Source organism: Proteus cibi (genome assembly GCF_003144405.1).
In the GTDB taxonomy this organism is placed as follows: Bacteria; Pseudomonadota; Gammaproteobacteria; order Enterobacterales; family Enterobacteriaceae; genus Proteus; species Proteus cibi.
Genome location: NZ_PENW01000005.1, coordinates 1 through 57,671, shown reverse-complemented (window position 1 = coordinate 57,671; position 57,671 = coordinate 1). Strand labels below are relative to the sequence as shown.

The 57,671-nt window shown below is 38.9% G+C and carries 49 protein-coding genes, 6 tRNA genes and 1 other annotated feature (1 of these 56 running past the window's edge); of the genes, 44 read left to right on the top strand and 11 right to left on the bottom strand.

All coding sequences use genetic code 11. The features are described from left to right. Positions 1 to 683, top strand: the 3' portion of a protein-coding gene (gene lysA, locus DK865_RS01095) for a diaminopimelate decarboxylase (RefSeq protein ID WP_109390942.1). 559 nt of this gene lie to the left of the window's left edge; 683 of the gene's 1,242 nt are visible here — the last part of the coding sequence; its start codon lies beyond the left edge, outside the window; it ends in the stop codon at positions 681 to 683. 115 nt (positions 684 to 798) lie between these two features. Here lysA and fadE read toward each other — a convergent pair whose 3' ends face one another. Then, positions 799 to 3,246 (bottom strand): acyl-CoA dehydrogenase FadE, encoded by a 2,448-nt coding sequence (fadE, locus tag DK865_RS01090; protein WP_109390941.1) that lies wholly within the window; start codon positions 3,244 to 3,246, stop codon positions 799 to 801. Between the two features lie 238 nt (positions 3,247 to 3,484). Here fadE and lpcA point away from each other — a divergent pair, with 238 nt between their 5' ends. After that, positions 3,485 to 4,063 carry a D-sedoheptulose 7-phosphate isomerase gene (gene lpcA, locus DK865_RS01085; protein WP_023581007.1) on the top strand — a complete coding sequence of 193 codons (579 nt, stop codon included), beginning with the start codon at positions 3,485 to 3,487 and terminating at the stop codon, positions 4,061 to 4,063. A gap of 53 nt (positions 4,064 to 4,116) precedes the next feature. After that, positions 4,117 to 4,884, top strand: coding sequence for a class II glutamine amidotransferase (locus tag DK865_RS01080; RefSeq protein ID WP_109390940.1), 768 nt, complete (start codon positions 4,117 to 4,119; stop codon positions 4,882 to 4,884). Here DK865_RS01080 and DK865_RS01075 read toward each other — a convergent pair. After that, positions 4,855 to 5,622, bottom strand: a complete 768-nt coding sequence (locus DK865_RS01075) for a L,D-transpeptidase family protein (RefSeq protein WP_023581005.1) — start codon at positions 5,620 to 5,622, stop codon at positions 4,855 to 4,857. The two genes, DK865_RS01080 and DK865_RS01075, sit on opposite strands and share 30 nt — an antisense overlap. Positions 5,623 to 6,037: 415 nt before the next feature. Between DK865_RS01075 and DK865_RS01070 the strand changes: the two genes are divergently transcribed. The 8 genes from DK865_RS01070 (at position 6,038) to nqrM (ending at position 13,215) form a co-directional block, all read left to right on the top strand. After that, complete coding sequence (locus tag DK865_RS01070; protein WP_109390939.1) at positions 6,038 to 7,378, top strand: Na(+)-translocating NADH-quinone reductase subunit A; 1,341 nt, start codon at positions 6,038 to 6,040, stop codon at positions 7,376 to 7,378. 3 nt (positions 7,379 to 7,381) lie between these two features. Continuing rightward, entirely contained in the window at positions 7,382 to 8,620 is a 1,239-nt protein-coding gene (locus DK865_RS01065) for an NADH:ubiquinone reductase (Na(+)-transporting) subunit B (RefSeq protein WP_023581003.1), read from the top strand. Continuing rightward, positions 8,613 to 9,398 (top strand): Na(+)-translocating NADH-quinone reductase subunit C, encoded by a 786-nt coding sequence (locus tag DK865_RS01060; RefSeq protein ID WP_036911887.1) that lies wholly within the window; start codon positions 8,613 to 8,615, stop codon positions 9,396 to 9,398. Before DK865_RS01065 ends, DK865_RS01060 begins: the two co-directional genes overlap by 8 nt. Beyond that, on the top strand, positions 9,391 to 10,020 hold the full coding sequence (locus DK865_RS01055) for an NADH:ubiquinone reductase (Na(+)-transporting) subunit D (RefSeq protein ID WP_023581002.1): 630 nt from the start codon (positions 9,391 to 9,393) through the stop codon (positions 10,018 to 10,020). The genes DK865_RS01060 and DK865_RS01055 overlap by 8 nt, the downstream gene beginning before the upstream one ends. Positions 10,021 to 10,025: 5 nt before the next feature. Beyond that, positions 10,026 to 10,622, top strand: coding sequence for an NADH:ubiquinone reductase (Na(+)-transporting) subunit E (gene nqrE, locus DK865_RS01050; RefSeq protein ID WP_023581001.1), 597 nt, complete (start codon positions 10,026 to 10,028; stop codon positions 10,620 to 10,622). A 16-nt stretch (positions 10,623 to 10,638) separates the two neighbouring features. Then, positions 10,639 to 11,865 (top strand): NADH:ubiquinone reductase (Na(+)-transporting) subunit F, encoded by a 1,227-nt coding sequence (nqrF, locus tag DK865_RS01045; protein WP_023581000.1) that lies wholly within the window; start codon positions 10,639 to 10,641, stop codon positions 11,863 to 11,865. Positions 11,866 to 11,945: 80 nt separating this feature from the next. Next, a complete protein-coding gene (locus DK865_RS01040; protein ID WP_023580999.1) occupies positions 11,946 to 12,968 on the top strand; it encodes an FAD:protein FMN transferase in 1,023 nt (340 codons plus the stop codon). A gap of 19 nt (positions 12,969 to 12,987) precedes the next feature. After that, the gene (gene nqrM, locus DK865_RS01035) at positions 12,988 to 13,215 is read left to right on the top strand and encodes a (Na+)-NQR maturation NqrM (RefSeq protein WP_023580998.1); all 228 of its coding nucleotides are present in this window, start codon (positions 12,988 to 12,990) and stop codon (positions 13,213 to 13,215) included. An 88-nt stretch (positions 13,216 to 13,303) separates the two neighbouring features. Here nqrM and DK865_RS01030 read toward each other — a convergent pair whose 3' ends face one another. Further along, positions 13,304 to 14,176 (bottom strand): glycerophosphodiester phosphodiesterase family protein, encoded by an 873-nt coding sequence (locus DK865_RS01030; protein ID WP_109390938.1) that lies wholly within the window; start codon positions 14,174 to 14,176, stop codon positions 13,304 to 13,306. Between the two features lie 233 nt (positions 14,177 to 14,409). Here DK865_RS01030 and dinB point away from each other — a divergent pair, with 233 nt between their 5' ends. Then, positions 14,410 to 15,465, top strand: coding sequence for a DNA polymerase IV (gene dinB, locus DK865_RS01025; protein WP_023580996.1), 1,056 nt, complete (start codon positions 14,410 to 14,412; stop codon positions 15,463 to 15,465). 75 nt (positions 15,466 to 15,540) lie between these two features. Here dinB and DK865_RS01020 read toward each other — a convergent pair whose 3' ends face one another. Both DK865_RS01020 and pepD read right to left on the bottom strand, forming a co-directional pair. Then, the gene (locus DK865_RS01020; protein WP_109391023.1) at positions 15,541 to 17,703 is read right to left on the bottom strand and encodes a TonB-dependent siderophore receptor; all 2,163 of its coding nucleotides are present in this window, start codon (positions 17,701 to 17,703) and stop codon (positions 15,541 to 15,543) included. Between the two features lie 295 nt (positions 17,704 to 17,998). Further along, positions 17,999 to 19,456, bottom strand: coding sequence for a beta-Ala-His dipeptidase (pepD, locus tag DK865_RS01015; protein WP_036911883.1), 1,458 nt, complete (start codon positions 19,454 to 19,456; stop codon positions 17,999 to 18,001). Between the two features lie 352 nt (positions 19,457 to 19,808). Between pepD and gpt the strand changes: the two genes are divergently transcribed. The 21 genes from gpt (at position 19,809) to DK865_RS00910 (ending at position 39,046) form a co-directional block, all read left to right on the top strand. Continuing rightward, complete coding sequence (gene gpt / locus DK865_RS01010; RefSeq protein ID WP_023580994.1) at positions 19,809 to 20,270, top strand: xanthine phosphoribosyltransferase; 462 nt, start codon at positions 19,809 to 19,811, stop codon at positions 20,268 to 20,270. Positions 20,271 to 20,472: 202 nt separating this feature from the next. After that, positions 20,473 to 21,723: an esterase FrsA gene (gene frsA, locus DK865_RS01005; protein ID WP_109390937.1), complete on the top strand. Its 1,251-nt coding sequence runs from the start codon at positions 20,473 to 20,475 to the stop codon at positions 21,721 to 21,723. Positions 21,724 to 21,794: 71 nt separating this feature from the next. Then, a complete protein-coding gene (gene crl, locus DK865_RS01000; protein WP_023580992.1) occupies positions 21,795 to 22,196 on the top strand; it encodes a sigma factor-binding protein Crl in 402 nt (133 codons plus the stop codon). A 115-nt stretch (positions 22,197 to 22,311) separates the two neighbouring features. Beyond that, the gene (gene proB, locus DK865_RS00995) at positions 22,312 to 23,415 is read left to right on the top strand and encodes a glutamate 5-kinase (protein ID WP_036911879.1); all 1,104 of its coding nucleotides are present in this window, start codon (positions 22,312 to 22,314) and stop codon (positions 23,413 to 23,415) included. A gap of 11 nt (positions 23,416 to 23,426) precedes the next feature. Beyond that, positions 23,427 to 24,680: a glutamate-5-semialdehyde dehydrogenase gene (locus DK865_RS00990; protein ID WP_109390936.1), complete on the top strand. Its 1,254-nt coding sequence runs from the start codon at positions 23,427 to 23,429 to the stop codon at positions 24,678 to 24,680. A 145-nt stretch (positions 24,681 to 24,825) separates the two neighbouring features. Next, positions 24,826 to 25,338: a shikimate kinase AroL gene (gene aroL, locus DK865_RS00985; protein WP_109390935.1), complete on the top strand. Its 513-nt coding sequence runs from the start codon at positions 24,826 to 24,828 to the stop codon at positions 25,336 to 25,338. 103 nt (positions 25,339 to 25,441) lie between these two features. Further along, a complete protein-coding gene (gene aas, locus DK865_RS00980; protein ID WP_109390934.1) occupies positions 25,442 to 27,601 on the top strand; it encodes a bifunctional acyl-ACP--phospholipid O-acyltransferase/long-chain-fatty-acid--ACP ligase in 2,160 nt (719 codons plus the stop codon). Next, a complete protein-coding gene (gene lplT, locus DK865_RS00975; RefSeq protein ID WP_023580987.1) occupies positions 27,601 to 28,800 on the top strand; it encodes a lysophospholipid transporter LplT in 1,200 nt (399 codons plus the stop codon). Before aas ends, lplT begins: the two co-directional genes overlap by 1 nt. A 36-nt stretch (positions 28,801 to 28,836) precedes the next feature. Continuing rightward, positions 28,837 to 29,343: a nicotinamide-nucleotide amidase gene (gene pncC, locus DK865_RS00970; RefSeq protein WP_023580986.1), complete on the top strand. Its 507-nt coding sequence runs from the start codon at positions 28,837 to 28,839 to the stop codon at positions 29,341 to 29,343. Between the two features lie 107 nt (positions 29,344 to 29,450). Continuing rightward, positions 29,451 to 30,518, top strand: coding sequence for a recombinase RecA (gene recA, locus DK865_RS00965; RefSeq protein WP_036911871.1), 1,068 nt, complete (start codon positions 29,451 to 29,453; stop codon positions 30,516 to 30,518). 906 nt (positions 30,519 to 31,424) lie between these two features. Continuing rightward, positions 31,425 to 34,052 (top strand): alanine--tRNA ligase, encoded by a 2,628-nt coding sequence (gene alaS / locus DK865_RS00960; protein WP_023580984.1) that lies wholly within the window; start codon positions 31,425 to 31,427, stop codon positions 34,050 to 34,052. 221 nt (positions 34,053 to 34,273) lie between these two features. Next, entirely contained in the window at positions 34,274 to 34,462 is a 189-nt protein-coding gene (csrA, locus tag DK865_RS00955) for a carbon storage regulator CsrA (RefSeq protein WP_004244778.1), read from the top strand. A gap of 465 nt (positions 34,463 to 34,927) precedes the next feature. After that, positions 34,928 to 35,020: transfer RNA gene (locus DK865_RS00950), tRNA-Ser, on the top strand. Positions 35,021 to 35,029: 9 nt separating this feature from the next. Then, a tRNA-Arg gene (locus DK865_RS00945) sits at positions 35,030 to 35,106 on the top strand. A gap of 89 nt (positions 35,107 to 35,195) precedes the next feature. After that, positions 35,196 to 35,272, top strand: a tRNA-Arg gene (locus DK865_RS00940). Positions 35,273 to 35,327: 55 nt separating this feature from the next. After that, positions 35,328 to 35,404: transfer RNA gene (locus DK865_RS00935), tRNA-Arg, on the top strand. Positions 35,405 to 35,454: 50 nt separating this feature from the next. After that, positions 35,455 to 35,531, top strand: a tRNA-Arg gene (locus tag DK865_RS00930). 50 nt (positions 35,532 to 35,581) lie between these two features. After that, a tRNA-Arg gene (locus DK865_RS00925) sits at positions 35,582 to 35,658 on the top strand. A 185-nt stretch (positions 35,659 to 35,843) separates the two neighbouring features. Then, positions 35,844 to 37,424, top strand: coding sequence for a glutamate--cysteine ligase (gene gshA, locus DK865_RS00920; RefSeq protein WP_109390933.1), 1,581 nt, complete (start codon positions 35,844 to 35,846; stop codon positions 37,422 to 37,424). 162 nt (positions 37,425 to 37,586) lie between these two features. Beyond that, positions 37,587 to 38,102 (top strand): S-ribosylhomocysteine lyase, encoded by a 516-nt coding sequence (luxS, locus tag DK865_RS00915; RefSeq protein ID WP_109390932.1) that lies wholly within the window; start codon positions 37,587 to 37,589, stop codon positions 38,100 to 38,102. Positions 38,103 to 38,296: 194 nt separating this feature from the next. Beyond that, positions 38,297 to 39,046, top strand: coding sequence for a hypothetical protein (locus DK865_RS00910; protein ID WP_109390931.1), 750 nt, complete (start codon positions 38,297 to 38,299; stop codon positions 39,044 to 39,046). A gap of 92 nt (positions 39,047 to 39,138) precedes the next feature. Here DK865_RS00910 and DK865_RS00905 read toward each other — a convergent pair whose 3' ends face one another. Beyond that, entirely contained in the window at positions 39,139 to 40,413 is a 1,275-nt protein-coding gene (locus DK865_RS00905) for an HlyC/CorC family transporter (RefSeq protein ID WP_036911865.1), read from the bottom strand. Positions 40,414 to 40,447: 34 nt separating this feature from the next. Next, positions 40,448 to 41,248 (bottom strand): cytochrome C assembly family protein, encoded by an 801-nt coding sequence (locus DK865_RS00900; RefSeq protein WP_023580980.1) that lies wholly within the window; start codon positions 41,246 to 41,248, stop codon positions 40,448 to 40,450. 173 nt (positions 41,249 to 41,421) lie between these two features. Between DK865_RS00900 and ffh the strand changes: the two genes are divergently transcribed. From ffh to tyrA, 7 genes are all read left to right on the top strand, one after another. Continuing rightward, positions 41,422 to 42,783, top strand: a complete 1,362-nt coding sequence (gene ffh, locus DK865_RS00895; RefSeq protein WP_023580979.1) for a signal recognition particle protein — start codon at positions 41,422 to 41,424, stop codon at positions 42,781 to 42,783. Between the two features lie 137 nt (positions 42,784 to 42,920). Then, a complete protein-coding gene (gene rpsP, locus DK865_RS00890; RefSeq protein WP_004244772.1) occupies positions 42,921 to 43,169 on the top strand; it encodes a 30S ribosomal protein S16 in 249 nt (82 codons plus the stop codon). A gap of 18 nt (positions 43,170 to 43,187) precedes the next feature. Beyond that, complete coding sequence (gene rimM, locus DK865_RS00885; protein ID WP_006534751.1) at positions 43,188 to 43,733, top strand: ribosome maturation factor RimM; 546 nt, start codon at positions 43,188 to 43,190, stop codon at positions 43,731 to 43,733. Positions 43,734 to 43,771: 38 nt separating this feature from the next. Continuing rightward, positions 43,772 to 44,524 (top strand): tRNA (guanosine(37)-N1)-methyltransferase TrmD, encoded by a 753-nt coding sequence (gene trmD, locus DK865_RS00880; protein WP_006534750.1) that lies wholly within the window; start codon positions 43,772 to 43,774, stop codon positions 44,522 to 44,524. Positions 44,525 to 44,576: 52 nt separating this feature from the next. Beyond that, a complete protein-coding gene (gene rplS / locus DK865_RS00875; RefSeq protein ID WP_023580978.1) occupies positions 44,577 to 44,930 on the top strand; it encodes a 50S ribosomal protein L19 in 354 nt (117 codons plus the stop codon). Positions 44,931 to 45,339: 409 nt separating this feature from the next. Then, positions 45,340 to 46,434, top strand: a complete 1,095-nt coding sequence (locus DK865_RS00870; RefSeq protein WP_036911860.1) for a 3-deoxy-7-phosphoheptulonate synthase — start codon at positions 45,340 to 45,342, stop codon at positions 46,432 to 46,434. Between the two features lie 26 nt (positions 46,435 to 46,460). Continuing rightward, the gene (gene tyrA / locus DK865_RS00865; RefSeq protein ID WP_023580976.1) at positions 46,461 to 47,585 is read left to right on the top strand and encodes a bifunctional chorismate mutase/prephenate dehydrogenase; all 1,125 of its coding nucleotides are present in this window, start codon (positions 46,461 to 46,463) and stop codon (positions 47,583 to 47,585) included. Positions 47,586 to 47,673: 88 nt separating this feature from the next. On the opposite strand, the gene DK865_RS18595 is transcribed toward tyrA, so the two are convergent. Beyond that, entirely contained in the window at positions 47,674 to 47,847 is a 174-nt protein-coding gene (locus DK865_RS18595; RefSeq protein WP_162556598.1) for a hypothetical protein, read from the bottom strand. A gap of 627 nt (positions 47,848 to 48,474) precedes the next feature. Here DK865_RS18595 and DK865_RS00860 point away from each other — a divergent pair. Next, entirely contained in the window at positions 48,475 to 49,815 is a 1,341-nt protein-coding gene (locus DK865_RS00860; protein WP_023580975.1) for an anaerobic C4-dicarboxylate transporter, read from the top strand. 63 nt (positions 49,816 to 49,878) lie between these two features. Here the strand turns inward: DK865_RS00860 and pheA are convergent, their stop codons facing one another. From pheA to bamD, 3 genes are all read right to left on the bottom strand, one after another. Further along, positions 49,879 to 51,036: a bifunctional chorismate mutase/prephenate dehydratase gene (gene pheA, locus DK865_RS00855; RefSeq protein ID WP_023580974.1), complete on the bottom strand. Its 1,158-nt coding sequence runs from the start codon at positions 51,034 to 51,036 to the stop codon at positions 49,879 to 49,881. A gap of 35 nt (positions 51,037 to 51,071) precedes the next feature. Beyond that, positions 51,072 to 51,187: a sequence feature (Phe leader region), on the bottom strand. Between the two features lie 155 nt (positions 51,188 to 51,342). After that, complete coding sequence (gene raiA, locus DK865_RS00850) at positions 51,343 to 51,678, bottom strand: ribosome-associated translation inhibitor RaiA (RefSeq protein ID WP_023580973.1); 336 nt, start codon at positions 51,676 to 51,678, stop codon at positions 51,343 to 51,345. Positions 51,679 to 51,949: 271 nt separating this feature from the next. Further along, on the bottom strand, positions 51,950 to 52,684 hold the full coding sequence (bamD, locus tag DK865_RS00845) for an outer membrane protein assembly factor BamD (protein WP_023580972.1): 735 nt from the start codon (positions 52,682 to 52,684) through the stop codon (positions 51,950 to 51,952). Between the two features lie 135 nt (positions 52,685 to 52,819). Between bamD and rluD the strand changes: the two genes are divergently transcribed. The 3 genes from rluD to clpB all read left to right on the top strand — a co-directional run bounded on the left by rluD (position 52,820) and on the right by clpB (position 57,248). Continuing rightward, positions 52,820 to 53,797, top strand: coding sequence for a 23S rRNA pseudouridine(1911/1915/1917) synthase RluD (gene rluD / locus DK865_RS00840; protein WP_023580971.1), 978 nt, complete (start codon positions 52,820 to 52,822; stop codon positions 53,795 to 53,797). Continuing rightward, entirely contained in the window at positions 53,798 to 54,529 is a 732-nt protein-coding gene (gene yfiH, locus DK865_RS00835; RefSeq protein ID WP_109390930.1) for a purine nucleoside phosphorylase YfiH, read from the top strand. Positions 54,530 to 54,674: 145 nt separating this feature from the next. After that, a complete protein-coding gene (gene clpB / locus DK865_RS00830) occupies positions 54,675 to 57,248 on the top strand; it encodes an ATP-dependent chaperone ClpB (RefSeq protein WP_023580969.1) in 2,574 nt (857 codons plus the stop codon). Positions 57,249 to 57,671: the final 423 nt, after the last annotated feature.

Here is a 57,671-nt window from a genome sequence, read left to right as displayed (position 1 = left end):
GTGTTGATTATCAACATCTTTCTTGTGTCTGTGATGCGATGGTAGAGCAAGTGCTTACCTCTCAAGTTGATATTCAAGCTATTTCGGCAGGAGGGGGATTATCAACGCCCTATCAAGAGGGGGATGCAATTGTTGATTTGGAACACTATTTTTCTTTATGGGATAAAGCACGCCAACGTATCGCACAACACTTAGGGCATACTATTGAGCTTGAAATAGAACCGGGACGTTTTTTAGTGGCTGAATCAGGTGTATTGATGTCACAAGTGAGAGCCGTTAAATCAATGGGAAGCCGTCATTATGTGCTGGTGGATGCGGGGTTTAGTGATTTAATGCGCCCAGCAATGTATGGCAGTTACCATCAAATTTCAGTTTTAGATAACCATGGTCAAATTAAACCCGCGACAGAATTACAGGAGACGATTGTGGCCGGTCCTTTGTGTGAGTCCGGAGACGTTTTTACTCAGCAAGAGGGAGGCATGGTTGTTCCTCGTTTATTGCCTCAAGCACAGGTAGGTGATTATTTAGTTATTCATGATACTGGGGCTTATGGTGCTTCAATGTCATCAAACTATAATAGCCGACCACTTATTCCTGAAGTGCTGATAACAGAGGATGTTCCCCAATTAATTCGTCGTCGTCAAACAATAGAAGAGTTATTAGCGTTGGAGTTAGATCTCTAATTCATTCTTTTTATTAAACATGCTTTCATTGAAAAATAAAAAAGCACCTCATGACAATGTTAGTGATGAGAGGTGCTTGTGTTTTAGAGGGGAAAACGTCTTCCCCTCTATATTTTTAAGCGGCTTTATCGGTTTTTATTTTGTCTGTTTTCGGCTTTTTTGCAGGCACCGCCAATGCATCAAAGTCAAACTCATCAACATTGATACTCCGTAAGCGACTCTGTTCTGCTTTACGTAAGATATCGGCTTCTTCTTGAGTTACTCGTTTATCAGCCAGAGCTTTGTCCGCTAATTTATCTAACTGAGTAAAGCTAAACTTCTTCTCATAGAGGCGACAAATACGGTCGAAAATAGGCTCTGCAGCTAAGATATCCAGTAGTGCTTCTTCCATTAAACCATGTGGATTATGCTCGCTCGGCGTTAAGTATTGACCTCTACCAATCCGATCACGAGTTTCAGAAGGTTGTTGGATAAGTTGCGCTACTTTGCTATCTAATTTATCGGAAGGTAATTTTTGAGCTTTACCCAGTGGGAAAATAATTGCACGCATTGTGCCTGCGATAGCACGGCTTGGAAAATTGCGTAGCAGCTCATCAATTGCATTCTCAGCTTGGTATAAACACTCTTTTACGCTCCAATGTACGAGAGGTAAATCTGCGGTATGGCGACCTTCATCTTCATAACGCTTAAGAGTGGCAGACGCGAGGAAGATATGACTTAATATGTCGCCTAAACGTGCTGAAATACGCTCACGACGTTTTAAGCTTCCACCTAAAACCCCCATTGAAACATCAGATAATAGCGCCATATTGGCACTCAGACGGTTAATTTGTTGATAATAACGGCGGGTTTCATCATTAGTGGGTGAATTACTTAATCGGCCATTAGTGATACCCAACCACAAACTACGTAAGGTGTTACTGATCACATGACCGATATGACCAAATAAAGCGCGGTCAAAATCATGTAGGTTATTGTCTCGTGCTGCTGCAATTTCATCTAATACATAAGGATGGCAACGGATAGCACCTTGACCATAAATGATCATGCTACGAGTTAAAATATTGGCACCCTCAACCGTGATGGCAATTGGCGAACCTTGATAAGAGCGCGCGACAAAGTTTGATGGCCCAAGGCAGATCCCTTTACCCCCCACAATATCCATTGCGTCGATAATTCCTCGTTGCGCTCTATGAGTACAATGATATTTGACTATGGCGGATAGTACGGCAGGTTTTTCACCTAACATGATACCTGTGGTAATTAAGGTGGATGCCGCATCTAAGAGATAAGCATTTCCAGCAAGGCGAGCTAATGGCTCTTCAATACCTTCCATTTTACCGATAGGAATTTTGAATTGACGACGGACACGAGAATAAGCCCCTGTTGCCATAGCAGCGCTTTTTAATCCACCCGTAGAGTTTGATGGTAATGTGATGCCACGTCCAACAGAGAGACATTCCACCAGCATTCTCCAACCTTGACCTGCCATTTTTGGTCCACCAATGATGTAATCGATAGGAACAAAAACATCTTTACCTCGCGTCGGTCCATTCATAAAGGGTACGTTCAATGGGAAATGACGATGACCGATTTCAACACCTTTGACATCGGTTGGAATTAACGCGCAGGTAATGCCAGGGTTTTCATCATGACTTAATAGATGGTCAGGATCGCGTAATTTAAATGCTAATCCTAATACAGTCGCGATAGGGGCAAGCGTGATATAGCGTTTATTCCATGTTAAACGAATGCCAAGTACTTGTTCACCTTGCCATTCCCCCATACAGACGACCCCACTGTCAGGAATAGCACCAGCATCGGAACCCGCCTCTGGGCTTGTTAAAGCAAAGCAAGGAATTTCCTCTCCTTTGGCTAAACCGGGTAAATAGCGTTTTTTCTGTTCATCGGTACCATAGTGTTGCAATAACTCACCAGGACCTAATGAGTTAGGCACACCAACGGTGATAGCTAAAATACCAGACACCCCTGACAGTTTTTGCAATACGCGAGATTGAGCATAGGCTGAAAATTCTAATCCGCCGTACTCTTTTTTAATGATCATCGCAAAGAAGCGATTATCTTTAAGGTATTGCCAGATTTCAGGAGGTAAATCAGCTAACTCATGCGTAATCTCAAAGTCATTTGTCATGCGACAAACTTCTTCGACAGGTCCATCAAGAAAAGCTTGCTCTTCAGCAGTTAGCTGTGGTTTAGGGTAATTATGAAGTTGTTTCCAGTCGGGAGCACCACGGAAAAGCTCGCCTTCCCACCATGTTGTGCCAGCATCAATAGCTTCTTGTTCTGTTTTAGACATAGAAGGCATGACTTTTTTAAAGGCTTTAAGTGCAGGCACTGAGATATAGGATCTACGAATAGAAGGGATGGTGAAGGGTAATAAAACCAATGCAACGGGTAGGAGTAACCAGTAACTCCAAATATTGGCGATACCCATAATTAATGTATAAGCAATAAGCGCGAGGCTACTTACTGCGATACTGAATTTGCGATAACTAAGTACGCCAATAAGAACAATAAAAAGTACGATACTGAGTAGTGTCATAATAAACTCCTGTATTTAGCAAGAGATCAGAGGTCAGACCTGTTGTTTGTCATTTAGATCTAATCTAGTCACTAACTTTTATCAATATATTTACATTCTAATTACAATATAGCTCACAAATTATTCGTAAATGAGAGAAGTTAGCATTTGTCGATAATCAGTATCTTCTTTCGTGACATGTAATCCGTTACACTGAGAAACAGAAAATTTCGATTACCCTTTCTGGAGTAAAAATCCTATGTACCAAGATCTTATCCGTGGTGAATTAACAGAAGCAGCAGATACACTCTCTCGTTTTCTTCAAGATGATGCCAATATTGACGCTATCCAAAAAGCTGCGGTGTTATTAGCAGATTCTTTTAAAGCAGGCGGTAAAGTATTATCTTGCGGTAATGGTGGCTCTCATTGTGATGCAATGCATTTTGCAGAAGAGTTAACTGGACGTTATCGTGAAAATCGCCCTGGTTATCCTGCCATTGCTATTTCAGATGTAAGTCATATCTCATGTGTAAGTAATGATTTTGGCTATGAATATATCTTTTCTCGTTATGTTGAAGCGGTAGGTAAAGAAGGTGATGTTCTGCTGGGTATTTCAACTTCAGGCAATTCAGGCAATATCATCAAAGCAATTAGTGCTGCGCGTGAGAAAGGCATGAAAGTCATTACGCTAACAGGCAAAGATGGTGGCAAAATGGACGGTACCGCCGATGTTGAAATTCGTGTACCTCATTTTGGTTATGCTGATCGTATTCAAGAAATTCATATTAAAGTTATCCATATTCTGATCCAATTAATTGAAAAAGAAATGGAAAAATAATTTGTTGATATTGCTATTAATGAGCAATAAACATCGGCAAGAAGGAGTGAGCGATGTGTGAATTGTTAGGCATGAGTGCAAATGTACCGACAGATATTAATTTCAGTCTAAGTGGATTAATTCCAAGAGGGGGTAAGACCGGACCTCATAAAGATGGTTGGGGAATTACTTTCTACGAAGGATTAGGATGTCGTACATTTAAAGATCCTCAAGCTAGCGCAATTTCGCCAGTCGCTCGCTTTGTTCAAGAATACCCCATTAAATCAGAGGCGGTGATCGCTCATATTCGTCAAGCGAACCGAGGAAATGTCTCTCTAGAAAATACCCATCCTTTTACCCGTGAATTATGGGGAAAAAACTGGACTTATGCGCATAATGGTCAACTAAAAGGTTACCAATCTCTTGAAACAGGACGTTTTAGAGCTATAGGGCAGACAGACAGTGAAAAAGCTTTTTGCTGGATCTTAAATCAGCTCGAAAATCGTTATAAACGAACCCCAGTGAATTGGCCTGCTGTCTTTCGTTTTATCGCTGGTTTAGCCTCTCAATTAAAGCAAAAAGGCGTTTTCAATATGCTGTTATCAGATGGTCGATTTGTAATGGCATATTGTTCCACTAATCTACATTGGATCACGCGTAAAGCGCCTTTTGGCAAAGCCAAATTACTTGATCAAGATGTAGAAATCGATTTCCAGCAACACACACAATCCGATGATGTGGTTTCAGTTATTTCAACATTACCATTGACTGGAAATGAATCTTGGCAACGTATTCCCGCAGGCGAGTTTGTCTTATTTGATCGTGGTGTGCGTATTCTGTAACCATTTACTTTCACTATTTTGTGATAAGTTAAGAGCCGGGTCTACACTATTAGGTGAAGTCAACGTGTTATTAACGAGATAACGCCCATCTTGAACAGTAATAGATGGGATTTGTTTGCGTTCTTCGACATATTGGTAGGCAGGCATCAGCTGTTGCCAGAAATCTATATCTTTTGAATACTGGTGTTTTTTCATATTTTCAGCGGTCATTTTAAATGGAAAAATATGAATATTAATCGTAGATTGACCACCTTGTAGCGCCAATTCAGCATACTGATAAATTTCATCCATCACAGAATCTGTCATTGCATAGCAACCAACCGATTTACATGCACCGTGGATCATTAAAAAATCGCCAGTGTATCCTTTTGATTTATCATATTGATTAGGAAATCCTAGGTTAATAGCTCGGTAAAATCGACTATTCGGATTTAATTGTGAGAAATTAACTTGATAAAACCCCTCAGGGCTTTTTAAATCCCCTTGAAACTTTTTAGGTCCAAGACCGCCAGAATAGCTACAAATAGGGTAAGTACGTACTTTTTCTAATTGCCCATCTAATTTTTCCGTATAAAGTTCAAGTAAGCTTTCTTCTTTGAAAATTTGAATATAGATAGGCTGACCTGTACTTTTTTTAACAGGTTTGATTAGAAAATTTGAATTATTTTCGGCGTTAACTAATAAGGAAGTTAACATTAATGTTAAAAAACTGATTAGTTGTTTTGCGTGACTGGTCATGGTTTTATCAGAAAAATAGCTTAGAATTTGTTGATAAAGTAGATCGTAGATTGCTATGAAGCAATAAATTTGTAAATTAAAATCTGATATGGTTTCTTTTCTTTTACAAAATATTCTGTATGAAATTTAATCGTTCGTCGAAAAAGATGATATTTTAATTCGGTTTATACGAGTTGTTAACGTTTCAGTCAAAATAATATTCCCATTTGCTTGAGCTAAATCACTCGAATAGTCAGACAGGTTTAGGCTGAGATGATAAAATTCAGTTCGGCAGAATAAGAGAAAATAGTAACAATTATCGGAGATAAATAACTTAGGGTTCAAAAACGCCTTAAGATGTTTTTATTACAGAGTCGCTACATTTTCGGGGTGAATTTGTAGCTTAGGGTTTAACTGATAAACTTGTGCAAATCTTATGATTAAAATTAAAAAAGGACTCGACCTCCCAATTGCAGGAGCGCCTGCCCAAGTGATAGAAGACGGACCCGCGATTCGACGCGTAGCATTGCTAGGTGAAGAATATGTCGGTATGCGTCCTTCTATGATGGTTTCGGAAGGTGAGCATGTAAAAAAAGGGCAAATTCTTTTTGAAGATAAGAAGAATGCCGGTGTTGTTTTCACCAGCCCAGCTTGTGGTAAAGTCGTTGAAATTAACCGCGGCGAACGTCGTGTGTTCCAATCTATCGTTATCGAAATTGATGGCGATGAAGAAATCACCTTTAACCGTTATGATAGCTCAACGCTCTCAAATCTGACCCGCGAACAAGTCGAAACTAACCTTGTTAATTCGGGAATGTGGACTGCATTAAGGACCCGTCCTTATAGTCGCACTCCGCATTTAGGTACAACACCTGTCGCCATTTTTGTCTCTGCGATGGATACAAATCCGCTTGCAGCAGATCCTATGGTTATTATTGAGCAAAATGAGAAGGCATTTAATGATGGTCTTGTCGTTTTAACTCGTTTAACCGAAGGCAAAATTTATGTTTGTCATGGTGAAAAATCACCAACAAAATTAAATGACGGACAAATTAGCTATAACCAATTTGTGGGTCCACATCCAGCTGGATTAGTCGGTACACATATCCATTTCTTAGAACCTGTGAGTGCTAAGAAAACGGTTTGGCATTTAAATTATCAAGATGTCATTGCTATTGGTTATCTGTTTACAACAGGTTCTTTATATACAGAACGTGTTATTGCATTAGCTGGCCCTCAAGTAAAAGCACCTCGTTTAGTGCGTACTCGTTTAGGGGCTGATCTCTATGAGTTAACTAAAGATCAATTAGTTGATGGTGAAAATCGCATTATTTCTGGCTCTGTATTATGGGGATGGAAATCTGATGAGGCTCATCACTATTTAGGTCGTTTCCATAACCAAGTTTCTGTATTACGTGAAGGTCGTGATAAAGAGTTATTTGGTTGGGGTATGCCGGGTAGCGATAAATTTTCTATCACTCGTACAACAATCGGTCACTTCTTAAAAAATAAACGCTTTGCATTTACAACCACAATGAATGGCGGTGAACGTTCAATGGTACCAATTGGTAACTATGAGCGTGTGATGCCGTTAGACATTATGGCAACGCATTTATTACGTGATTTAGTTGTAGGTGATACTGACAGTTCTCAAGCATTAGGTTGTTTGGAATTGGATGAAGAAGATTTGGGATTATGTACTTATGTTTGCCCAAGCAAATATGAGTATGGCCCAGCACTGCGCCAAGTATTGACCAAAATTGAGCAGGAAGGGTAACTCATGGGTTTGAAAAATTTATTTGAAAAAGTAGAGCACCATTTTGAGCCCGGTGGCAAATTAGCAAAATGGTACGTGCTTTATGAAGCAGTTACCACGGTATTTTATACGCCAGGTACTGTTACGCGTAATGGTGGGCATGTTCGTGACACTATTGACCTAAAACGTATGATGATCTTAGTTTGGTTGGCCGTTTTCCCAGCAATGTTTTGGGGAATGTATAACGTCGGTCATCAAGCGATCCCTGCACTTAATCAGTTATATAGTGGTGCTGAGTTACAGCAAATTATTGCTTCAGACTGGCACTATCGTCTTGCTGAATTCCTAGGCGCATCATTAACAACAGATGCTGGATGGGCAAGTAAGATGCTACTTGGTGCAACTTACTTTTTACCTATATATCTTGTTGTTTTTGCGGTTGGTGGATTTTGGGAAGTTCTTTTTGCCTTTATTCGTGGCCATGAAATTAACGAAGGCTTCTTTGTTACATCAATCTTATTTGCCTTGATCGTACCGCCAACATTACCACTTTGGCAGGCTGCATTAGGTATTACGTTTGGTGTTGTTATCGCGAAAGAAATCTTTGGTGGTACAGGGCGTAACTTCTTAAACCCAGCGTTAGCTGGTCGTGCATTCTTGTTCTTTGCTTATCCAGCTCAAATTTCAGGTGATTTGGTTTGGACTGCGGCAGATGGCTTCTCTGGTGCAACACCATTATCACAATGGTCTGTATCGGGTGAAAGTGCATTATTAAATACCGTCACTCAACAACCTATCTCTTGGATGGATGCTTTCCTGGGATATATTCCAGGATCGATCGGTGAAGTTTCAACACTGATGATTTTAATCGGCGGTGCTGTCATTCTTTTTGCTCGTATTGCTTCATGGCGTATTGTTGCTGGGGTAATGGTGGGCATGATTGCAATGTCATACCTATTTAATTTTATCGGTTCAGATACCAATCCTCTCTTCTCAATGCCTTGGCACTGGCACTTAGTATTAGGTGGTTTTGCTTTCGGTATGATGTTTATGGCAACAGATCCAGTATCCGCATCGTTTACTGATAAAGGTAAATGGGCTTACGGTATTTTGATTGGCGTAATGGCTGTGCTTATTCGTGTCGTCAATCCGGCTTACCCAGAAGGTATGATGCTGGCAATCTTATTCGCAAACTTATTTGCACCACTGTTCGATTATGTGGTTGTTCAGGCGAATATTAAGCGGAGACAAGCTCGTGGCTAAAGAGAAAAACAAAGATAGCGTCGCAAGAACGTTCCTCGTTGTATTTATTCTATGTCTTGTGTGTTCCGTGGTAGTAGCAGGAGCCGCTGTTGGACTGAAATCTAAACAAGAAGAACAAAAACTTCTTGATAAACAACGTAATATTCTTGATGTTGCGGGTCTGCTCGTCCCTAAAATGAGTGCGACAGATGTATTGAAAGTGTATGACACTCGAATTAAAGCAAAAATTGTTAATTTTCAGACAGGAGAACTGACTGATAGTAAGGGCAATTTTGATTTAAATGCTGAATTACGTAGTGATGAAACATCTATTGCGTTATCACCAGCTGAAGATATTGCGAAAATTCGTCGCCGTGCCAATACCGCTGAAGTTTACTTCGTTCTTGATGCTCAAGGTAAAACAACTGAAGTTGTGCTACCTGTATATGGTTCAGGTTTATGGTCTGTCATGTACGCTTTCGTCGCTGTAGATATTGATGGTGTGACATCTAAGGGTATTACCTATTATGCTCATGGTGAAACTCCAGGCTTAGGTGGTGAAGTTGATAATCCACAATGGAAAGCACAATGGAAAGGTAAGCGTTTACTGACTGAAGAAGGCGTACCTGCTATTAAGATTGTGCGCAGTGGCGCATCTGACAGTCCTTATGGTATTGATGGGCTTTCAGGCGCAACATTGACCTCAAATGGTATCCAGCATATGTTCGATTTCTGGTTAGGTGAAAAAGGTTTCGGCCCATTCCTGAAAAAAGTTCGTGAAGGAGAGATCAATGGCTGATACAAAAGAAATTAAACGAGTTTTACTTGGGCCATTGTTAGATAACAACCCGATTGCCTTACAGGTGTTAGGTGTGTGTTCTGCATTGGCGGTAACAACAAAACTTGAAACCGCATTAGTGATGACAATTGCGGTAACTTTAGTTACTGCATTTTCAAACTTTTTTATCTCACTGATCCGTAATTACATACCAAGTAGTGTTCGTATTATTGTTCAGATGGCGATTATTGCTTCATTAGTTATCGTTGTTGACCAAATACTACAAGCTTATGCGTATGAAATTTCTAAGCAACTTTCTGTTTTCGTTGGTCTTATCATTACTAACTGTATTGTAATGGGGCGTGCTGAAGCTTATGCGATGAAAGCACCTCCTATTGAAAGCTTTATGGATGGTATTGGTAACGGCTTAGGATATGGCGTTATCTTGATCCTTGTTGGTTTTTTACGTGAGCTCTTTGGTTCAGGTAAATTATTCGGCATTACCGTGATGGAATCTATTCAGAATGGTGGCTGGTATCAGCCTAATGGTTTATTCCTGTTAGCTCCAAGTGCATTCTTTATCATTGGCTTGCTAATTTGGGGATTACGTACATTAAAACCTGCACAGGTTGAAGAGGACTAATCGCCATGGAACATTATATAAGCCTGTTTGTTCGTGCTGTTTTTATTGAGAATATGGCGCTCGCATTCTTCTTAGGGATGTGTACATTTCTCGCCGTTTCTAAAAACGTAAAAACAGCTTTTGGATTAGGTATTGCGGTTACCGTTGTTCTAGGTCTTTCTGTACCATTGAATAACTTGGTTTACAACTATGTGTTACGTGATAACGCATTGATGGACGGTGTCGATTTAAGTTTCTTAAACTTTATCACTTTCATTGGTGTGATTGCGGCACTGGTGCAAATCCTAGAAATGATTTTAGACCGTTATTTCCCTGCGCTGTATAACGCACTAGGGATCTTCTTGCCACTTATTACCGTTAACTGCGCCATCTTCGGTGGTGTGTCATTTATGGCACAACGTGACTATAACTTTAGCGAGTCTATTGTTTATGGTTTCGGCTCTGGGATTGGTTGGATGTTAGCCATCGTATTACTGGCTTCTATCCGTGAGAAAATGAAGTACGCGGATGTACCGGCAGGTATGAAAGGGTTAGGCGTTACTTTTGTCACCACAGGGTTGATGGCATTAGGTTTCATGTCCTTCTCTGGTGTTCAGCTATAAAGGGTGAGAAGAACTCATGGATATAATTATTCTAGGTGTCGTGATGTTTACCCTGATTGTATTGGTGTTAACAGCATTGATTTTGTTCGCAAAATCAAAACTGGTCAATACAGGGGATATTTCAGTTGAGGTCAATGGAGACCCAGAAAAAAGTTTTGATGCACCAGCAGGTGATAAATTACTTAACGTATTATCAAACGAAGGTATTTTTATTTCATCCGCTTGTGGTGGCGGTGGCTCTTGTGGTCAGTGTCGCGTTAAAGTGCTGGAAGGTGGCGGTGATATTTTACCGACAGAACTTTCACATATTAACAAACGTGAAGCTAAAGAAGGTTGTCGTTTAGCCTGTCAGGTAAACGTAAAAAACAACCTGAAATTAGAATTACCGGAAGAAATCTTTGGTGTTAAAAAGTGGGAATGTGAAGTTATCTCAAATGATAATAAAGCCACTTTCATTAAAGAATTAGTGTTAAAAATCCCTGAAGGTGAGGTTGTACCTTTCCGTGCTGGTGGATTTATTCAAATCGAATGTCCTCCTCATACGGTACGTTATGAAGATTTTGATGTACCAGAAGAGTATCGTGAAGATTGGGATAAATTTAATTTGTTCCGTTATGTTTCTGACGTTAAAGAAACCACTGTACGTGCTTATTCGATGGCGAATTATCCTGAAGAGCATGGCATCATCATGTTAAACGTGCGTATTGCAACACCGCCACCACGCAATCCTGATGTGCCACCAGGAATTATGTCATCGTATATTTGGTCATTAAAACCAGGTGATAAAGTGACAATTTCAGGGCCATTTGGTGAATTCTTTGCTAAAGAAACCGATGCTGAGATGATCTTTATTGGTGGTGGTGCGGGTATGGCGCCAATGCGCTCACATATCTTTGACCAATTAAAACGCTTACATTCTAAACGCAAAATTAGCTTCTGGTATGGTGCGCGTTCTGTTCGTGAAATGTTTTACACTGAAGATTTCGATATGCTTGCAAAAGAAAACGAAAACTTTACATGGAATGTCGCACTTTCAGATGCATTGCCTGAAGATAATTGGACTGGCTATACTGGATTTATTCACAATGTGTTGTTTGAGAACTACCTCAAAAATCATCCAGCACCAGAAGATTGTGAATTCTATATGTGTGGACCGCCAGTGATGAACGCAGCAGTTATTAAAATGCTCAAAGATTTAGGCGTTGAAGATGAAAACATTATGCTGGATGACTTTGGGGGTTGATCCTAACTTCCGATAAAGCATAAATGAATGAAATGACAAGCGCCCACTTAGGTGGGCGCTCATGATCAGAAGAGAGAGTTATGTTAAAAAGAAAGATGATAAATTGGATAGTGATGCTGTCTGCATTAGTTCTATTATCTGCATGTGGTGAAAAGCAGCAGGTATTAGAAGGTGAAACGATGGGAACTTATTACTCGATTAAATATGTTCCAGACAGTAATTCACCTCCACAAAACGTCTTACAAACAGAGATTGATCGTATTCTTGAAGAAGTGAACGATCAAATGTCAACATATCGCCCTCATTCTGAACTTAGTCGTTTCAATCAAAGCCGTGAAATTAATACCCCATTTCCTGTGTCACCCGCGACAGCTAAAGTCGTAAGTGAAGCCATTCGTATTAATAAAATAACTGATGGTGCTTTAGATGTGACCGTGGGTCCTTTAGTGAATTTATGGGGATTTGGTCCAGAAGGGCGATTTACACATCAACCTTCTGAAGATGAATTAGAAAAACGTAAACAGTGGATTGGAATTGATTATCTTGCTGTTGAAGGTAATACATTAATTAAAAAGATCCCTGAACTTTATGTCGATCTCTCTTCGATTGCTAAAGGCTATGGTGTTGATGCTGTTGCTGAATATTTAATTTCACAAAATATCACTAACTATATGGTTGATATTGGTGGTGAAGTAAGAACACAAGGCGTAAATGGTAATGACAAGCTTTGGCGTATAGCGATTGAAAAACCAGCGAATGACGGCACAAAACAAAGTGTTCAGTTAATTATTGAGCCGGGTGATAGCTCAATAGCCACTTCTGGTGATTATCGTAACTATTTTGAAGAAAATGGTGTTCGTTTTTCTCACACCATTGATCCAACTACAGGTCATCCTATTAAACATAATCTTGTTTCGATCACGGTAATTGTGCCAACTTGCATGAGTGCTGATGGTCTTTCGACAGGATTGAATGTTTTAGGGCCTGAAAAAGGGTTAGCAGTAGCAAATGAGCTAAATATTCCTGTCTTTATGATAGTGAAAACTGAAAATGGGTTTGAAGAGCGTTATAGTAAAGCATTCGCCCCATTCTTGAAAAAGTAGAATTTAAGGAGAGAAGGTTATGTTAAAAATATTTCTATTTGCCTTCATCTTATTCTTGATTGCCTTCTTTGGTATGGCGTTAGGCTATATTGTAAAACGTAAAAGCCTTCAAGGTAGCTGTGGCGGTTTAGGTGCTATGGGCATAGAGAAAGAGTGTGATTGCCCCGAACCTTGTGATGCACGTAAAAAACGTATGGCAAAAGATGCAGCAAGAGAAGAATTGCTTAATAAAAATAGAATTCTTTAAGTAAGCGATAAAAATAAAAAAAGAGTGGTGTATATGTTTACATCACTCTTTTTTATTTCTAAAGAAAGGAAGCTAAAAGCTAGGGTACTTACTCTTTTCTAAATGCTTTTATATTTGCGGGTGAATCGACCATAACTGCATCAGCACCTAATTCTGTGGCTTGAATATAATCTTTCTCTGTATTGATCCCAAACAGAACAATATGAGCATTGCCACCAGCACGAAAACAAGACATAGCATCTTTATCCCAGCTCAGAATAGATGTCGAGCGTGCTTCACCGAGTGTGTATTTCTCAACAACTTCTACTTTGCGGTGAAGCTCAAGCCCATACCAGCGAGTAATATCTAAATTTTCAGGTAGTAGGCAAACATGGCTCATTGTGATATTGGCCAAAATGTCACGAGTGATATCACGGTTTTCAAAACGTTGTACATTAGTCGGTAAGGCATCAAGAAATGCGGTATTGGTAGAATAAACGCGGGTTCTATCCAGAGCGTTATGCTTACTAAGCACAGTAATTAATGCTTCACCTTGGATTACGGGATCAGCATCTGGTGATTTTAAATCAAGATAAAACTGCGTTGTGGGGAATTGAGTTAAGATCTCATCCAATGTCGGAATGGTGACTCCTTTATTTCGATAAGGAAATTGTTGTGCTTCACCAAATTTATAGCCCGCATCCCATTGTTTAAGTTGCTGTGCAGTAAAGTCAGAAATACTACCTTGCCCATTCGTTAAGCTTTTTAAATCACTAGGGCGATAAAGAACAGGAACATTATCTTTCGATAATTGAATGGTGATCCAAATTGCATCAGCTTGATTAGAAAGGGCTGTTTTTATAGCAATTTCAGTATTTTCAGGGGCATCAGCAGTGCCACCACGATGTGCGATAATTTTAGGAGATGCCATAAGAATTACAGAATAAAAAAAGAGAGAAATAGCGATAAATAATTTAATCATGAAAAATTATTTCCTTGTTTTATATATAGTTACAAAACAATATTTAAAATTAATGTAATTAATCAACCAGAAAAAACAATCTATCACCACTTTGTGACAATTCTATAAATAAACAGACTAATTCAGATTTTTATGAGAAATACACCTCAATAGAGGGAGATGAAAAGGAATAAAAATTGTAGTTAATATTTATTTACTGTATATTTAAACAGTAAATAAAGTGAGGTGATTGTATGCGTAAAATTATTCATGTTGATATGGATTGTTTTTATGCTGCGATTGAAATGCGAGATAATCCAGCATTAAAAGAGATCCCAATCGCAGTTGGAGGCAATGCTTCTAGCCGAGGTGTGATCTGCACAGCGAATTATCCAGCCCGTCGTTTTGGTGTCCGTAGTGCTATGTCAACGGCAACGGCGTTGAAGCTATGCCCTCACTTAAAAGTTTTACCCGGCAGAATGGCTCTCTATAAAGAGACATCAGCAAAGATCCGCCAAATTTTTTCTCGTTATACTCACCTTATCGAACCCCTTTCACTTGATGAAGCTTATCTTGATGTCTCTGACAGCAAGCATTGTCACGGTTCTGCAACGTTGATCGCCCAAGAAATTCGCCAACAAATTTTTGATGAGTTAAATCTCACTGCATCCGCAGGCATTGCACCGATTAAATTTCTCGCAAAAATTGCTTCAGATATCAATAAACCAAATGGACAATTTGTTATTACACCAGAGCAAGTCGATGATTTTATTTTAAAATTACCGCTTAATAAAATACCCGGCGTAGGTAAGGTGACATTTGCTCGCTTGCAAGAAATGGGATTAGAAACTTGTGCTGATATTCGTCGTACTGATGTTATTTCTTTGGTAAAAGTCTTTGGAAAATTTGGTCAAAATTTATGGGAACGTAGTCATGGCATTGATGAACGTGAAATTAACCCAGATAGACTTAGAAAATCAGTTGGCGTTGAGCGTACTTTTGCCTCAGATATTAATTCTTGGGATGATTGCTTGGTATTACTTGACGGGTTATATAGCGAATTAGAAAGGCGACTCATAAAAGTGAAACCCGATTTAAGAATAGCAAGGCAAGGCGTTAAACTAAAATTTGATGATTTTCAATTAACGACACAAGAGCATACTCATCCTATTTTAGAAAAAGCCGATTTAATAAATATTGCCTATCAAGCATGGCATGAGCGCCGAAATGGTCGAGGTGTGCGATTAATCGGATTTCATGTCACCTTGCAAGATCCACAAATAGAACGACAACTTCTTTTAGCACTATAAGAATAAAAAACCATAACCGATCAACAGATAGGTTATGGTTAACACAGTTAATGTATATAGTTAATCTATATCGTATTACCAGCGATAATTCATTGTTGCCGTCATTGTTCTACCGATCCCATAAAAACATGCAGTATCACCAGCACAAGATGCAACATAGTGTTTATTCGCAATGTTATTCATATTAAGTTGAATTTCAGCACCTTTTAACGAAGGTGATAGCTCACCTAATGAATAACCAATCATTGCATCGTAAAGTGTAACCGCTGGTACACTGACCGTATTTTTGGTATCGCCTTGAGATACACCCACATATCTCACACCAACGCCTGCTTTAGCTCCATTCAATAGCCCTGATGTTTCATCATATTGCCCCCAAAATGATGCTATATGCTTAGGAACTCTAGGAAGTTCTTTTCCTTGTGTTCCCTCAATAATGGTTTTTCTTACTTCTGTATCGGTATAAGCATAACTGCTAATAAATGAGATATTTTCAGTTAATTGGCTATTAATTTGCGCTTCAATACCACGACTTCTAATTTCACCCACAGGTTCAAAATACGCTTTTTCAGCATTGTAGTTGGTAACGTTGCGTTGTTGTAATTGATAAACAGAGAGTGTTGCCAACGTTTGTTCATTCGGTGTGAGGTATTTAATACCTGCTTCTAATTGACGACCTTCGCTAGGCTCAAAAGGGGCACTTCCTGGTGCTCGGCGAGTTTGTAAATTAGGTTCAAACGAGGTGCTATAACTAATATAAGGAGAAATACCATTATCAAAAGAATATAAAAGCCCTGCGCGACCCGTTAACTTATTATCATCTTGTTGATCATAGCTTTTAGCTAAGAAATCATGAGTCCGAACTTGAGCCCAGTCTTGACGTAAACCTGCAAGTAAGATCCAATTTTTCCAATGGATCTGATCTTGTAGATACACCCCAATTTGATCACGTTTTTGGCGTTGGTCGGTCGCGGGTTTTTGTAGGCTCATATCAATTGGATAGTGATAATTAGGATCACGCCAGTCAAGATCGTACTCAGACCCCATAGCACGAAGTAAATTATCTTGATCTTTACTCCATTGATAATCAATACCTGCAATCATAGTATGATTAAGTTTTGCTGTAGTAAAGTCGGCTTGTAAACGTGTATCTATTCCTAAAGTATCCGTTTCTCTCTGCTCTTGTTGCGCTCGGCGTTCAAGAACGTAAGGATTATCTTTTCTTAAAGATCCAAATACAAGGTATTTATATTTCTGATTAATATGGCTATATCGAGCATTTTGTACAATTTTTAGTGTGTCACTAAATTCGTGTTCGAATTCATAACCTATACCATATTGTTGACGCCATGATTTATGGTAATCGGGATTATTGACATCAAAATTAAAGGGAATAGTACCCGCGGGAGTGCTTTTAACCGTACCATAGGCAGGTAAAAAATTACGATATCCCGCTTCAGGCTCTTGCTGAATAAAGCTTAATAGAGTTAAGCGTGTTTGTTCATTCGGTAAGAAAGTAATAGCCGGAGCAAGTGCAAAACGTTCTTCTTTATAGTTTTTTATCTGTGTGTGTTGTGTTTTTGCAATGCCGTTTAGACGATAAAGCACACGATTATCATCACTTAATGTACCTGAAAAATCAAAAGCGGTTTCTGCTAATTTATCATTGCCTGCACGAACTTGAATGTGACGAATAGGGGATGCGGTTGGTCTTTTACTGGTCATCGCAACAAGTCCACCTGGATTTACTTGACCATAAAGAACAGATGCAGGTCCTCTAACGACTTCAATGCGCTCTAATAACCATGGATCAATTGCGCCAGTTGATGATGAAGCTCCCATTCCATAACTTAGGCCATCAAGAAAACGTGGTGCATAACTGTATCCACGAATGAAAACTTCATCATTACGATTAGAACTTCCACGATATTCTGTGAAAACACCGGGTGTATAACGTAACGCCTGAGAAACTGAACTGACATCTTGAGCATCCATTTGATCACGCGTGATCACGCTAATGGATTGCGGTGTTTTTGCAATTTCAGTCGGCGTTTTATTTGTTGATAATGTTTTTGTTGCTACAAAACCGGAAACGGGTGCTTGAGGATCTTGTGATGGAGATGCTGTAACGATTATCTTTTCAGGTAAATTTTGAGTGACTGCGGCATGGATTTGAACCGAAAGTAAACTTAGAGGTAAGGCGAGAAAGAGGTTAGCAACGCAATTTTTATTAGACACAATAGAACCCTTTGGTTTTTTATTTTTTAACTTTAAATGCGGAAGCCATGAAAATATCACTCTAAAAACATTAATGCTAATGATAATGATTAGCATTCTATAAATTTAATTTATTAGGATTTATTTTTTATTCCATAATGAAATAAGTCATTATGGAGTTAGCTAGATAAGGAATAAATTATGATCTTTAAGGGAAATAGGGTGTGATTAGGAGGGATAAATTATTTTTTGTGATGGCTTCAGCGACAAAAAAACCCGCTATTAAGCGGGTTTCATTATTAACGTTAAAGCGAGATTATTTAGCTGGGATTGCTTTTAAAATCGCGGTTAATAATTGCCAGTATTGACCGACGCTCTTAATGTGAACGCGTTCGTCTGGTGAGTGAGCACCACGGATTGTTGGTCCAATCGAAACCATATCCATATCAGGGTAAGGTTTTTTGAATAGACCACACTCAAGACCAGCGTGGATAACCATGATGTTTGGCACTTTATTAAACAGTTGTTGGTAAGTGTCACGAACTAAATGCATAACAGGAGAGTCTGCATCAGGTTTCCAACCAGGATAACCGCCTTTGGTTTCGATATCCGCTTTCGCCAGTTTTGCTAATGCGGTTAGCATACTAACAACATAGGTTTTACCGCTATCAATCAGTGAGCGAATTAAGCACAGGATCTCTACTTTATCGTCAACAATGCTAACAACACCGACGTTTAATGATGTTTCAACAACACCTTCAACATCGTCACTCATACGTATAACGCCATTTGGCATTGCATTAAGTAGGTTGATTAAGCGTTCTTGGCAATCGGCTGTGAACACTTTTTTATCTGTTGTTGTATCAAAGAGTTCAACTTTCAGATTTTTTTCAACAATCGCTAATTCTGTTTTTAACAGCGCTTCAAATTTCGCTTTTACTGCATCTAATTGGCTTGCTTTATCCGCAGGGATCGCAAAAACAATGTTTGCTTCACGAGGAATCGCATTACGCAGTGTACCACCGTGGAAATCAATTAATTTCAGTGATAATTCTTCGGCATGACCCGCTAAGAAACGCGCTAATAATTTATTGGCGTTACCTAAACCCAAATGGATATCACCACCAGAGTGACCACCATTTAATCCTTTTAGAACCAGTTGTTTAATAACGTGCCCTGCTGGGATTGCATCGTAAGAAAGGCTTACTGTGGTTTTAACATCAATACCACCCGCACAACCCATGTAGATTTCACCTTCTTCTTCAGAGTCTGTGTTGATAAGAATATCAGCTTGTAACCAACCTGGTTGTAAACCAAATGCACCGTCCATGCCTGTTTCTTCAGTCATAGTTAGCAGCACTTCTAATGGACCATGTTTAACTGAGTCATCAGCTAAAACAGCTAATGCAGATGCCATACCAACGCCATTATCAGCACCTAATGTGGTGCCTTTCGCTTTGATCCACTCGCCGTCAATGTAAGGTTGAATTGGATCTTTAGTGAAGTCGTGAACTGTGTCGTTGTTTTTTTGTGGCACCATATCTAAGTGTGCTTGTAAAACAACGGCTTTACGATCTTCCATGCCTTTGGTTGCGGGTTTACGAATTAAAATATTGCCAACGGCATCGCGCTGTGCAAAAAGACCTTTTTCACTTGCCCAAGAAAGAATATGGGAAGCTAAGGCTTCTTCATGATGTGATGGATGTGGAATCGAACAAATTTTTGCAAAAATATCCCATAGTGGTTGTGGGGATAGAGTAGATAGTTCAGACACGATGGATCTCCTCTAACAGCATCTGTGTTATTGATAGCCTACCGCTTTTTTAAGGGTTAGCTTTATTATTCTGAGCGTTATACGCCAATATAGTTGAGAATATCACTTTCTTCTGATGAATGCGTCATTCTATTCACATCTCTATCTAAGAAATTAGATATCTATTTTGTATTCATTTTTATATGGTTCGTTTTTTAATCAGAAAAAGACATTACCGAAAAAAATAAGGATAATCTCACCTGTTTTCACGTTTTCTCTGGTTTTTAGGCGCTCAAATCACTATAATCTCGCGCAACCTTTTTTTCCGCAAAAAAGCTTCTCTCGAAATTCAAGTAGCTAGGATCACAATATTATGAGCGAAAAATATGTTGTAACGTGGGATATGTTGCAAATACATGCCCGTCAATTGGCGCAACGTTTATTACCAGTCGAACAGTGGACAGGCATTATTGCTGTTAGCCGTGGGGGATTAGTCCCTGCTGCATTACTTGCTCGTGAATTAGGTATCCGTCATGTGGATACAGTCTGCATTTCTAGCTATGACCACGATCATCAGCGTGACCTCAAAATCTTAAAAAAAGCAGAAGGTGATGGTGAAGGCTTTATCGTTGTTGACGATTTAGTTGATACTGGTGGTACTGCTAAAGTTATCCGTGACATGTACCCTAAAGCGCATTTCGTCACTATCTTTGCAAAACCAGAAGGGCGTCCTTTAGTGGATGATTTTGTGGTTGATATTCCGCAGAATACATGGATTGAACAGCCTTGGGATATGGGAGTTGCCTTTATTCCACCTGTTTGCGATCAAAAATAAGTTGATCGCATTCGCTTTGCTGTTTTAATTGAGATCCTCGCTTAGGCGGGGATTTTTTGCTTTTAAGCTTTTTTCTCTTCCTCTTTATAATGTCTTCGTGCGATTGCTTGTCGTGATACGCATTGTTCCAGTCGATTTCATGCTATGATAAAACCAGACTTTTAAGCCCTTTTATACGATATCCACTGATTTGAAGAGTGATATGTCAAACAATACGAATCTTTCTGAAACTTTATTTAAGCCACGAGCAAAACACGCTGAAACTTCAACGTTAATTCAGTATACCCACCCAAAATCGAATATTAATACCTATAGCGTACTTAATGGTGCGAGCCAGCAAAATTGGTATCGGACTATTCAACGTTTACTTTGGATTTGGCGTGGAATTTCGCCTATTGAAATTGAAGAGGTGCTAAGTCGAATTGCAGTACAGGATGCCCCTCGTAGTGACGATAAATTTATTGATACCGTTGTTGGGTATCGTAAAGGGGGGTGGTCGTTTGAGTGGTCACATCAAGCGATGATCTGGCAGCAAAAAGCATTACGTGAAGAGTCTGGTGATGCCGCAGCAGATTGTTGGTTACAAGCCGCACACCTTTATAGCATTGCTGCGTATCCCTTTATTAATGGTGATTTCTTAGCAGATCAAGCCGTTATTTTATCGATGAAAGCTTTTGAGAATGCGACGAAATTTTCCTCTTTTGAAGTGAAAAAGCTGACCTTTAAATTAGAGGGAAAAGGGACAACAACCGGTTTTCTGCATTTACCGAAAGATTGTAGAGGCCCTTATCCTACCGTGTTATTTTGTGGCGGATTAGATGGCTTACAAAGCGATTATGTCAGCTTCTTCCGTCATTACCTTTCTCCTAAAGGTATTGCAATGTTAACACTGGATATGCCCGCAATTGGTTACTCAGTAAAACAAAAACTAACGGAAGATACATGCCAATTGCAAGGTGAAGTTCTAAAACAACTTTCGGAAGTACCTTGGATTGATCATACTCGTGTTGGTGTGATGGGCTTTCGCTTTGGCGGTAATATTGCTGTGCGTTTAGCTTATATCTACCCAAAATTGATTAAAGGTGTTGTTGCCCTAGGTCCTTTGATCCACACTTTCTTTACGCAAGCTGAATTGCAGAAAAAAATCCCTGTGATGTATCTTGATGTGTTGGCTAGTCGCTTAGGGTTATGGAATATTGATGAAAATAATCTTCGGTTATCGTTGAGTAGTTATTCCCTGAAAAACCAAGGCTTGATTGGGCGACGAATGCCTGTTCCTATGATGGGCGTTTATTGGAAAGGGGACGAAATGAGTCCTAAAGAGGATTCGCAATTAATTGCACGCTCCTCTATGGATGGTGATATTCTTGCTATTAATGACAAACCGCTTTACGAAGGTTTAGAGTTGGCGTTACAAAAAAGCGCAGATTGGATCTATGATAAATTAATATAATTAATTTTGAACAATAACTTGCTAATTATATTAGATTATATAACAGTAGAGTTTCTAAGGAGACTGAATTTATGACTTCATCTTTGAACCCTACCCGAGGTAAGTTATTAAAGCGTTTTGCTCAAATCGGTCCATATATTCGAGAGCAACAATGCCAAGAGAGCCAGTTCTTTTTTGACTGTTTAGCTGTTTGTGTAAATAAAAAAGTCGCGCCGGAAAAACGAGAGTTTTGGGGCTGGTGGATGGAATTAGAACGTAATAATCAACAGCTCATTTATCATTATCAAATTGGGCTATTCGATAAAAATGGTGATTGGCTTCATCAGAACATAAGTAAGAATGATGTTGTTGAGTCAATCAATGAAACACTTATTCGTTTTCATGAATTTCTTCAACTTGCAGTGAGTGAATTAGAGATGACACTCATTCCAGATGAAAAAATGAACAAATTTCCGCTTCCCATTCAGCCCTAATTTTGTGTTAGGGCAACTTTTCATAGATTTTGCGTTATGTCAGTTGGCATAACGCTTCTCTCCTGATAAAACTGTGTATTATCTTTTTAAATAATCAACAAGAATGGTAAATGTTATGAGTAGCAGCCAAACGCTGGTTGTTAAATTAGGGACGAGTGTCCTTACTGGAGGTTCACGACGTCTGGATCAGTCTCATATTGTTGAGCTGGTTCGCCAATGTGCCAAACAACACGAAAAAGGGCATCGAATTATTATTGTCACTTCAGGTGCAATTGCAGCAGGGCGTGAGTATTTGAATTATCCTGATTTGCCCGCAACGATTGCTTCAAAACAGTTGCTTGCAGCGGTGGGGCAAAGTGCCTTAATTCAAGTATGGAAACAGTTATTTGCCATCTATGGTATTCATATTGGTCAAATGCTATTAACGCGTGCTGATATTGAAGATAGAGAACGTTTCCTAAATGCGCGTGATACATTACATGCACTGTTAGATAACCATATTATCCCCGTTATCAATGAAAATGACGCTGTTGCTACCGCGGAAATTAAAGTGGGTGATAACGATAACTTATCAGCATTAGCGGCTATTTTAGGGGGTGCAGATAAACTGTTATTACTGACGGATATTGAAGGGCTCTATACAGCGGACCCCCGCAGTAATCCAGATGCTAAATTGATCCCTGAAGTTTTTGATATCAATGATGAGCTACGTCAAATGGCTGGTGATAGCGTATCGGGTTTAGGCACAGGCGGTATGGCAACAAAACTGCAAGCAGCAACTGTTGCAGGGCGTGCAGGTATTGATGTTGTCATCGCTGCTGGTGTACAACCTGAAGTTATTGCTAAAGTTATTAATGATGAACCTGTTGGAACACTATTCCATGGTTTACAAAGTCCTTTAGAAGCGCGTAAACGGTGGATTTTTGGTGCACCGATTGCTGGTGTGATTGTGGTTGATGAAGGGGCTGAAAACGCAATTAAAGAAAAAGGTAGCTCCCTTTTACCAAAAGGCATCAAAGAAATTAAAGGCGATTTCTCTCGTGGATGTGTTATCCGCATTCAAAGTTTGCAAGGTAAAGATCTCGCTCATGGTGTTGCACACTATAATAGTGATGCACTGCGTCTAATTGCAGGACATCATTCACAAGAAATTAGTCAAATTTTAGGTTACGAGTATGGCAGTGTTGCCGTGCATCGTGATGATATGATTGTTAGCTAAGGAGCCTTCTGATGTTAGAACAAATGGGTAAATCTGCAAGAGAGGCATCTTGGCATTTAGCTCAACTATCAACAGAGCAAAAAAATCAGGCATTATTAGTCATGGCTGATTTATTAGAACAACAAGAAGCTTCAATTCTTGCCGCGAATGAAAAAGATATGCAAGCAGCTCGCGAAAGTAACATTAATGCCGCTATGCTTGATCGTTTATTACTTAATTCTGCACGTTTAAAAGCCATTGCCGATGATGTACGACAAGTGTGCCGCTTAGAAGATCCTGTGGGGCAAGTTATTGATGGTCGTATGTTAGATAGCGGTTTACGTTTAGAGCGTCGCCGTGTGCCTTTAGGGGTTGTGGGCGTTATTTATGAAGCACGCCCTAATGTTACAATAGATGTCGCTTCTTTATGTTTAAAAACAGGTAATGCGGCTATTCTTCGTGGTGGAAAAGAAACCCATCATACTAACCAAGCGGTTGTTGCTGTTATTCAACAAGCATTAGAAAAATGTGGTATTCCTGCTGGTGCGATCCAGGCGATTGATAAACCCGATCGTGAGTTAGTCGCTAAAATGCTAAAAATGGATGAGTATATTGATATGCTTATTCCGCGAGGTGGCGCAGGACTGCATAAACTTTGCCGTGAACAATCAACAATTCCAGTGATTACTGGTGGTATCGGTGTTTGTCATACTTTTGTGGATGAAAGTGCAGATTTAGAAAAAGCATTAACGGTTATCGTAAATGCAAAAGTACAACGTCCAAGTGCATGTAATTCACTAGAAACATTATTGGTCCATGAAAAAATTGCTGAGGTTTTTTTACCGCAATTAAGTGATGCGATGGCAGCGCAAAATGTCACGTTACATGCTAGCGAAAAAGCATTAGCTGGATTGAAAAAAGGCAGTGCCAAAATAGTTGAAGTGAAAGATGCAGATTACTGTGATGAGTGGTTATCATTGGATCTGAATGTTGAGGTTGTTAGTGATTTAACGATGGCGATCCAACATATTCGTCATTATGGTACAGCACACTCTGACGCTATTTTAACGCAATCTATCGCTAATGCTGATCGCTTTGTTCGCCAAGTTGATTCTGCTGCCGTGTATGTTAATGCAAGTACACGTTTTACTGATGGTGGACAATTCGGTTTAGGTGCCGAGGTTGCTGTGAGTACACAGAAATTACATGCTAGAGGACCAATGGGATTAGATGCCTTAACGACCTATAAATGGATTGGTTACGGCGACAATACAATTCGTCGCTAATTGTTAAGATGACTAAATAAGCCACACTTTAGAAAAGTGTGGCTTTATTTTTTTGTTACATCAGGTATGATATTTCATACTTTACAGTATGTAAATTTTTTATTACACCCCTAAGAGGGAACACACTATGGAGATAGTGCATTTTATGGATAGTACAATTTACCTTATCGGACCTAGAGGTGCAGGAAAAACAACAGTAGGTAAGGCACTTTCCCTCACTTTAAATTATAGATTTATTGATACTGATGATTGGATAACTCAAAAATATCAACAGACTATATCTTTAATGGTGCAAGATAAAGGTTGGGATTTTTTTCGTCAAATTGAATCAGAAGCACTAATCCAAGTTAGTCAACCTAATCAAGTTATCTCAACGGGTGGCGGTATGATTTTAGCAGAAAAAAATCGTGCTTATATGAAATCTTCAGGTGTTATTATTTATTTACAGGCATCTCTTGAAACTTTAGTTGAGCGTTTGTCTCAAGATCCAAATGAAGCACAAAGACCAAGTTTGACGGGGAAAACGTTAGTTTCAGAAATGAATGATGTTTTGGCTAAACGTGAACCTTTATATTTGCAATGTGCTGATATCATCGTCGATGCGGGATTATCTATAAATGAGATAATTGAGGTAATTCTCGCAAAACTCATGAAATAATTAAGAAGTCGTCTGATATAAAGGATAAAACAGGGAACATCTATTTTATTTTCATCACATCCTATTTATAGTAAGGCTAATTATAGCAAAATGAGATATGGATATGATGTTGATAGCGTTTTTTAAAACACTATTTAAATTCTTATTTAGAATAAGAATTGAAGGACTTGTTAATCAGTTTTCACAATATGAAAAATGTATAATTACACCGAATCACACTTCTTTTATTGACGGTATATTATTACGTTTATTCCTGCCTATTAATCCTGTGTTTGCTGTCTATACCTCTGTTGCTTCTGCAAAAACGACAAGATGGTTAGGTCGTTATGCCGATATCGTACCTTTAGATCCCGCTAATCCAATGGCTGTGCGTCAATTAGTTAAAGAAGTGGATAAAGGTCGTCCTGTTGTGATTTTCCCAGAAGGAAGGATCACAGTAACAAATGGTTTGATGAAAATTTATGAAGGTGCCGCTTTTATTGCCGCAAAATCAGGCGCTAAAGTTGTTCCTGTTAGAATTGAAGGGGCTGAATTTAGTTATTTTTCACGAGTCCGTAAAAGCTTACGAATCAAGTCTCAATTCTTCCCTAAAATCACTATCAAGGTGCTTCCTGCTGTTAATTTACCGATGCCAAAAGCTGAAAAATCTTCTGAGCGTCGCCGATTAGCAGGTGAAGCGATGCGTGACATCATGATGGACGCCATCATGCAAACACGACCCAATATCACGCTGTATGAAGCATTTTTACAGGCAATGTCTCAATATGGTCGATTCAGCCCACTAATTTCTGATATCAATTTAAAAGAAGATTCTTATCAAGGGCTACTGAAAAAAACATTAGGGATCAGTCGCTTGATTGAGCGATATACTGAACCTAAAGAGCGTATAGGTTTACTGCTTCCAAATACAACAGTGACAGCGGCTGCACTATTAGGCGCAACAATGCGTCAACGTGTTGTTGCAATGCTTAACTACACGGCAGGTAGTTTAGGTGTACAAAATGCGATGAAAGCCGCATCAATCAAAACCATCTTTACATCACGCCAGTTTTTAGAAAAAGGGAATTTATTACATATTCCTGAGCAAACTCCTGAAGCTAATTGGATTTATCTTGAGGATCTGAAAGAGACTATCACCCGCGAAGATAAACGCTGGATCATCAAACATCTTATTACGCCTCAAAAAGCGATGTTACCGCAAGATGCGCATGATGCAGCCGTGATCCTATTTACATCAGGCTCTGAAGGGACACCTAAAGGTGTTGTTCACAGTCATTCAAGCTTATTAGCTAACGTTGATCAAATTCGCGCTATTGCTGACTTTTCACCCAAAGACAAATTTATGTCAGCATTGCCGTTATTCCATGCATTTGGTTTAACCGCTTGCTTGCTAACGCCAATTTGCTTGGGCGCACGCGTTTTTCTTTATCCAAGTCCGTTACACTATCGAGTCGTACCTGAATTAGTCTATGACCAAAACTGCACGGTGTTATTTGGTACATCAACCTTTTTAGGAAATTACGGAAAATTTGCCCATCCTTATGATTTTGCTCGAGTGAGATATGTGGTTGCTGGGGCTGAAAAGCTTTCTGAATCAACTCGTATGTTATGGCAAGAGAAATTTGGTATTCGTATTTTAGAAGGTTATGGCGTAACAGAATGTGCACCGGTTGTATCCATTAATGTCCCTATGAGTGCCAAAGCGCATACAGTAGGGCGTTTATTACCTGGTATGGAAGGGCGTTTAATTCCAATGAGTGGTATTACCGATGGCGGTAGACTGCAACTACGTGGCCCTAACGTTATGATGGGATATTTGCGTGTAGAATCCCCTGAAAAATTGGAAGTACCTGTCGCAACCAATGCTGAAGGTATCGATGAAGAAGGTTGGTACGACACGGGTGATATTGTTGCCATTGATAGCGAAGGTTTTTGTACTATTAAAGGGCGTGTTAAACGCTTTGCAAAAATTGCAGGTGAAATGGTTTCTCTTGAAGGTGTTGAGCAACTTGCGCGTAAAGCATCTAAAGGTGAGCACACTGTTGTGACAATAAGTGATAAACGCAGAGGCGAATCATTAGTCCTCTTCACAACCGATAAGCAATTAGATCGTAGCACGTTGTCTGCATTAGCAAAATCGGAAGGTGTTGCTGAAATTGCTGTACCAAAGGATATTCGTTTTATCAAAGAAATTCCTGTTTTAGGAAGTGGAAAAACGGATTTTGTTTCATTGAAGAAACTTGCTGAACAGGAAAATAACTAATGTCAGAGAATATTAGCCAGCCTCCTTTAATGAGTAGAGGAATGAAAGCAGTATTGATATCACAATTTCTTTCTGCTTTTGCCGATAACGCCTTACTATTTGCCATTCTTGCGCAGTTTAAATCATCACTGTATCCAGAGTGGAGTCAACCTGTTTTACAAATGGTCTTTGTGCTGGCTTTTATTCTTTTAGCCCCTTTTGTAGGGCAGTTTGCTGATCGTAATCCTAAAGGTAGGGTCATGCTCAGTGGCAACCTTTTAAAATTTGTTGGTGCATTTCTTATCTGTGTCGGCTCAGATCCCTTCCTTGGTTATGCCCTAGTCGGGATTGGTGCGGCTGTTTATTCTCCTGCTAAATATGGCATCTTAGGTGAATTAACAGATGGTGAACGTTTAGTTAAAGCGAATGGCTTAATGGAAGCTTCTACCATTGCGGCTATTTTACTGGGATCAGTCATTGGTGGTTTACTTTCAGATTGGAGCATTGTTTTTGCATTAGGTGTTTGTGCAGTCATGTATGCTTTCGCTGTATTTGTTAACTTGGGTATCCCTAAATTATCCGCTGCTCAAATTGGTCGAGGCTGGAACATTAAAAAAATGTTCACACAGTTTCTTGAGGCTACACGTACTTTATGGGCTGATAAAGAAAGTCGCTTTTCTTTAGTGGGAACCAGCATGTTTTGGGGCGCAGGAGTCACGTTGCGCTTTTTGCTTGTTCAGTGGGTACCTATTGCGCTAGGCATGACTGATAATACGACACCCACTGTATTAAATGCGATGGTTGCTATTGGTATTGTTGTTGGTGCGGGATTAGCTGCCAAATTTGTAACACTGAAAACAGTACGCCGCTGTATGCCTGCCGGTATTTTAATTGGTCTTGGTGTTGTTTACTTCTCATTGCAAACCTCAATTATTCCATCCTACCTAATTCTTATCATCATCGGCGTTTTTGGTGGTTTCTTTGTCGTGCCATTGAATGCGCTATTACAAGACAAAGGAAAGCATAGTGTAGGTGCGGGTAATGCTATCGCCGTACAAAATCTAGGTGAAAACACAGCAATGTTATTAATGCTTGGATTATTCTCACTGGTTACGAGCATTGGTGTGTCTGTCGTTGCTATCGGAATTGGTTTTGGCGCTATCTTCGCCCTCGCAATTGGTGGCCTATGGTTATGGGATTGCACCAGAAAGAAATCTTAAACAGTGAGATTTAGAATAGAGGTTAGATGAACCTTAATGATAAATTACGATGAAATGACCCGCCTAAGTATTCAGGTGGGTAAAGCGTTACTTGAAAAAAAGAGTACGATAACAACGGCTGAATCTTGCACTGGCGGATGGATTGCGAAAGTTATCACTGATATTGCAGGAAGTTCTGAATATTATCATCGTGGCTTTGTAACCTATAGCAATGAAGCAAAGCATGAAATGATAGGTGTGGATGAACAAACTTTGCTTAAATACGGCGCAGTAAGTAAGGAAGTTGTTCTTCAAATGGCTAACGGAGCGCTGATAACCGCTAATGCAGATTTTGCCGTGTCAGTTAGCGGTATTGCAGGACCCGGTGGTGGTAGTGAAGAAAAACCCGTTGGTTTAGTTTGGTTTGGCTTTGCGATGAAAACACCAACAGGCATTAAAACGACGGCAAAACACTGTATATTCAGTGGTTCACGAGAGCACGTAAGAGCTGAATCTGTTATTTTTTCTTTAAAATCAATTCTTAAAGAAATTATTAATAATTAACTTGATGCTGTATGATTATACAGTATAATGAATTTCAACAAGCAAAATCATATACGTTTTAATGGTAGTGACCCATATTTATGCTTCACTGCCCAGAGGGAGATAACATGGCTATTGATGAAAACAAACAAAAAGCATTGGCCGCAGCACTTGGTCAAATTGAAAAGCAATTTGGTAAAGGGTCTATCATGCGTCTGGGCGAAGATCGTTCCATGAACGTTGAAACCATCTCTACGGGTTCTTTATCATTAGACGTTGCTTTAGGTGCTGGTGGTTTACCTCGCGGTCGTATTGTTGAAATCTATGGCCCAGAATCTTCAGGTAAAACAACATTAACACTACAAGTTATTGCGGCTGCTCAACGTGAAGGCAAAATTTGTGCGTTCATCGATGCAGAGCACGCTTTAGATCCTATCTATGCTAAAAAACTAGGCGTAGATATTGATAACCTGTTGTGTTCTCAGCCTGACACAGGTGAACAAGCCTTAGAAATTTGCGATGCATTATCTCGTTCTGGTGCTGTTGATGTTATTGTTGTCGACTCTGTTGCTGCCTTAACGCCAAAAGCAGAAATTGAAGGTGAAATCGGTGATTCGCATGTTGGTTTAGCTGCCCGTATGATGAGCCAAGCTATGCGTAAATTAGCGGGTAACCTGAAAAACTCCAACACATTGCTTATTTTCATCAACCAAATTCGTATGAAAATCGGTGTTATGTTTGGTAATCCAGAAACCACAACTGGTGGTAATGCACTTAAATTCTACGCATCAGTTCGCTTAGATATTCGTCGCATTGGTTCTGTTAAAAATGGTGATGAAGTTGTTGGTAGTGAAACACGCGTTAAAGTGGTGAAAAACAAAATTGCAGCACCCTTTAAACAAGCTGAATTCCAAATTATGTATGGCGAAGGTATCAATACCTTTGGCGAATTGATTGATTTAGGTGTTAAACATAAATTGGTAGAGAAAGCTGGCGCATGGTACAGCTACAATGGTGAGAAAATTGGTCAAGGTAAAGCCAATGCAACAACTTACCTAAAAGAACACCCTGAAATGTATGATGAGTTAAACACTAAATTACGTGAAATGTTATTAAATCATGCAGGCGAATTTACTAGTGCAGCTGATTTTACTAACAATAGCGATGATGCTACAGATATTGAAGAAACAGAATAATAATTTTCTACCTATATCTAAATTGCTAAGTTGATTGTGTATTAAAACATATTACAGTTACCGTAGCTGTAAGCTACTCGTCAATTAATGTGATTTAACTCACTTAAAAAAGGAAGCTCTAAAACGGCTTCCTTTTTGCTATATGTCCTATTTTTTATTCAAAAGAGGATTAAAATTAGTCTTATTTTGTTTACTTGCTACGAAAAATAGCCTTTAAAACTACTTTATTTAATATAACGATATTTTTTACTAATCTATTTTTTATAGTTGTATGAAATTTTATATAGTGAAATTTTGGTGATATATCTTTGTTAATAAATAATGCAAATAAGAATCATTACTATGATCTGGTTAAACCAGATTATAAATAATTGACAAATAAAGATAAATATCTTCAATATATTTGGATCTAAATTAAATAGTATTTAAAGGTTTGTCGAGATATAAGATGAACTTTATACTGATAAGCGCTTTTATTTTAGTAAGTTATCGTGCTCTTAATATCTTGTTTAAGTAATCATGCTTATGTGTTTATAACTAGTTACTATGATAAAAAGCGATTATTCAGAGAAAAGAAACGTATAAAGAGTAATCTTATAAAGAATCATTAATAACAAATACTTTTTAATAATTACAAAATGAAAATACTTTGCGTTGATAACATTTCCCAAGATAATTGCTCTTAAATAGAGAAAAGTCCCATTCTCAGATAACAATCCCACTTTCAGAAAAAAACTAGACGATTTACAATGTCAACACGAATAAGTTTATCGGGGGTTTTACTTCTGACAGAAGAAATTCTATCTTATCCCTACTTATGTATTCGTTGGCTAAGTAGAGGTAACAGTAAACCTCCTCTAACTAGATTTCTAATTTCTGTTTTTCCAGCTTGATTTCGGGATAATTATGAGCAAAAGCACCGCTGAGATCCGTCAGGCGTTTCTCGACTTTTTTCATACTAAAGGACATCAAATAGTACCTAGCAGTTCTTTGGTTCCAAATAACGATCCAACATTGCTGTTTACAAACGCAGGGATGAACCAATTCAAAGATGTATTTCTTGGATTGGATAATAGACCTTATTCCCGAGCGACAACCGCGCAACGCTGTGTGCGCGCTGGTGGTAAACATAACGATTTAGAAAATGTGGGTTATACTGCTCGTCACCATACCTTTTTTGAAATGCTAGGTAATTTCAGTTTTGGTGACTATTTCAAACATGATGCAATCAATTTTGCTTGGGAATTATTAACAAGCAAAGAGTGGTTCAACTTACCTAAAGAAAGACTTTGGGTAACGGTATATGCCACAGATGATGAAGCTTATGACATTTGGAATAAAGAAATTGGTATTCCAGCAGAAAGAATAATCCGTATTGGTGATAACAAAGGTGCACCATTTGCATCAGATAACTTCTGGCAAATGGGTGATACAGGCCCTTGTGGACCTTGTACTGAAATCTTTTATGATCATGGTGACCATATTTGGGGGGGACCTCCAGGATCACCAGAAGAAGACGGCGATCGCTATATTGAGATCTGGAACATCGTCTTCATGCAATTTAACCGTAAGTCAGACGGTACAATGGACCCATTACCAAAACCTTCTGTTGATACTGGTATGGGATTAGAGCGTATTACCGCTGTTTTACAGCATGTAAACTCTAACTATGATATTGATTTATTCCGTTCATTAATTGAATCAGTCGCGAAAGTAACTCATGCTTCTGATTTAAGTAATAAATCATTACGTGTTATTGCCGACCATATTCGTTCCTGTTCATTCCTTATTTGCGACGGTGTTATTCCTTCTAATGAAGGTCGTGGCTACGTGTTACGTCGTATTATTCGTCGTGCAGTACGTCATGGTTATATGCTTGGCGCAAAAGATACCTTCTTCTATAAGCTAGTTGCTCCATTAATTGAAGTTATGGCAGAAGCAGGTGAAGAATTAAAACGTCAACAAGCTATCGTTGAAAAAGTATTGAAAACAGAAGAAGAGCAGTTTGCTCGTACATTAGAACGTGGTCTTCAACTATTAGATGAAGAGCTTGCACAATTAACAGATGACGTTCTTCCTGGTGAAACGGCTTTCCGTCTTTATGATACTTATGGTTTCCCTCTCGATTTAACGGCGGATGTTTGCCGTGAAAGAAATATCAAAGTTGATGAAAAAGGCTTTGAAGTCGCGATGGAAGAGCAACGTAAACGTGCTCGTGAATCCAGCGGTTTCGGTACTGACTATAATAGTCTAATCAAAGTGGATAGTCGCAGTGAGTTTTCCGGTTATGAGCATGATGAACAGCAGGGCACCATTACTGCTATTTTCCATAACGGACAATCAGTCACTGAATTAAAAGCGGGCGAAGAAGGTATTATCTTCTTAAATAAAACCGCATTTTATGCAGAGTCTGGCGGTCAAGTTGGTGATAAAGGTGTTCTAACGGGTAAAGATAGCTTGTTCGAAGTCACAGATACGCAAAAATACGGTAAAGCTATTGGTCATATTGGTAAAGTTAACGTAGGGTCATTTATTGTTAACCATAAAATCAATGCCACAATTGATATTACTCGTCGTGATGCTATTCGTTTAAATCACTCTGCGACGCACTTATTACATGCAGCATTGCGCCAAGTTTTGGGTACGCATGTGACTCAAAAAGGTTCTTTAGTTAACGATAAATATCTGCGTTTTGACTTTTCTCATTTTGAAGCCGTTAAACCAGAACAATTACGAGAAATTGAAGATATTGTAAATGCGCAAATTCGTCTGAACTCACCGGTTGTCACTGAGTTAATGGATCTTGAAGATGCGAAAGAAAAAGGTGCGATGGCACTCTTTGGTGAAAAGTACGACGAACGCGTTCGTGTTTTAACTATGGGTGACTTCTCTACTGAGCTTTGCGGTGGTACTCACGCTTCTAGAACGGGGGATATTGGTTTATTCCGCATTGTCAGTGAATCAGGTACAGCAGCCGGTATTCGTCGTATTGAGGCGATTACGGGGGTTGCTGCAATTGAGAGCATTCATGAGCAATCAGATCTTATTTCTCTTGTTGCACAGGTTCTAAAAAGTGATGGTACAAACTTGGTCGAAAGAATCAAAACTGTCCAAGAAAAACATCGTTTATTAGAAAAAGAACTCCAACAACTAAAAGATCAGCAAGCTGCCCAAGAGAGTTCCTCTTTAGGTGGCCAAGCTAAAAACGTGAAAGGTATCAAACTTTTAGTTCGTGAGCTTAATGGTGTTGAGCCAAAAATGTTAAGAACAATGGTTGATGATTTAAAAAATCAATTAGGTTCTGCAATTATTGTGCTTTCTACTATTTCTGATGGTAAAGTGAGCTTAATTGTTGGGGTCACTAAAGATTTAACTGCTAAAGTTAAAGCGGGTGAGCTAATTAGTTTTGTAGCACAGCAAATTGGCGGTAAAGGTGGCGGTCGCCCTGATATGGCTCAAGCTGGTGGTACTGATGTTGAAGCCTTACCAGCAGCTTTGGCAAGTGTTGACGAGTGGGTTGAATCGCATCTGTAAGCGATAGCAACCTGAAAAAAGGCGCTATCCCTGTTTATATAGGGATAACGCCTTATAGAGATATTGATAATCCGTTAAATAATCAATCACTAAATTTATATTTTGTTATGAAGTATAAGTGACTTGTGATAAATAATGATTATACGAATTGACAATGTATGATGGATAATGGCCGGGAAATTCTAGAGACCCGACTCTTGTAAATTTTCAAGGAGCAAAGAATGCTTATTCTAACTCGTCGAGTTGGTGAAACGCTTATGATAGGCGATGATGTGACCGTAACCGTTTTAGGGGTTAAAGGTAATCAGGTACGGATTGGCGTAAATGCACCCAAAGAAGTATCAGTCCATCGTGAAGAGATCTATCAACGAATTCAGGCCGAGAAAACTCAGCCTACTGATAACTACTAAATCAGATCCCATTTTTAGTTAGTTACAATTCATTCGTAAGCGTCCACACTTTTGCCGGGTTTGGGCGCTTTTCTCTTTATAAGACTTTTGATTCCCTTCTTTGTTCCTATCTTTGCTCTCCTTGAGCTGTATTTATTATTGCACTATCCGTTTATTCTGATTGACAGAATTGAAAGTCTTTTTACCTCTAATCATTCGCTTCACAATTATTTGATGTGTGAATTAATTTATTTACTAAGAGAATAAAATACTTGAATGATTTTTCATCAGCGATATCATTGTGTTTAGAACTTTTTTAGCCAATCTTGATGATAAACGCATCAGTTTGTTTGTGAAGTGTTCAAACAAACGTATATTCGTAAAAAGTTGAGAAAAATTGTTTGACTTCTTAGGCTGAGAAAGTAATATGTGCGCCACACAGAGACGAGATGTTCAGTAAGAACTTCTTCGAGTGGTTCTAAATATGGTGAGATGGCCGAGAGGCTGAAGGCGCTCCCCTGCTAAGGGAGTATGCGGTCAAAAGCTGCATCGAGGGTTCGAATCCCTCTCTCACCGCCATTTAGATTTGCATCCTTAGCTCAGCTGGATAGAGTACTCGGCTACGAACCGAGCGGTCGGAGGTTCGAATCCTCCAGGATGCACCATATTCCAACCCCATGATTAATGTATGGGGTTTTTATTTTGGTGCAAATGGTGAATAATTTGCATTAAAAGCGTAAAGTATTAAAACGGCGCATCCTTAGCTCAGCTGGATAGAGTACTCGGCTACGAACCGAGCGGTCGGAGGTTCGAATCCTCCAGGATGCACCATCTCATTACTCAGATTGCCAATTGCAATATGAGTGGCTAGAAAGATAACTACGATGCATCCTTAGCTCAGCTGGATAGAGTACTCGGCTACGAACCGAGCGGTCGGAGGTTCGAATCCTCCAGGATGCACCATCTTTTATTAGATATCTTAGTTTGAGTATTTCTAGCAAAATGTCAGACCTGCATCCTTAGCTCAGCTGGATAGAGTACTCGGCTACGAACCGAGCGGTCGGAGGTTCGAATCCTCCAGGATGCACCATCTTTTATTAGATATCTTAGTTTGAGTATTTCTAGCAAAATGTCAGACCTGCATCCTTAGCTCAGCTGGATAGAGTACTCGGCTACGAACCGAGCGGTCGGAGGTTCGAATCCTCCAGGATGCACCATATTAAAAGCCTCGCTAATAGCGGGGCTTTTTGCTTTCTACTATTCTATAATTTCTCATAATATAACGCTTCTGTTTAGCATCAACTAACAATGCTAACATCATCTAATCAGCGACAATTTCGTGACTTTGCGATAAAGTAACTCCCATCTATTTACTAACATCAATCAACACGGGAGGTCACCTTTGATCCCGGACGTATCAAAAGCGCTTTCTTGGTTGGAAGCACACCCTAAAGTTTTATGTGGCATCCACCGTGGTATAGAGCGTGAAACTTTAAGAGTTACGCCAGAAGGCAATTTAGCATCAACAGAGCACCCTCTATCATTAGGGAAATCGTTAACTCATAAATGGATCACAACGGATTTTGCCGAATCTCTATTAGAGTTTATAACACCTGTTGATGACAACATTGCACATACCTTGCATTTTTTAGGTGATTTACATCGCTATACAGCACGTCACTTAGATAATGAACGTATGTGGCCTATGAGTATGCCTTGCTTTATTGAAGCGGAAGATAAGATTACGCTGGCTCAATTTGGCACATCTAATGTTGGGCGTTTTAAAACACTCTACCGTGAAGGACTTAAAAATCGTTATGGCGCGTTAATGCAAACTATTTCAGGTGTGCATTATAATTTCTCACTGCCTATCGAATTTTGGCAAGCATGGGCAAATGTAAAAGATGAAGAGAGTGGGAAAGAGGTGATTTCTGACGGTTATTTACGTCTTATTCGAAATTACTATCGCTTTGGCTGGATCATTCCATTCTTCTTTGGTGCATCACCGGCAATTTGTGGATCTTTCTTAAAAGGGAGAGAAACAAATTTACCATTTGAAAGTACGCCTAAAGGAGCGAAGTTCTTACCTTATGCAACTTCATTACGTTTAAGTGATTTAGGATATACCAATAAATCTCAAAGCGATCTCGATATCACCTTTAATCATCTTGAAACTTATGTCAAAGGCTTGAAAAAAGCGATTCATAAGCCTTCTGAAGAGTTTGCTAAATTAGGTGTTAACAAAGACGGTAAGTATATTCAGTTAAACACCAATGTGTTGCAGATTGAAAATGAACTTTATGCGCCTATTCGACCTAAACGTGTGGTTAAGGGGGATGAATCACCTTCTGATGCGTTATTACGTGGCGGTATTGAATATATTGAAGTTCGCTCACTTGATATCAATCCATTTACGCCAATTGGTGTTGACGAAACTCAAATTCGTTTCCTTGATTTATTCTTGATCTGGTGTGTATTAGCGGATGCGCCAGAAATGAGTGCCTCTGAATTAGCGTGCTGCCGTTCAAATTGGAATAACGTTATTCTAGAAGGGCGTAAGCCTGGTCAAGTTATTGGAATGGGTTGTGGTGAAAGAAAAGAGCCACTCGCGCAAGTTGGTAAAGCCTTATTTGCTGATTTAGAACGTGTCGCTAATGTTCTCGATTGTTGCTCAGGCACTCAATATATGGAAGTTTGCGTTAAGTTAGAAGAAATGTTCGATAATCCTGAATTAACTTTCTCTGGCAGACTTTTAGATAAAATTAAAACGCAAGGCATTGGTGGTTTCGGCTTGTCTTTAGCTGAAGAATATTACCAAGAATTAATTAAAACACCTTATGAAACGTTAACCGATGAAGCTTTTGATCATGAGAGAATTTCATCTATAAAACGTCAAGAAGAGTTAGAAAAGAGTGATACCATTTCTTTTGACGAGTATTTGAAGATCCATGCGGGGACAAGTACTGATAACGTGGCTTCCTAAACTTAGATAGAAAAAAGCCACACTAAAATTTGTGTGGCTAAAAAATTCTATAGAGAAATAGGGATGATAACAATTTGCGCGTATTCATTACTAAGACCGAGCTACTTGCAGAAAGTTTCATTTTTTCTTAAAAATATTTAAATTTTTCTTAGGAGGTTTTTTATGCCTTTATTGGATAGCTTTACTGTTGATCATACACGTATGTCAGCACCTGCTGTACGCATTGCTAAAACAATGAAAACGCCATCAGGTGATACCATCACGGTATTTGATTTACGTTTTACTGTGCCAAATAAAAAAGCCATGCCTGAGAAAGGTATCCATACTCTGGAGCATTTATTCGCTGGATTTATGCGTAACCATCTTAATGGTAATGGTGTTGAGATAATTGATATTTCCCCAATGGGATGCCGTACAGGCTTCTACATGAGCCTAATTGGGCAACCTGAAGAGCAACGTGTCGCTAATGCGTGGAAAGCGGCAATGGAAGATGTGTTGAAAGTAAAAGATCAAAACCATATCCCAGAACTGAATGTGTACCAATGTGGTACCTATGAAATGCACTCTCTGACAGAAGCACAAGATATCGCACGAGATATTTTATCTCATCGTATTGGTATTAATCATAACGATGAATTAGCACTGCCTGAAGAGACTTTAAAAGAGCTACATATCTAAATTACGGCTAATTTAGACAATTAGGGGATAATAGATCAGGAAATTCGCATCCTGATTTATTGTCTCTTTTTTTATTTTCACCTCCTTTATTATTTTTCTTTTCTCTACTTCATTGTTTTATTTTCTTATCTTCTTATATTGTTAGCACAGTAATGGATTAAATTTATGCTTAATACACGGAGTGCACTTCTGTCATGGAAAATCGTCAATTTTCATCACCTAAATTAGTGTTAGAGTTTTTTGTTCGAGAATTTTATTTTGTAGGTAAAGGCACATTACGTACTCAATTTCCTAAAGATGCCTTTTTCTATCAAGGACGTTCTAAAGCACTTGAATATCGTTACTTAGAAAGAGTCCACAAAAAGTATGTTAAACGCACTCAGTGCGAACCAGAGCTTATTATTAAGCCTGATTTATTATTGCTATCGTCTGAACTCAATGCTGAATTACTTGCCAAAATCACTAAATCACAAACAAACACCATCATGAAAATAAGTGGTGATTATCTTTATAAAGAAAAAGAAGAAGAGCAATATCGTTGGTATTTTCAACAGGATGAAATTAAAACAAACAGTTATAGCGGTGAGAATTCGCAGTTGAAATATGAAAATATTCGTAGTTTAGCACCTCATCATTTTAATATTGAAGCGGTAAACGATGAAGGCGCGCTTATTACTAATTTTCCGCGCAAGTCCCTTTCTCTGACTTTAAATAAAGGTGAAACTGCGTGTTTTATTTGTAGGCGTGAAGAGTATGGTGCTGATTACTCTTATCAGCCAGCATTAAACTTAGTTATGTGGGTCAAAAATCATGGTTTCTATTCTGATTATCAACAATTAAAGCCAGCCAAACTAGTACAAGAACAAGTGATAGAGCCTTTCTATATGAAAGGTGCCAGAGAGTTTGACTTTCGTAATAGCAAATTACGATTTGAGTTAGGATAAACAGTAAAAAATAAAACGCCCGATGAGATTCATCGAGCGTTTTATGTCTGAAAGTTGTTAACTTATTAACTTATATCAGGGCTATTCATCACCTAATGATGGGGAATTGAAAGGTGGCGAATTAACGCCTTCTTGATGACGTTATCCTGAACTTCAAGTATTTCAAATTCGTAGTCACTCACTTTTATTTTATTACCTACAATAGGTAAGTCACCCAACTCTTCAATAATGACGCCATTGATCGTTCGAGCTTCATCTTCAGGTAAATGCCAACCAAAAGCTTTATTGATATCTCGAATATTTGTTGTGCCATCAACTAATAATGAACCGTCTTTTTGAGGGATAACTTCTTCAGCTAAAGAGGGGGACATCGAGGTAGTAAAGTCACCAACAATCTCTTCAAGAATATCCTCAACGGTCACTAAACCTTGAATTTCACCATATTCATCAACCACAACACCCGCTTTTTCATTATTACGTTGGAAGTTGACGAGCTGTAGATTTAAGGGGGTGCTTTCTGGAATAAAGTAGATTTTATCGGCGGCTTTCATCAGAATTTGTTTGGTAAATTCTTTTTTCTCTGTCATTAAGCGATAAGCTTCTCGTACTCGCAACATCCCAATCGCATCGTCAAGAGTATCTCGATAAAGCACAATTCGACCATGTGGCGAATGTGTTAACTGTCTTACGATAGATTTCCATTCATCATTGACATCGATACCAAAAATCTCATTTCTTGGCACCATAATATCGCCAATCGTCACTTTTTCTAAATCTAAAATCGACAGCAACATATTCTGATTTCTTTGAGAAAGTTTTGATTTAGATTCATTAACGATAGTTCTTAACTCTTCTTTTGAGACCGCATTTCCCTGTATGACTGGGGATTTGATACCAAAAATGCGCATGAGTATTAATGTGATTTTATTAAAAAACCAAACAATAGGCAGCATCAGTTTTTGCAAAGGAGAGAGAATAACACTACTTGGATAAGCAACGCGCTCTGGATAAAGTGCCGCGATTGATTTTGGCAGCACTTCAGCAAAAATAAGGATGATAAAAGTCAGCACACCCGTGGCGATTGCTACACCAGCATCACCATATAAACGCATGCCAACAATGGTTGCTAGTGCAGATGCAACAATATTAATTAGATTATTGCCAATCAATACTAAACTAATCAATCTGTCAGGACGTTGTAATAATTTTTCCACACGTTTTGCAGCGCGATTTCCTTGTTTCGCAGCATGACGAAGACGATATCGATTAATCGTCATCATACTGGTTTCAGTCCCAGAAAAATAAGCTGAGGCAATAATCATACAGACAAGTATGATAATGAGCGTAGTTGTCGACACATGCTCCAAAATTGAGATCCTTTTGCTACCCTAAAATAGAAAATTAATTAAGCACTAACTCTTGTAATAAACGATTACCAAAAAAAGCTAATGTCAAAATAATAGCGCCAATCAAATTAAAGATAATGACTTTCTTTCCTCGCCATCCTTCTCGGAAATGTCCCCATAATAAAATGATGTAAACAAACCAAGCAATGATAGAGAAAATAGATTTATGGATATTTTCTTTACCAAAAATATTATCCATATACACCAAACCTGTACATAAGGTTAGTGTCAGCAATACCACACCCACTTGTGTGATATGAAACATTTTACGCTCAATTGACATTAACGGTGGCATTTGAGGTGAGAATTTTAGTTTCTTATTTTTTAGTTGATAGTCAAGCCAACTAAGTTGTAATGCATATAAAGCCGCGATTAACAGTGTGGCATAGCTTAATAAAGCTAGCCCAATATGAATAAAGAGGGATGTGCTACTTTCAAGATGTGTAACAAACTCACCGGGCATCAATGCAGCAATAACAAGATTGACTATTGCGAAACAGTAAACAATAGGCAGCAAGAACCATGCACGACCACGAGAAGCCACAATCGTCATGATCACGCAGACCATCAGGCTAACAATCGCACCTAAATTGGTGAGTGAAAGATTCTGTCCACTATGGGGACGGAAAATTAAAAATTTTAATGAAACGGCATGTGCAACAAGCGCAATTACCGCAAATAATAGCGCTAATCCGCGGTATCCATTCTGCTCTTTTCGTAACAGACCGGGTAAAAACAGCGCCAGACTGAGTAAATAAGCGCAGACAGCGACGATAGAGATTGATATAACGGGCATAGTTTCGCTTACATATATTGTGTGAATAACTTCCTAGTATAGCGCTAGGAGCATACGGCTCCAACTATTGAAGTCATTAAGCTTAAATCTCTATGCAGAGATCCGCGAGTCATCGTGATATAATCGGTGGCATACATGACCGATAAGCCCAACTTTAACACTGAGCTAAGATAATGTTTGAGAATTTAAGTGACAGACTATCGCGCACATTGCGCAATATAAGCGGTCGAGGAAGACTGACCGAAGAAAACATTAAAGAAACACTGCGTGAAGTGCGTATGGCTTTATTAGAAGCTGACGTTGCCTTACCCGTGGTTCGTGATTTTATTGCGCGCGTCAAAGAGAGCGCAGTAGGGCATGAAGTTAACAAAAGCCTGACCCCGGGTCAGGAGTTTGTGAAGATTGTTCAAAATGAACTCGTTAATGCGATGGGGGAAGTGAATACCGACCTTGACCTATCAGCACAGCCACCCGCTGTGGTGTTAATGGCTGGTTTACAAGGTGCCGGTAAAACGACCAGTGTCGCAAAACTCGGTAAATTCTTAAAAGAGAAAAAGAAGAAAAAAGTTCTTGTTGTTTCTGCTGACGTTTATCGCCCAGCAGCGATTAAACAGCTTGAAACGTTAGCCGAAACGGTTGGCATAGATTTCTTCCCTTCGACTGTTCAAGAAAATCCAGTCACAATTGCAAGTAATGCATTAAAACATGCGCAACTTCAATTCTATGATGTATTGCTGGTGGATACGGCAGGTCGTTTACACGTAGACGAAGGCATGATGGAAGAGATCCAACTTCTCCATAAAGCCATTAACCCAGTTGAAACCCTGTTTGTTGTTGACGCCATGACGGGGCAAGATGCGGCAAATACAGCAAAAGCATTTAATGAAGCATTGCCATTAACAGGGGTTGTATTAACCAAAGTTGATGGTGATGCGCGTGGTGGTGCGGCATTATCAATTCGCCATATCACGGGTAAACCAATTAAATTCCTCGGTGTCGGGGAAAAAACAGAAGCCTTAGAACCTTTCCACCCAGATCGTATTGCCTCTCGTATTTTAGGCATGGGGGATGTTCTGTCTTTAATTGAAGACATTGAAAGCAAAGTTGATAGAGCACAAGCTGAGAAGCTCGCAACAAAACTTAAAAAAGGTGATGGTTTTGATCTAAATGATTTCTTAGATCAATTAAAGCAGATGAAGAACATGGGCGGCATGGCGAGTATGTTAAGCAAAATGCCAGGTATGTCTCAGGTGCCAGATGCTGTAAAATCACAAATGGATGATTCAATTTTAGTGAAAATGGAAGCGATTATTAACTCCATGACTAAAAAAGAACGCCAAAAACCAGAAATCATCAAAGGCTCCAGAAAACGCCGTATTGCAGCGGGCTCAGGAACACAAGTGCAAGACGTCAACCGTTTATTAAAACAGTTTGATGATATGCAACGTATGATGAAAAAAATGAAAAAAGGTGGCATGGCTAAGATGATGCGTAGCATGAAAGGTATGATGCCACCTGGATTCCCAGGCCGATAAAATCAAAAAGCCTGAAAAAAAACGTGCTTTGGATTGCTTTTTTCGCCAAAGTGAGTAAACTTTTCGGGCTTTTTATATGACAACCGGACTCCGTTCCTCGATGGCGTCTGGTTGTTTTATTAACTAATGAGGATGTTATGGTAACAATTCGTTTAGCTCGTGGCGGCGCAAAAAAGCGTCCGTTTTACCAAGTAGTAGTAACCGATAGCCGCAATGCGCGTGATGGTCGTTTCATTGAACGTGTAGGTTTTTATAACCCACTGGCAACCGGTAATGCAGAAGAATTACGTTTAGACGTAGACCGTGTTGAACACTGGGTTGCTCAAGGCGCAACTGTTTCAGAACGTGTTGCTGGCCTGATCAAATCAGCGAAGAAAAGCGCTTAATCTGTCGCGGTGGTAACAATGAGCGAACAAAAAACCTTAAAAGAGCCTGTAGAACCTATTGTTATGGGTAAGTTGGGCTCACCTTACGGGATCCGTGGTTGGCTCAGAGTTTTTTCCTCCACCGAACACGCCGAAAACATTTTTGAATATCAACCGTGGTTTATTCAGCGTCATGGACAGTGGGAAACCATTGAAATTGAAAGTTGGAAACATCACAACCAAGATATTATCGTCAAGCTAAAAGGTATTGATGACAGAGATGCGGCCAATTTCCTGACTAATTTTGAAATTGTCGTGAATGCTTCGCAACTTCCAGAACTTGAAGGTGAATATTACTGGAAAGATCTGATGGGTTGCCATGTAGAAACGGATAAAGGCTACGATCTGGGTGTCGTTACAGACATGATGGAAACGGGCTCAAATGATGTCATGGTGATTAAAGCGAATCTGAAAGATGCGTTCGGTATCGGGGAACGGTTAGTTCCGTTTCTTGATGGGCAGGTTATCAAGAAAGTCGATCTCTCAGCGAAAAAAATTATCGTTGATTGGGATCCTGGTTTTTAGATTATCCGGTTAACGGTTCTCAATAGTGGGACACAAAAATGTGGATTGGGGTAATTAGCCTATTTCCAGAAATGTTCCGCTCTATAACCGAGTACGGGGTGACTGGTCGGGCAGTGAAGCATGGTCTGCTCAATGTAGAATGTTGGAATCCCCGAGATTTTACATACGACAGACACAATACTGTTGATGATCGTCCTTATGGCGGTGGTCCCGGTATGTTGATGATGGTTCAACCTTTAAGGGAAGCCATTCATCAAGCAAAAGCTGCGGCAGGTGATGGAGCAAAGGTGATTTATTTATCACCTCAGGGACGCAAACTCGATCAACAAGGAGTTTGTGAACTGGCAACAAATGAGAAGTTAATTCTGGTTTGTGGTCGGTATGAAGGTATAGACGAGCGTGTCATTCAGACTGAAATCGATGAAGAGTGGTCTGTCGGTGATTACGTATTAAGTGGTGGGGAATTACCTGCCATGATAATGATAGATGCAGTAGCGCGCTTTGTACCGGGTGTTCTCGGACACGCAGCCTCTGCGAAAGAAGATTCTTTTGCTGAAGGTTTACTGGATCATCCTCACTATACTCGCCCAGAGGTTTTAGATGGTATGGAAGTTCCGGCAGTTTTACTGTCAGGCAACCATGCTCATATTAATCGCTGGCGCATGAAACAATCACTGGGTCGAACCTGGCTAAGAAGACCTGAGCTTCTGGAAAGCCTAGCTCTGACTGACGAGCAAAGAGTGCTGTTAACAGAGTTCCAACGGGAACATCTGTCCGGAACAGCAGAGTAAGTCTGACACAAGATGTCATTAATATCAGTTTACCTAGGGTAAGAGAGTTATTATGAGCAATATTATTAAACAAATCGAACAAGAACAGATGAAGCAAGATGTTCCTTCATTCCGTCCTGGTGACACTTTAGAAGTTAAAGTATGGGTTGTTGAAGGTTCTAAAAAACGTCTGCAGGCATTCGAGGGCGTGGTTATCGCTATTCGTAACCGCGGTCTGCACTCTGCATTCACTGTTCGTAAAATTTCTAATGGCGAAGGTGTTGAGCGTGTATTCCAAACTCACTCTCCAGTCGTAGATAGCATCACTGTGAAACGTCGTGGTGCGGTTCGTCAAGCTAAACTGTACTACCTGCGTGAGCGTTCAGGTAAGGCTGCTCGTATCAAAGAGCGTCTTAACGCTAAATAATACGCTTTCGCACATCCGAAAGTTATTGTTAAAAGGTCAGCATTTGCTGACCTTTTTTTATATCTCCCCCCATATTGAAAATATTGTTTATTCTTTTTTATCTTTTTTACTTCTATATCCCTATCTTATCTATTCTCCTTATCGTGATATTCATTAAAAGATAAACTGTAAATATATTTTTACAAAATGATGTTTTAATACAATCTTCATCACATTATTTTTGTTTGCTTTGTTATTTGTAACTTATTGTTATGCATTATTTATTTGTGGTTAAAGTGGTTTGTGTAAACCTTTCATTACGAATTTGTCAAAAACATTAAAAATATGGATTGATTTCTTTACATCCCGTGTTATCTTATCTTTCAGACACACAAAAATCACAATGACAGATATAAAAAAGGTAAAGATTATGATCATGCAAAAAGACGCACTCAATAATGTGAATATTAGCGAAGAGCTGGTTTTAATTACTCCTGAAGAGTTAAAACAAAAATACCCATTGAGTCGCAATGATCTGCATGCCATTGCTCAGTCACGTCAAACAATTTCTGAAATTGTCCAGCGACGTGATCCTCGCTTACTCGTGGTATGTGGACCTTGTTCCATTCATGATGTTGATGTTGCGTTAGATTACGCCAAACGTCTGAAAGTCTTAGCGTCTGAATTAAGTGATAGTCTGTACATTGTGATGCGTGTCTACTTTGAAAAACCTCGTACAACTGTTGGTTGGAAAGGCTTAATTAGTGATCCATTTATGGATGGTAGCTTTGAAATGGAGAAAGGGTTACATATTGCCCGTAAACTACTGACTGAACTTGTGCAATTAGGTCTGCCTCTGGCGACGGAAGCGTTAGATCCTAACAATCCACAATACTTAGGTGATCTATTTAGTTGGTCTGCAATTGGAGCCCGAACAACAGAATCTCAGACTCACCGTGAAATGGCATCAGGGCTTTCAATGCCTGTTGGGTTTAAAAACGGAACAGATGGTAATTTAGATACTGCCATTAATGCGATGAAAGCCGCTTCTATGCCACATCGATTTATGGGAATTAATCAATCAGGTCAGGTTTGTTTATTGCAAACACAAGGTAACCCTGATGGGCATGTCATTTTACGTGGCGGGAAAACACCAAACTACCATGAAGAAAATGTTGCTCAATGTGAAGCTCAGATGGTAAAAGCAGGATTAAAACCATCATTAATGATTGATTGTAGCCATGGTAATTCTAATAAAGATTTTCGTCGTCAAACGGCAGTGGTTGATTCTGTGATTGAGCAAATCACTAAAGGTAATGAATCTATCACAGGTATTATGCTAGAAAGCCATATTAATGAAGGCAATCAATCTTCAGAGCAATCTCGTAGTGAAATGAAATACGGTGTCTCAGTAACCGATGCGTGTATTAGTTGGGAAACAACAGAGTCTGTGTTAAGAAATTTACATGCTCAACTTTCCCCGATTTTGGTTCAGCGTGAAGCGCAGTTAAAAAAAGTTAGTTAATCATCAAGAAAAAGAGGCAAGCATAGATGGCTGAAGAATTACAAAGTTTGCGTGAGCAAATTGATCAGGTAGATAAATCACTGCTTTCTTTACTCGCAAAAAGAATGCAATTGGTAGCTGAAGTGGGAGAAGTTAAAAATCGTCATGGCTTACCGATTTATGCACCTGATAGAGAGGCCTCCATGCTTGCTTCTCGTCGTGATGATGCACAAATGATGGGGATTTCCCCTGATTTAATTGAAGATGTATTACGCCGAGTCATGCGAGAATCCTATACTAAAGAAAATGACAAGGGATTTAAAACACTCAATCCTCAATTAGGTAAAATCGTTATTGTGGGAGGAAATGGGAAAATGGGTAAACTCTTTTCTCGTTTGTTTACTCTCTCTGGCTATCAGGTCGAAAGCTTAGAAGCTGATGAATGGCAAACGAAATCGCCAGCTATTTTTGACAATGCAGGCATGGTGATTATCAGTGTGCCTATTCATCTAACGGTTGATGTGATTAAGGAACTTCCTGCTTTACCTGAAAACTGTTTACTTGTAGATCTTGCTTCTATTAAAAAAGCCCCTTTAGAGGCGATGTTAAAGGCACATAGTGGACCCGTTTTAGGTCTTCATCCCATGTTTGGTCCTGACGTACCTAGCTTAGCAAAACAAGTTGTGGCGTACTGCGAAGGGCGAAACCACACTGCATTTGATTGGTTGTTAGAGCAGTTAATGGTATGGGGAGCAAAAATTGAGGCGATTACGCCAGAAGAACATGATAAAAACATGAGTTTTATTCAAGCACTTCGACATTTTACGACCTTTGCTTATGGTCAGCATTTAGCAAAAGAAAAAGTTGATTTAGCCCGTTTATTAAGACTGTCATCTCCTATTTATCGCTTAGAATTGGCAATGATAGGGCGCCTATTTGCTCAGGACCCGCAACTGTATGCTGATATTATTTTGTCATCGGAAGAGAATATTGAATTAATCCGTCGATATCATCAATCATTAGGTCAAGCTATCGATTTATTAGATATTAATGCAAAGAGTGAGTTTGTTCATTCATTTAATAACGTGAGTGACTGGTTTGGTGATTATGCTTCTCAATTTATGAAAGAGAGTGGTGTCTTATTACAAAAAGCGAATGATAGCCGAATATAATTAAAAACTCTGTTTATAAAAAGCCAGTCAATTAAAGGTGAAGTGACTGGCTTTTTATTTATAACCTCATTCTAATATTTATTGATTATTACCAATCATCACAAGGGGGCCAAACACATGGCTCTGTAGGCGTTGTGCTGATTGATATACTATAAAGACTATTATTGTTATCAGTGGTGTCGCTATTAGTTTTTTCATCATAAATAGATAACGTATAACTACTAAATAATAGTGTTGTGATTAATATAAATAGTTTACTCATACTAGAATCCTTTTAATTTAATAATCCTTAGGATCAGGACATGGGCTTACAGTACAATGAAGTTTGCTTATCGAACTTACTGTTATTTCAGAATAAGAAATTTGTGATGCATAAGTATTTGCTGTGAAAATGATAAAAAATATGTTTAAAATTAATGGTATGTATTTTTCCATGTTACCATCCTATTTATGCTTAAAGCATAATTCTATTTTATCTAACAACCTCTCTTGGTATTTCATAAGAAGCAAACCAATCATGCATAACGTTATATCGGAAAAATAAGTGATTAAACTTCTATTTTTAATAGGATTTTAATGTTTTTTTGATAATTAGAAATTATTGATTTTTATATACAGTAATGCCTTGTTATTGGATTGTTATTTCTTGGTTTAATTAAATGGCTATTTATGTTCGATATTGTCTTTTATTACGAATTATTTGTTGATGAGATCTTGAAATTTACTAAAACTAAAACGCAATATATAAAACTATAACAATGATCAAAAAAAACATTATAGCAGATGGCGTAAATTTATTTTATAAACAACGGTTTTTTGCAATAAGTGCTTAATATTTTTTTTGTATTATTTTTATATGTATTCCGAAGTTTTATTCAAGGGGTAAACTATGGATTTTTTAATACAACTCGCCATTATATTAGTATGTCTATTTTATGGGGCTAGGAAGGGAGGAATTGCATTAGGTCTATTAGGTGGTGTTGGTCTGGTTATTTTAGTTTTTATTTTTAACCTTCCTCCAGGAAAACCACCTGTTGATGTAATGTTAGTTATTATTGCCGTTGTTTCTGCATCCGCGACATTACAAGCATCGGGTGGATTAGATGTTATGTTGCAAATAGCAGAAAAATTATTACGCAAAAATCCAAAATATATTTCTATTGTTGCACCACTCGTAACTTGTACTCTTACAATATTATGTGGCACCGGACACGTTGTTTATACCATATTGCCAATTATTTATGACGTGTCGATTAAAAATAATATTCGCCCAGAAAGACCCATGGCGGCAAGTACAATCGGCTCTCAAATGGGGATTATTGCCAGCCCAGTTTCCGTTGCCGTGGTGACATTAGTCGCAATGCTTGGTGATGTGACTTTTAATGGTAAACACCTTGAGTTTTTAGATTTATTAGCAATAACTATTCCTTCTACTTTTATCGGTATTTTAGCCATTGGTATCTTTAGCTGGTTTAGAGGAAAAGATTTAGATAAAGATCAACGTTTCCAAGAATTTGTCTCAGTTCCTGAAAACCATGATTATGTTTATGGTGATACCGCAACACTTCTAGATAAAAAGCTCCCTATGAAAAACTGGGTAGCAATGTGGATTTTTTTAGGTGCAATTGCTGTTGTTGCAATATTAGGTGCTTTCTCTGAAATACGTCCTGTATTTAATGGCAAACCATTATCTATGGTGCTCGTTATTCAGATGTTTATGTTATTAGCTGGCGCATCAATTATTATAATTTGTAAAACTAACCCTTCTCTTATTTCTAAAAATGAAGTATTCCGTTCAGGGATGATAGCCATTGTTGCCGTGTATGGTATTGCTTGGATGGCAGAGACAATGTTCTCTGCACATATGAAAGAAATAGAAGCAGCATTGGGGCAATTAGTACGAGAATACCCTTGGGCTTATGCCGTTGTCTTATTATTAGTGTCTAAATTTGTGAACTCACAAGCGGCAGCTTTAGCCGCAATTGTTCCTTTAGCGTTGGGTATTGGTGTTGATCCTGCTTATATTATTGCCTCGGCACCTGCTTGTTATGGTTACTATATTCTTCCTACTTATCCTAGTGATTTAGCGGCAATTCAATTCGACCGTTCAGGTACAACTCGAATAGGGCGTTTTGTTATTAATCACAGTTTTATTCTACCAGGATTAATTGGTGTAACCGTTTCCTGTGTCTTTGGTTGGGTATTTGCTGCGATGTATGGTTTCTTATAATTAAATTTAAAATAAAAAAAGCCAGATAGTTATATGCTATCTGGCTTTTCTTTTTAAGCGAGGTTATTTCACTTCAACAGGAACAACATTTTCTGAGGGGTAACAGCCTAGTATTTTTAATGAGCGTGTGGTTTGTGATAAATCGTGTAAGGCTTTTTGCATATTGATATCGCGTAGATTTGCTTGAACATCAATATAAAACATCTCTTCCCAAGGTGTTCCATTAATAGGGCGAGACTCGAGTTTTGTCATAATAATATCGTATTTTTTTAAAATCATTAATGCATCGACTAATGCACCCGCTTGTTGCCCCGTTGCCATTAAGAAGGTTGTTTTAGCCGGTACTTGCTCTGAAACATCAATGGCTTTTCGTGCAATAACAATAAAGCGTGTTACGTTTATTTGTTGGTTTGCTAGATTATTAGCTAAAGGTTTTAAACCATAAAGAGAGCCGCCGGCTTCACTACCAATAGCTGCAACATGTGGTGATTGTGCGAGCGCGACTTTCTCCATTGCCGCCGCTGTACTTTCGCAATATTCAATTTTCCAGTTTGGATATTGATTTAAATAATGACTGCATTGTTGAAAGGGTTGAGGGTGACTATAAATAGTTTGCAACTCTTCTGTACTGCTATCAACACTTGTTAAAAGTGCATGATTAATCGGGATGCGAATTTCTCCAACAATAGAGATTGAGGTTGTTTGCAGTAAGTCGTAAACATCATTAATTGCACCCGAACTCGTATTTTCAATGGGCAGTAAACCGTAATCGGCTTGTCCGGTATCAACAAGTGTAAAAATGTCGTCAAATTTCTGACAAGTGCAATCAACGAAGGTATCAAAATGGCGGGCTGCATATTGACGAGCAGCAATATGTGAATAAGAGCCTTTAGGCCCTAAATAAGCAATTCTGGCTGATTCATTGGGGGTGGCATTGAGATGTTGTTGTAGAATGGCTTGTTGTGTTAATACAGAGTCTTCAATGATCATTTGAAAAATACGACTAATATAAAAACCATCTAGCCCAACGTTTTTTCCTTTCTCAATTAATAAATCAAGTAATTCACGCTCACGATTTTTATCTCGAATAGGGCGATGTGTATTCAATTTAAATTGAGCAACATCAGCAGATAATTGTCGTCTGTTTGCTAACAACGTGAGTAATTCTGAATCTAACGTTGTGATTTTATCTCTGATTGCTAATAAATCGAGTTTTTCCATGTTTAAGCCCTATACCGTTATGTCATACCATCATAAATAAAAAAGCCTCCAATTTGGAGGCTATTGTCGTTCTTACTTTTCTTTCTGAAATGACAAAGCCTCTTAATGAAAGAGTAGAAAGAAAAAGAAGAAAGACAAATGTGAATGTTTGTTCATTATATTGATTGGTAAATTATTTAACATATTGCTATCAAACATGATGATGTGAAAGGAGTCAAGAAAAATACAATAAAAAGCGCATCATGAAGATGCGCAGAGGCGTTTTGAGTCAGTGATTTATTCTAATTTTTAATCTTGCTTTACTATTTACATTTCATCGACAAGTAAATTTTCTTCTTTCAGACTGTTATTAGCCCGACGAGATTCGTTTTTATGCTGAACTTTGTTTAATTGGCGTTCAAGTTTTGCGAGTAAGTCATTAATTGCCGCATACATATCGACATGTTGTGCATTAGCGACCAATTGCCCATTTGGTGTATGAATGCTGGCATCAACACTAAAACCTTTAGGATCTTTCGTAAGAATAATATGAGGATTGATTAAATTCACCTGCCATTTATTGAGTTTAGTTAGACGGCTTTCAATGTGTTCACGTAGTGCTGGGGTAATTTCCATTTGTTTGCTAGTAATATTTATAATCATAAAGTTACCTCTTTATTACTCCGTCTTCGATAGCTTCAGAATATCGTGATACACAATTTAAAATATGATCAAAATCACTTTTTGTTAGATGTATGTGTAACTAGTAATAGAAACGTGACAAATGATATATAGCTGAAAAAGACCGCTTGTTAAGTTGCATGTATTCAGTCATATTAGAAAGGTTGGGCTGATGAAAAGTAAAGACAATTTAGCGAGAAAAGAATAAAAAAACAGCAGCGATAAGCTGCTGTTTTTGATGGTGATGTTTTAGTTAGGCTGGATTGGCGGCAATCAGTGAAGCTACTTTTTCTGCTTCTTGTGTCAGACCTAATTCTTTATAAGCATTTTCCATATACACGAGTGCGTCACGCGTCGCTTGTGTATCAGGATAATCACGCATCATTTGCTCTACTCTATTAATAACCGCGACATAAGCCCCTCGTTTAGTATAGAATTTCGCAACAGAAAGCTCATACTTTGCTAAACGGTTTTTAAGAAAGACTAGGCGTTTGGTTGCATCGGCGACATAAAGGCTGTCTGGATAGTAACGAACTAATTGACTAAAATCTTTAAATGCCACGATTGCATGTTGAGGATCACGGTCTGAACGGTCAATACCAAAGAATCCTTGTAATGCACTATCATCTAATGCTTGAGCTGTTAAGCCACGCATATAAAGAACATAGTCGATATTAGGATGGGTTGGGTTTAATCGCATAAAACGGTCGATTGCAGAAATCGCCATTGGTAGTTCCGCGGATTTATAATAAGCATAAATCAGATCGAGTTGAACTTGTTGCGAGTAAGGACCAAAAGGATAGCGATTATCGAGAGACTCTAATTGTTTGATAGCCGCTCCATAATTGCCATCTAGCAATTTTTCCTGACTGGTTGAGTAAAGCTCAGAAGGCGACATATCGGCAGTAGCGTCTTTGTCTGAACTCGAACAGCCAGTAAGTAACAGGCTTACAGTGGCCGCTGCCACCAGGTATTTAATGCGTCTCATCACGTATTGATTATCCTCTGAATAGGTTTGGGGAGTCTCTCCGTGAAGCTCCCCTGAAATCGGTTACACTATAACTCATTTTAAATGAAACGGCTGTGCCGTCAAAACACTAACTTAATTAATAGAAAATTATTTATGTCTCAACAAATACGACTTAATGCTACAGTCGCAGATTCACAGCTGGGTCAACGCTTAGATCAAGCTTTGGCCGAAATGTTCCCTGATTATTCAAGATCTCGTATAAAAGAGTGGATCTTAGACAATAGAGTGCAGGTTAACGATAAAATCATCAATAAGCCAAAAGAAAAAATGCTTGGCGGTGAAAAAATTGAAGTCGATGCCTTAATTGAAGAGGAAGTTCGCTGGGAGCCTCAGAATATTCCGTTAAATATCGTCTATGAAGATGATGATATTTTAGTGATCAATAAGCCAAGAGATCTTGTTGTACATCCTGGTGCTGGTAACCCAGATGGCACCGTATTAAACGCATTACTTTATCGCTATCCAGAGATTGCTAATGTACCTCGTGCAGGTATTGTCCACCGATTGGATAAAGATACAACAGGTTTGATGGTTGTTGCAAAAACAGTACCTGCTCAAACGCATTTAGTCGAAGCTTTACAACGTCGTGAAATCACACGTGAGTATGAAGCGGTGGCAACAGGGAGAATGACTGCGGGAGGATTAGTGAATGAGCCTATTTCTCGACATCCAACTAAACGTACACATATGGCTGTGCACCCAATGGGTAAACCCGCGGTAACACATTATCGTGTTATGGAGCATTTTCGCGCTCATACACGTTTGCGTTTACGTTTAGAAACAGGTCGTACTCACCAAATTCGTGTTCATATGGCTCATATTCATCATGCTTTAATTGGTGATCAGCTTTATGCAGGAAGACCTCGTCCTTTAAAAGGGGCTTCAGATGAATTACGTGAAACGTTACGTTTATTTGATAGACAGGCTCTACACGCGACGATGTTACGTCTTTACCATCCAATAACAGGTATTGAAATGGAATGGCATGCCCCATTACCTGATGATATGGTTAAGCTTATCGATGCACTAAAAGCTGACGTTGAACAGTTTAAAGATGAAATGGATTGGTAAATGACTTCATTGATTTTTCCAGATTGGCCACAACCTGAAAATATTGGGTCTTGCAGTACCTTGAGAGAAGGGGGGATTAGTCTGCCACCTTATAACAGTCTCAATCTAGGTACTCATGTTGGTGATAAATTATCTGATGTCGAAGAAAATAGACGCAGACTTTGTCAACAAGCCCAATTACCTGAAATGCCACTATGGCTTGAACAAGTTCATGGTACTCATGTTGTCACGCTAAGTACTGAGAAAAATAATGAAATACAAGGTGATGCCCTTTACACTTCTACGGTGAAAAAAGTTTGCGCCATTATGACGGCAGATTGTTTGCCTGTCCTTTTTACAACGGTTGATGGAACAGAAGTTGGTGCAGCTCATGGTGGATGGCGAGGGCTTTGCCACGGTGTATTGCAAAATACACTTGCGAAGTTTAACGCTCCTAAAGATCAAATTATGGCATGGTTAGGGCCTGCAATTGGACCTAACGCTTTTGAGGTTGGACCAGAAGTCCGTTTGGCGTTTATAGAAAAAAATATTGTCTTTGAGCCTGCATTTATTCCCCATAACGGTAAATACTTAGCTAATATTTATATGTTAGCGAGAATAATTTTACAGGAAAGTGGGATAACTCAGATTTATGGTGGCGATTTTTGTACTGTAACTGATCCATTGCGCTTCTTTTCTTACAGACGAGAGCACGTAACAGGTCGAATGGCATCATTAATCTGGATTAAATAAACTTCCTCGCAACGTTTTTCTCACTTATCTCAAATATTGATGAATATTTTTGCTCAAAATTTTTATTTTGAGCTTGAATATTGTCAAAATGACCTCATCTATTCTCCAGTTACGAATTTTACTTTAAATTTTACTTGGAGGTGTTATGCGTCTGGATAAATTAACCAACAAATTCCAGCAAGCTCTCGCAGACGCCCAGTCATTGGCACTTGGGAACGATAATCAATTTATAGAACCCATACATTTACTGAGTGCGTTATTTAATCAACAAGGCGGCTCAATTCGCCCTCTATTAACATCCGTAGGTGTTAATGCATCGCAATTTAATGAGCGAATTAATGACGCTTTGTCTCGATTACCTAAAGTCGAAGGTGCTGGTGGAGAGGTTCATCCCTCAAATGATTTAATTAAGCACCTTAATTTGTGCGATAAATTAGCACAGAAAAAAGGTGACGAATTTATTTCGTCAGAGCTCTTTCTTTTAGCTGCCATAGAAACAGGTGGTCAAGTTGCTGACATGCTAAAAGCAGCCGGAGCGAATAAAGCAAGTCTTGAGATAGCGATTGAAAAAATACGTGGTGGAGAAACAGTGAACGATCAAAATGCAGAAGACCAACGTCAGGCATTGAAAAAATATACTGTGGATTTAACGGAAAGAGCAGAACAAGGCAAACTCGATCCGGTTATTGGCCGTGATGAAGAAATAAGAAGAACCATTCAAGTTCTTCAACGCCGTACTAAAAACAACCCAGTGCTTATTGGTGAACCGGGTGTAGGTAAAACGGCGATTGTTGAAGGTTTGGCTCAACGTATTGTTAATGGTGAAGTCCCTGAAGGTTTAAAGAATAAACGTGTACTTTCTTTAGATATGGGCTCGTTATTAGCAGGTGCTAAATATCGTGGTGAATTCGAAGAACGTTTAAAAGCGGTTTTGAATGATTTATCTAAACAGGAAGGCAGTGTCATTCTGTTTATTGATGAATTACATACGATGGTCGGCGCAGGTAAAGCAGACGGTGCTATGGATGCTGGTAATATGTTAAAGCCTGCATTAGCTCGTGGTGAATTACACTGTGTGGGTGCAACAACACTTGACGAATATCGTCAATATATTGAAAAAGATGCTGCATTAGAGCGTCGTTTCCAAAAAGTGTATGTAGCTGAGCCAACAGTTGAAGATACTATCGCTATTTTACGTGGTCTAAAAGAACGTTATGAACTTCATCATCATGTTCAAATCACAGACCCTGCAATTGTTGCGGCAGCGACTTTATCTCATCGCTATATTTCTGACCGTATGTTGCCAGATAAAGCGATTGATTTAATTGATGAAGCGGGCGCAAGTCTACGTATGCAGATGGACTCCAAACCAGAGGCACTAGATAGACTTGATAGACGTATCATTCAGCTGAAACTTGAACAACAAGCACTGCAAAAAGAGTCTGATGAGGCAAGTAAAAAACGTTTAGAGATGCTAAATGAAGAACTTGCTGAAAAAGAGAAAGAGTATTCTGTTTTAGAAGAAGAGTGGAAAGCAGAAAAAGCAGAGCTTACGGGTACGCAACATATTAAATCGGAATTAGAGCAGGCTCGTATCGCATTAGAGCAAGCTCGCCGTAGTGGGGATTTGGCAAAAATGTCAGAGATCCAATATGGACAAATCCCGACGTTAGAAAAACAGCTTGCTGAAGCTAATAAGGCTGAAGATAAGCATATGAAGCTGTTACGTAATAAAGTCACTGATGCTGAAATTGCTGAGATCTTAGCGCGTTGGACCGGTATTCCTGTCTCTAGAATGCTAGAAGGGGAACGTGAAAAACTGCTAAGAATGGAACAAGAGTTACATAGACGTGTTATTGGTCAGGCTGAGGCTGTGAGTGCAGTATCTAATGCTATTCGTCGTAGCCGTGCTGGATTATCTGATCCGAATCGCCCAATTGGTTCGTTCTTATTCTTAGGACCTACAGGGGTTGGTAAGACTGAGTTGTGTAAAGCATTAGCGAACTTCTTGTTTGATAGTGATGATGCAATGGTTCGTATCGATATGTCTGAATTTATGGAAAAACACTCCGTCTCTCGTTTAGTGGGGGCGCCTCCAGGATATGTTGGTTACGAAGAAGGTGGATATTTAACAGAAGCCGTTCGCCGTCGTCCTTATTCAGTCATCTTATTAGATGAAGTTGAAAAAGCGCATCCAGATGTATTCAATATCTTATTACAAGTATTGGATGATGGTCGTTTAACCGATGGGCAAGGTAGAACAGTCGATTTTCGTAATACAGTTGTCATTATGACATCGAACTTAGGATCTGATTTAATTCAAGAACGTTTCGGGACAATTGATTATCCTGAAATGAAAAATATTGTGATGGATGTTGTTGGTCATCATTTTAGACCAGAGTTTATCAACCGTATTGATGAAGTTGTGGTATTCCACCCATTAGGTAAAGAAAATATTGCAGCGATTGCACAAATTCAGTTGCGTCGTTTATACCAGCGTTTAGAAGAGCGTGGTTATCACGTGACTATCACTGGGGCTGCATTAGAGAAATTGAGTGAAGTTGGATTCGACCCAATTTATGGTGCACGTCCATTGAAACGGGCTATCCAGCAAGAGGTTGAAAACCCATTAGCTCAAGACATTTTGTCTGGCAAATTATTACCGGGCAAAGAGATTATCTTAGATTTAGATGATAATAAGATAATTGCAAAACAGTAATAGAGCATCTTCTCTATTTATTACGATAAATAAGATATGATGTGAAACGGAAAAAGAGGCTTATATAAGCCTCTTTTTTTTATGTTTTGTGTTTTAGTTGGGGAGAATGAAGACAATCAGCAAATGCCATTTTTTATATTTGAAACTTTTTTAGGCAGAAGGTGTCTATTATTTATACTTAAAAGGCTAAATTGGTTATTAAGTGCGCTGTCGAAAGTTTTTTTTAAAATAATACTTGTCACATTCAGAAAACTCCCTATAATGCGCCCTCGTTGTCACGGCAAACCACGCTAAGTGAGTTAGCCAAGAGGACAAAGAAAAAAGTGAAAAGCCTTGAAAATAAACGCTTGACACTGAATGAGGAAGATGTAGAATGCACCTCCTCGCAACAACGCAGAAGACCGGAAACGGCAGCGAATGTTG

Excerpts from the sequence above, each read along its gene's own strand:
- csrA (WP_004244778.1), top strand. The coding sequence starts at position 34,274 with ATGCTTATTCTAACTCGTCGAGTTGGTGAAACGCTTATGATAGGCGAT.
- pheA (WP_023580974.1), bottom strand. The coding sequence starts at position 51,036 with ATGGAAAAACTCGATTTATTAGCAATCAGAGATAAAATCACAACGTTA.
- lpcA (WP_023581007.1), top strand. The coding sequence starts at position 3,485 with ATGTACCAAGATCTTATCCGTGGTGAATTAACAGAAGCAGCAGATACA.
- trmD (WP_006534750.1), top strand. The coding sequence starts at position 43,772 with ATGTGGATTGGGGTAATTAGCCTATTTCCAGAAATGTTCCGCTCTATA.
- DK865_RS00870 (WP_036911860.1), top strand. The coding sequence starts at position 45,340 with ATGATCATGCAAAAAGACGCACTCAATAATGTGAATATTAGCGAAGAG.
- recA (WP_036911871.1), top strand. The coding sequence starts at position 29,451 with ATGGCTATTGATGAAAACAAACAAAAAGCATTGGCCGCAGCACTTGGT.
- gpt (WP_023580994.1), top strand. The coding sequence starts at position 19,809 with ATGAGCGAAAAATATGTTGTAACGTGGGATATGTTGCAAATACATGCC.
- DK865_RS01030 (WP_109390938.1), bottom strand. The coding sequence starts at position 14,176 with ATGATTAAATTATTTATCGCTATTTCTCTCTTTTTTTATTCTGTAATT.
- yfiH (WP_109390930.1), top strand. The coding sequence starts at position 53,798 with ATGACTTCATTGATTTTTCCAGATTGGCCACAACCTGAAAATATTGGG.
- frsA (WP_109390937.1), top strand. The coding sequence starts at position 20,473 with ATGTCAAACAATACGAATCTTTCTGAAACTTTATTTAAGCCACGAGCA.
- bamD (WP_023580972.1), bottom strand. The coding sequence starts at position 52,684 with ATGAGACGCATTAAATACCTGGTGGCAGCGGCCACTGTAAGCCTGTTA.
- crl (WP_023580992.1), top strand. The coding sequence starts at position 21,795 with ATGACTTCATCTTTGAACCCTACCCGAGGTAAGTTATTAAAGCGTTTT.
- DK865_RS01070 (WP_109390939.1), top strand. The coding sequence starts at position 6,038 with ATGATTAAAATTAAAAAAGGACTCGACCTCCCAATTGCAGGAGCGCCT.
- rluD (WP_023580971.1), top strand. The coding sequence starts at position 52,820 with ATGTCTCAACAAATACGACTTAATGCTACAGTCGCAGATTCACAGCTG.
- aroL (WP_109390935.1), top strand. The coding sequence starts at position 24,826 with ATGGATAGTACAATTTACCTTATCGGACCTAGAGGTGCAGGAAAAACA.
- fadE (WP_109390941.1), bottom strand. The coding sequence starts at position 3,246 with ATGACACTACTCAGTATCGTACTTTTTATTGTTCTTATTGGCGTACTT.
- rimM (WP_006534751.1), top strand. The coding sequence starts at position 43,188 with ATGAGCGAACAAAAAACCTTAAAAGAGCCTGTAGAACCTATTGTTATG.
- DK865_RS00860 (WP_023580975.1), top strand. The coding sequence starts at position 48,475 with ATGGATTTTTTAATACAACTCGCCATTATATTAGTATGTCTATTTTAT.
- ffh (WP_023580979.1), top strand. The coding sequence starts at position 41,422 with ATGTTTGAGAATTTAAGTGACAGACTATCGCGCACATTGCGCAATATA.
- nqrE (WP_023581001.1), top strand. The coding sequence starts at position 10,026 with ATGGAACATTATATAAGCCTGTTTGTTCGTGCTGTTTTTATTGAGAAT.
- lplT (WP_023580987.1), top strand. The coding sequence starts at position 27,601 with ATGTCAGAGAATATTAGCCAGCCTCCTTTAATGAGTAGAGGAATGAAA.
- DK865_RS01040 (WP_023580999.1), top strand. The coding sequence starts at position 11,946 with ATGTTAAAAAGAAAGATGATAAATTGGATAGTGATGCTGTCTGCATTA.
- nqrM (WP_023580998.1), top strand. The coding sequence starts at position 12,988 with ATGTTAAAAATATTTCTATTTGCCTTCATCTTATTCTTGATTGCCTTC.
- alaS (WP_023580984.1), top strand. The coding sequence starts at position 31,425 with ATGAGCAAAAGCACCGCTGAGATCCGTCAGGCGTTTCTCGACTTTTTT.
- raiA (WP_023580973.1), bottom strand. The coding sequence starts at position 51,678 with ATGATTATAAATATTACTAGCAAACAAATGGAAATTACCCCAGCACTA.
- DK865_RS00990 (WP_109390936.1), top strand. The coding sequence starts at position 23,427 with ATGTTAGAACAAATGGGTAAATCTGCAAGAGAGGCATCTTGGCATTTA.
- tyrA (WP_023580976.1), top strand. The coding sequence starts at position 46,461 with ATGGCTGAAGAATTACAAAGTTTGCGTGAGCAAATTGATCAGGTAGAT.
- dinB (WP_023580996.1), top strand. The coding sequence starts at position 14,410 with ATGCGTAAAATTATTCATGTTGATATGGATTGTTTTTATGCTGCGATT.
- DK865_RS18595 (WP_162556598.1), bottom strand. The coding sequence starts at position 47,847 with ATGAGTAAACTATTTATATTAATCACAACACTATTATTTAGTAGTTAT.
- proB (WP_036911879.1), top strand. The coding sequence starts at position 22,312 with ATGAGTAGCAGCCAAACGCTGGTTGTTAAATTAGGGACGAGTGTCCTT.
- DK865_RS00910 (WP_109390931.1), top strand. The coding sequence starts at position 38,297 with ATGGAAAATCGTCAATTTTCATCACCTAAATTAGTGTTAGAGTTTTTT.
- aas (WP_109390934.1), top strand. The coding sequence starts at position 25,442 with ATGATGTTGATAGCGTTTTTTAAAACACTATTTAAATTCTTATTTAGA.
- DK865_RS01055 (WP_023581002.1), top strand. The coding sequence starts at position 9,391 with ATGGCTGATACAAAAGAAATTAAACGAGTTTTACTTGGGCCATTGTTA.
- nqrF (WP_023581000.1), top strand. The coding sequence starts at position 10,639 with ATGGATATAATTATTCTAGGTGTCGTGATGTTTACCCTGATTGTATTG.
- rplS (WP_023580978.1), top strand. The coding sequence starts at position 44,577 with ATGAGCAATATTATTAAACAAATCGAACAAGAACAGATGAAGCAAGAT.
- DK865_RS00900 (WP_023580980.1), bottom strand. The coding sequence starts at position 41,248 with ATGCCCGTTATATCAATCTCTATCGTCGCTGTCTGCGCTTATTTACTC.
- DK865_RS01075 (WP_023581005.1), bottom strand. The coding sequence starts at position 5,622 with ATGACCAGTCACGCAAAACAACTAATCAGTTTTTTAACATTAATGTTA.
- rpsP (WP_004244772.1), top strand. The coding sequence starts at position 42,921 with ATGGTAACAATTCGTTTAGCTCGTGGCGGCGCAAAAAAGCGTCCGTTT.
- DK865_RS01080 (WP_109390940.1), top strand. The coding sequence starts at position 4,117 with ATGTGTGAATTGTTAGGCATGAGTGCAAATGTACCGACAGATATTAAT.
- DK865_RS01065 (WP_023581003.1), top strand. The coding sequence starts at position 7,382 with ATGGGTTTGAAAAATTTATTTGAAAAAGTAGAGCACCATTTTGAGCCC.
- pncC (WP_023580986.1), top strand. The coding sequence starts at position 28,837 with ATGATAAATTACGATGAAATGACCCGCCTAAGTATTCAGGTGGGTAAA.
- clpB (WP_023580969.1), top strand. The coding sequence starts at position 54,675 with ATGCGTCTGGATAAATTAACCAACAAATTCCAGCAAGCTCTCGCAGAC.
- luxS (WP_109390932.1), top strand. The coding sequence starts at position 37,587 with ATGCCTTTATTGGATAGCTTTACTGTTGATCATACACGTATGTCAGCA.